51 protein-coding genes (1 of these 51 running past the window's edge) are annotated in these 57,671 nt (G+C 65.9%); 31 read left to right on the top strand and 20 right to left on the bottom strand.

The window, feature by feature from the left end:
- Together RBA40_RS27245 and RBA40_RS27240 are read left to right on the top strand one after the other, a co-directional pair.
- On the top strand, positions 1-361 hold the 3' portion of the coding sequence (locus tag RBA40_RS27245) for a S9 family peptidase (RefSeq protein WP_306651472.1). It extends 1,691 nt beyond the left edge of the window; only the last 361 of its 2,052 coding nucleotides appear in the window; its start codon lies off the left edge, out of view; its stop codon occupies positions 359-361.
- Position 362: 1 nt separating this feature from the next.
- Complete coding sequence (locus RBA40_RS27240) at positions 363-1,286, top strand: YqhG/Tai3 family protein (RefSeq protein WP_306651470.1); 924 nt, start codon at positions 363-365, stop codon at positions 1,284-1,286.
- 46 nt (positions 1,287-1,332) lie between these two features.
- Here the strand turns inward: RBA40_RS27240 and RBA40_RS27235 are convergent, their stop codons facing one another.
- Positions 1,333-2,547 (bottom strand): glycoside hydrolase family 18 protein, encoded by a 1,215-nt coding sequence (locus RBA40_RS27235; protein WP_306651468.1) that lies wholly within the window; start codon positions 2,545-2,547, stop codon positions 1,333-1,335.
- A 53-nt stretch (positions 2,548-2,600) separates the two neighbouring features.
- Complete coding sequence (locus tag RBA40_RS27230) at positions 2,601-4,520, bottom strand: glycoside hydrolase family 64 protein (RefSeq protein ID WP_306651467.1); 1,920 nt, start codon at positions 4,518-4,520, stop codon at positions 2,601-2,603.
- 1,011 nt (positions 4,521-5,531) lie between these two features.
- Between RBA40_RS27230 and RBA40_RS27225 the strand changes: the two genes are divergently transcribed.
- The 8 genes from RBA40_RS27225 to RBA40_RS27190 all read left to right on the top strand — a co-directional run bounded on the left by RBA40_RS27225 (position 5,532) and on the right by RBA40_RS27190 (position 12,540).
- On the top strand, positions 5,532-6,224 hold the full coding sequence (locus tag RBA40_RS27225) for a cytochrome c biogenesis CcdA family protein (RefSeq protein ID WP_306651465.1): 693 nt from the start codon (positions 5,532-5,534) through the stop codon (positions 6,222-6,224).
- Positions 6,225-6,398: 174 nt separating this feature from the next.
- Positions 6,399-7,484 (top strand): sensor histidine kinase, encoded by a 1,086-nt coding sequence (locus RBA40_RS27220; RefSeq protein ID WP_306651463.1) that lies wholly within the window; start codon positions 6,399-6,401, stop codon positions 7,482-7,484.
- A gap of 341 nt (positions 7,485-7,825) precedes the next feature.
- Entirely contained in the window at positions 7,826-8,548 is a 723-nt protein-coding gene (locus RBA40_RS27215) for a LytS family sensor histidine kinase (protein ID WP_306651461.1), read from the top strand.
- Positions 8,517-9,296: a LytR/AlgR family response regulator transcription factor gene (locus tag RBA40_RS27210; protein ID WP_306651459.1), complete on the top strand. Its 780-nt coding sequence runs from the start codon at positions 8,517-8,519 to the stop codon at positions 9,294-9,296. The genes RBA40_RS27215 and RBA40_RS27210 overlap by 32 nt, the downstream gene beginning before the upstream one ends.
- A gap of 165 nt (positions 9,297-9,461) precedes the next feature.
- Positions 9,462-9,836: a YajD family HNH nuclease gene (locus RBA40_RS27205; RefSeq protein WP_099880086.1), complete on the top strand. Its 375-nt coding sequence runs from the start codon at positions 9,462-9,464 to the stop codon at positions 9,834-9,836.
- Positions 9,837-10,008: 172 nt separating this feature from the next.
- Positions 10,009-10,710 carry a HupE/UreJ family protein gene (locus RBA40_RS27200; RefSeq protein WP_306651457.1) on the top strand — a complete coding sequence of 234 codons (702 nt, stop codon included), beginning with the start codon at positions 10,009-10,011 and terminating at the stop codon, positions 10,708-10,710.
- A gap of 8 nt (positions 10,711-10,718) precedes the next feature.
- A complete protein-coding gene (locus RBA40_RS27195) occupies positions 10,719-11,348 on the top strand; it encodes a transmembrane anchor protein (RefSeq protein WP_306651455.1) in 630 nt (209 codons plus the stop codon).
- Between the two features lie 223 nt (positions 11,349-11,571).
- On the top strand, positions 11,572-12,540 hold the full coding sequence (locus tag RBA40_RS27190; RefSeq protein WP_306651453.1) for a calcium-binding protein: 969 nt from the start codon (positions 11,572-11,574) through the stop codon (positions 12,538-12,540).
- Between the two features lie 56 nt (positions 12,541-12,596).
- On the opposite strand, the gene RBA40_RS27185 is transcribed toward RBA40_RS27190, so the two are convergent.
- The 4 genes from RBA40_RS27185 to RBA40_RS27170 all read right to left on the bottom strand — a co-directional run bounded on the left by RBA40_RS27185 (position 12,597) and on the right by RBA40_RS27170 (position 14,447).
- Positions 12,597-13,025: a hypothetical protein gene (locus RBA40_RS27185; RefSeq protein WP_306651451.1), complete on the bottom strand. Its 429-nt coding sequence runs from the start codon at positions 13,023-13,025 to the stop codon at positions 12,597-12,599.
- Between the two features lie 36 nt (positions 13,026-13,061).
- Positions 13,062-13,814, bottom strand: a complete 753-nt coding sequence (locus RBA40_RS27180) for a DUF4386 domain-containing protein (protein WP_306651450.1) — start codon at positions 13,812-13,814, stop codon at positions 13,062-13,064.
- 69 nt (positions 13,815-13,883) lie between these two features.
- Positions 13,884-14,141: a hypothetical protein gene (locus RBA40_RS27175; RefSeq protein ID WP_306651449.1), complete on the bottom strand. Its 258-nt coding sequence runs from the start codon at positions 14,139-14,141 to the stop codon at positions 13,884-13,886.
- A 9-nt stretch (positions 14,142-14,150) separates the two neighbouring features.
- Positions 14,151-14,447, bottom strand: a complete 297-nt coding sequence (locus RBA40_RS27170; RefSeq protein WP_229413622.1) for an ArsR/SmtB family transcription factor — start codon at positions 14,445-14,447, stop codon at positions 14,151-14,153.
- 411 nt (positions 14,448-14,858) lie between these two features.
- Between RBA40_RS27170 and RBA40_RS27165 the strand changes: the two genes are divergently transcribed.
- The 5 genes from RBA40_RS27165 (at position 14,859) to RBA40_RS27145 (ending at position 19,237) form a co-directional block, all read left to right on the top strand.
- The gene (locus tag RBA40_RS27165; protein ID WP_306651447.1) at positions 14,859-15,977 is read left to right on the top strand and encodes an acyl-CoA dehydrogenase family protein; all 1,119 of its coding nucleotides are present in this window, start codon (positions 14,859-14,861) and stop codon (positions 15,975-15,977) included.
- A gap of 11 nt (positions 15,978-15,988) precedes the next feature.
- The gene (locus tag RBA40_RS27160) at positions 15,989-16,843 is read left to right on the top strand and encodes a phosphate/phosphite/phosphonate ABC transporter substrate-binding protein (protein ID WP_306651445.1); all 855 of its coding nucleotides are present in this window, start codon (positions 15,989-15,991) and stop codon (positions 16,841-16,843) included.
- Positions 16,821-18,023: a ferritin-like domain-containing protein gene (locus RBA40_RS27155; RefSeq protein ID WP_306651443.1), complete on the top strand. Its 1,203-nt coding sequence runs from the start codon at positions 16,821-16,823 to the stop codon at positions 18,021-18,023. The genes RBA40_RS27160 and RBA40_RS27155 overlap by 23 nt, the downstream gene beginning before the upstream one ends.
- A 204-nt stretch (positions 18,024-18,227) precedes the next feature.
- Positions 18,228-18,455, top strand: a complete 228-nt coding sequence (locus tag RBA40_RS27150) for a hypothetical protein (protein ID WP_306651441.1) — start codon at positions 18,228-18,230, stop codon at positions 18,453-18,455.
- A 389-nt stretch (positions 18,456-18,844) separates the two neighbouring features.
- Positions 18,845-19,237: a hypothetical protein gene (locus RBA40_RS27145; RefSeq protein WP_306651440.1), complete on the top strand. Its 393-nt coding sequence runs from the start codon at positions 18,845-18,847 to the stop codon at positions 19,235-19,237.
- A gap of 58 nt (positions 19,238-19,295) precedes the next feature.
- Here RBA40_RS27145 and RBA40_RS27140 read toward each other — a convergent pair whose 3' ends face one another.
- The 6 genes from RBA40_RS27140 to RBA40_RS27115 form a co-directional block, all read right to left on the bottom strand.
- Positions 19,296-20,558 (bottom strand): GNAT family N-acetyltransferase, encoded by a 1,263-nt coding sequence (locus RBA40_RS27140; protein ID WP_306651438.1) that lies wholly within the window; start codon positions 20,556-20,558, stop codon positions 19,296-19,298.
- Positions 20,559-20,809: 251 nt separating this feature from the next.
- Entirely contained in the window at positions 20,810-21,019 is a 210-nt protein-coding gene (locus RBA40_RS27135) for a hypothetical protein (protein WP_306651437.1), read from the bottom strand.
- A 527-nt stretch (positions 21,020-21,546) separates the two neighbouring features.
- Positions 21,547-23,355: a glutathione-regulated potassium-efflux system protein KefC gene (kefC, locus tag RBA40_RS27130; protein WP_306651436.1), complete on the bottom strand. Its 1,809-nt coding sequence runs from the start codon at positions 23,353-23,355 to the stop codon at positions 21,547-21,549.
- Between the two features lie 25 nt (positions 23,356-23,380).
- Entirely contained in the window at positions 23,381-23,938 is a 558-nt protein-coding gene (gene kefF, locus RBA40_RS27125) for a glutathione-regulated potassium-efflux system oxidoreductase KefF (RefSeq protein WP_306651434.1), read from the bottom strand.
- Complete coding sequence (locus tag RBA40_RS27120; RefSeq protein ID WP_306651433.1) at positions 23,935-25,257, bottom strand: glycoside hydrolase family 18 protein; 1,323 nt, start codon at positions 25,255-25,257, stop codon at positions 23,935-23,937. Before RBA40_RS27120 ends, kefF begins: the two co-directional genes overlap by 4 nt.
- 13 nt (positions 25,258-25,270) lie before the next feature.
- Complete coding sequence (locus RBA40_RS27115) at positions 25,271-26,440, bottom strand: DUF5009 domain-containing protein (protein WP_306651431.1); 1,170 nt, start codon at positions 26,438-26,440, stop codon at positions 25,271-25,273.
- 210 nt (positions 26,441-26,650) lie between these two features.
- On the opposite strand from RBA40_RS27115, the gene RBA40_RS27110 reads away from it, so the two are divergent.
- Positions 26,651-27,262 (top strand): PEP-CTERM sorting domain-containing protein, encoded by a 612-nt coding sequence (locus tag RBA40_RS27110; protein WP_306651429.1) that lies wholly within the window; start codon positions 26,651-26,653, stop codon positions 27,260-27,262.
- A gap of 12 nt (positions 27,263-27,274) precedes the next feature.
- Here RBA40_RS27110 and RBA40_RS27105 read toward each other — a convergent pair whose 3' ends face one another.
- Positions 27,275-28,171, bottom strand: coding sequence for an alpha/beta hydrolase (locus RBA40_RS27105; RefSeq protein ID WP_306651427.1), 897 nt, complete (start codon positions 28,169-28,171; stop codon positions 27,275-27,277).
- A gap of 166 nt (positions 28,172-28,337) precedes the next feature.
- Between RBA40_RS27105 and RBA40_RS27100 the strand changes: the two genes are divergently transcribed.
- Entirely contained in the window at positions 28,338-32,375 is a 4,038-nt protein-coding gene (locus RBA40_RS27100; RefSeq protein ID WP_306651425.1) for a response regulator, read from the top strand.
- Here the strand turns inward: RBA40_RS27100 and RBA40_RS27095 are convergent.
- Positions 32,338-33,168, bottom strand: coding sequence for a universal stress protein (locus tag RBA40_RS27095; RefSeq protein WP_306651424.1), 831 nt, complete (start codon positions 33,166-33,168; stop codon positions 32,338-32,340). The two genes, RBA40_RS27100 and RBA40_RS27095, sit on opposite strands and share 38 nt — an antisense overlap.
- A 173-nt stretch (positions 33,169-33,341) precedes the next feature.
- On the opposite strand from RBA40_RS27095, the gene RBA40_RS27090 reads away from it, so the two are divergent.
- From RBA40_RS27090 to RBA40_RS27030, 13 genes are all read left to right on the top strand, one after another.
- On the top strand, positions 33,342-36,032 hold the full coding sequence (locus RBA40_RS27090; protein WP_306651422.1) for a bifunctional acetate--CoA ligase family protein/GNAT family N-acetyltransferase: 2,691 nt from the start codon (positions 33,342-33,344) through the stop codon (positions 36,030-36,032).
- Between the two features lie 114 nt (positions 36,033-36,146).
- Positions 36,147-37,781, top strand: coding sequence for a methyl-accepting chemotaxis protein (locus tag RBA40_RS27085; RefSeq protein ID WP_306651420.1), 1,635 nt, complete (start codon positions 36,147-36,149; stop codon positions 37,779-37,781).
- A gap of 38 nt (positions 37,782-37,819) precedes the next feature.
- Positions 37,820-39,238 (top strand): oxygen-independent coproporphyrinogen III oxidase, encoded by a 1,419-nt coding sequence (hemN, locus tag RBA40_RS27080; protein ID WP_306651418.1) that lies wholly within the window; start codon positions 37,820-37,822, stop codon positions 39,236-39,238.
- Between the two features lie 10 nt (positions 39,239-39,248).
- Complete coding sequence (locus RBA40_RS27075) at positions 39,249-40,004, top strand: sulfite exporter TauE/SafE family protein (RefSeq protein ID WP_306651416.1); 756 nt, start codon at positions 39,249-39,251, stop codon at positions 40,002-40,004.
- Positions 40,001-42,406: a heavy metal translocating P-type ATPase gene (locus RBA40_RS27070; protein WP_306651415.1), complete on the top strand. Its 2,406-nt coding sequence runs from the start codon at positions 40,001-40,003 to the stop codon at positions 42,404-42,406. The genes RBA40_RS27075 and RBA40_RS27070 overlap by 4 nt, the downstream gene beginning before the upstream one ends.
- On the top strand, positions 42,407-42,583 hold the full coding sequence (gene ccoS, locus RBA40_RS27065) for a cbb3-type cytochrome oxidase assembly protein CcoS (RefSeq protein ID WP_306651414.1): 177 nt from the start codon (positions 42,407-42,409) through the stop codon (positions 42,581-42,583).
- Between the two features lie 88 nt (positions 42,584-42,671).
- Positions 42,672-44,099, top strand: a complete 1,428-nt coding sequence (gene ccoN / locus RBA40_RS27060; protein WP_306651412.1) for a cytochrome-c oxidase, cbb3-type subunit I — start codon at positions 42,672-42,674, stop codon at positions 44,097-44,099.
- A 14-nt stretch (positions 44,100-44,113) separates the two neighbouring features.
- The gene (ccoO, locus tag RBA40_RS27055) at positions 44,114-44,728 is read left to right on the top strand and encodes a cytochrome-c oxidase, cbb3-type subunit II (RefSeq protein WP_306622355.1); all 615 of its coding nucleotides are present in this window, start codon (positions 44,114-44,116) and stop codon (positions 44,726-44,728) included.
- Between the two features lies 1 nt (position 44,729).
- The gene (locus tag RBA40_RS27050) at positions 44,730-44,912 is read left to right on the top strand and encodes a cbb3-type cytochrome oxidase subunit 3 (RefSeq protein WP_306651411.1); all 183 of its coding nucleotides are present in this window, start codon (positions 44,730-44,732) and stop codon (positions 44,910-44,912) included.
- Entirely contained in the window at positions 44,905-45,849 is a 945-nt protein-coding gene (ccoP, locus tag RBA40_RS27045) for a cytochrome-c oxidase, cbb3-type subunit III (protein WP_306651409.1), read from the top strand. The genes RBA40_RS27050 and ccoP overlap by 8 nt, the downstream gene beginning before the upstream one ends.
- Complete coding sequence (ccoG, locus tag RBA40_RS27040; protein WP_306651407.1) at positions 45,846-47,249, top strand: cytochrome c oxidase accessory protein CcoG; 1,404 nt, start codon at positions 45,846-45,848, stop codon at positions 47,247-47,249. The genes ccoP and ccoG overlap by 4 nt, the downstream gene beginning before the upstream one ends.
- Before the next feature lie 19 nt (positions 47,250-47,268).
- Positions 47,269-47,802, top strand: coding sequence for a FixH family protein (locus tag RBA40_RS27035; RefSeq protein WP_306651405.1), 534 nt, complete (start codon positions 47,269-47,271; stop codon positions 47,800-47,802).
- A 26-nt stretch (positions 47,803-47,828) separates the two neighbouring features.
- Positions 47,829-48,050 carry a hypothetical protein gene (locus tag RBA40_RS27030; protein ID WP_306622345.1) on the top strand — a complete coding sequence of 74 codons (222 nt, stop codon included), beginning with the start codon at positions 47,829-47,831 and terminating at the stop codon, positions 48,048-48,050.
- Between the two features lie 22 nt (positions 48,051-48,072).
- Here the strand turns inward: RBA40_RS27030 and RBA40_RS27025 are convergent, their stop codons facing one another.
- The 6 genes from RBA40_RS27025 to RBA40_RS27000 form a co-directional block, all read right to left on the bottom strand.
- Positions 48,073-49,914 carry a DUF4214 domain-containing protein gene (locus tag RBA40_RS27025; RefSeq protein ID WP_306651404.1) on the bottom strand — a complete coding sequence of 614 codons (1,842 nt, stop codon included), beginning with the start codon at positions 49,912-49,914 and terminating at the stop codon, positions 48,073-48,075.
- Between the two features lie 191 nt (positions 49,915-50,105).
- Complete coding sequence (gene fnr, locus RBA40_RS27020; protein WP_306651403.1) at positions 50,106-50,873, bottom strand: fumarate/nitrate reduction transcriptional regulator Fnr; 768 nt, start codon at positions 50,871-50,873, stop codon at positions 50,106-50,108.
- Positions 50,874-51,000: 127 nt separating this feature from the next.
- Positions 51,001-53,013 carry a cation-translocating P-type ATPase gene (locus tag RBA40_RS27015; protein WP_306651401.1) on the bottom strand — a complete coding sequence of 671 codons (2,013 nt, stop codon included), beginning with the start codon at positions 53,011-53,013 and terminating at the stop codon, positions 51,001-51,003.
- A 247-nt stretch (positions 53,014-53,260) separates the two neighbouring features.
- Positions 53,261-54,508 (bottom strand): RNA helicase RhlE1, encoded by a 1,248-nt coding sequence (gene rhlE1 / locus RBA40_RS27010; protein WP_306651400.1) that lies wholly within the window; start codon positions 54,506-54,508, stop codon positions 53,261-53,263.
- Positions 54,509-54,581: 73 nt separating this feature from the next.
- On the bottom strand, positions 54,582-54,713 hold the full coding sequence (locus RBA40_RS27005; protein ID WP_267876251.1) for a hypothetical protein: 132 nt from the start codon (positions 54,711-54,713) through the stop codon (positions 54,582-54,584).
- Between the two features lie 83 nt (positions 54,714-54,796).
- The gene (locus RBA40_RS27000; RefSeq protein ID WP_306651398.1) at positions 54,797-55,468 is read right to left on the bottom strand and encodes a hypothetical protein; all 672 of its coding nucleotides are present in this window, start codon (positions 55,466-55,468) and stop codon (positions 54,797-54,799) included.
- A 319-nt stretch (positions 55,469-55,787) separates the two neighbouring features.
- On the opposite strand from RBA40_RS27000, the gene RBA40_RS26995 reads away from it, so the two are divergent.
- Positions 55,788-57,638, top strand: coding sequence for a DUF885 domain-containing protein (locus RBA40_RS26995; protein WP_306651396.1), 1,851 nt, complete (start codon positions 55,788-55,790; stop codon positions 57,636-57,638).
- The last annotated feature ends 33 nt before the right edge of the window (positions 57,639-57,671 follow it).

The following is a 57,671-nucleotide window of genomic DNA, read 5'->3' as shown; positions in this document are numbered from 1 at the left end:
CCTGGTCAACCATGACGGCGTGTTCGATACCCGCGGCATGGCGTACGCGACTGAAGAACTGTGGTTCACCGAGTGGGAAAACAAGGGCACCTACCTGGACAACGCCGCGCTGTACGAAAAGTTCAATCCGGTTCATTTCGTGAAGAACTGGAAGACGCCGATGCTGGTGGTGCAGGGCGACCTGGACTTCCGCATTCCGACCTCGCAGGCGCTCGGTACCTTTACCGCGTTGCAGCGCCAGGGTGTCGAGAGCAAGTTGCTGGTGTTCCCGGACGAGAATCACTGGGTCTTGAAACCGGCCAATTCCGTGCTGTGGCATAACACGGTCAAGCAGTGGCTGGACCGTCACCTGGCCCGCTGACATGCAGAAGCACAAGAACTTTGTGCTTGCGGCGGCGCTGTGTGCCGGACTTGTCCACAGCGCCGGCGTGCTGGCCGCGCCGGCCGCCACCGTGCCGGCGGCAAGCACGCCGGCCGCGCTGGTCACGGCGTTTTACCGCGATTACTTCGCCGATGAGGCGGCGGCAAGGAAACGTTATCTGGACAGCGGCGCCTTTTATTCAGCTGGCGCGCGCAAGCTGCTGGCGGAAAACGACTTTGCGTGCCGAAAAGTGGCGCGCGGGGACGATATGTGCGGCTATGGCGCCGAGGCCGACATGTTTCTGGATGCCCAGGACCGCGATCCGGAACTGACGCTGGCGTCATCCGGCTTCACGGCCAGGCCGGTGGGGGCGAACGCGGTCGATGTGGCGTTCAAGGTATTTCCCAAGGACGCCGGTTCGCAGCGCACGACGATGCGCTACGTGCTGGTGCGCGAAGGCGGCCAGTGGCGGGTCGATGATGTGCTGTATCCGGTCAAGGGGGCTGAGGCGGCCAGGAACAGCATGCGCCAGGGCATTCTGTACGAGATCGGAGCGATTTCCAAGGCTGCGCGCGACGTTGCCGATGCATCGGGCTGGATCAACATCTACGTGGAAGAGCAGCAGGCGGACCGGTTCGCGCGCTTTGTCGCGTTTCCCGTGACGGTGTGCGTCAAGCAGGGCGCATGCCTGCCGTATGCGCAAGACGATGCGCGCTTGCTGGCGCTGGTAAAGACCTTGCACGATGCCTACTTCAAGGCCGGGGCGGCCAAAAAAGGCTTGCCGACGATCGCCGCCGGCAAGCAAGGCGCGGGTGCGCCCAAGGAAGATAGTGTGGTACGCAGCGGTCCGTTCGATTACACGTTCCAGCGTGGCGCATGGTGGCTCTCGCGGGTCGATCTGACGCGCCCACCCGTCGGTCAATAGTAAGCGCTGCCGGTCCCGCCAATGGTGGGGCCGGCAGCCTTGCCTGTTACGGGTTGATCAGCGGTGCAACGCTGTTGGCGAACGGCCAGCCCTGTTCTTCATCCATGTGAATCTGCCAGTTGAAGCCACCGCGGATGTCCGGATGGTTGGCCTTGACCTGGTTCCACGCGCTGACCGCCTGGTCCCGGCTCATGTAATTGGCCGCGTTGCTGATGCCGAAGCCGACCACCACCCGGTTCGCGCCCAGCAAGCTGACCCACTGTTTGACGTTTTCGGCCACATAGGCCGGATCGTTCAGGCCAGGCCCGTCGTAATACTGCGGCGCGGCGTAATCCATCGCCCCGGCAGCGACCATCGCACGGCAGAATTCCTTGTCGATCTGGTTCCACGGTGCCGGCGGCGCGGAAATGATGAAGCCCGGGTAGCGTTTCTTCAGTTCCAGGCTGATCCAGATCATTTCAGCCGTATCGGGCCGCTGGTCCGCTTCGAAGGTATTCCAGTCCATGCCGTCGATGCCGCCCAATTGCGTATAGATCGAGGCGATGCTGTTCACGAACGTCTGCGATTTGGTCCGGTTCGGAAAACTCATGCCATTGCCCGCGCCGCCCACCGACAGGATGATCTTGCGGCCCTGGGTGCTGCGCGCGTACTGGATGTCGGCTTTCAGATTGGTGGCCGCACCGCGTCCGTTGCCCGGCGCGCTGAAGGTGACCGCGCCGGTGGTCCCTGGCGAGCCGCCTACCGGCACGGCGTGGAACAGGTAGATCAGGTTGTAGCGTGCGTTGACGTCACGGATGCGCACCGGGGAGGGCGTCCAGTTCGGATAGTAGCCGCCGACGATTTTCTTCGCCGCTGGCAGCGCGCAGGTGGTTTGCGCCCAGTACCAGGTGCTGATGGTCGGGGTGGTGCCATCGCTGCCGTTGCCGGCGACCTGCACCACCTTGTAGTACAGCCCGTTCGGCGTGTACAGCACGACCGTCCCGAGCGGGTAATTGACGCCGGCGCGCCAGGTGACGGCTGCGCACGGTGCGAGCGCGGCCGACGATCCCGAGTCCGTGCCGACCCCATCGATTGCGGCACTGCCGGTGGCACCGGGTGCGACGGACGCCGCCAGCGGCACCAGCGGCTCCGCCGTGACGGCGGCGTTCAGCCGCGCGGGGCTGGCGGCGGTGGGTGCGCTATCGGACGATCCGCCGCCGCATCCGCTCAGGATGGCGCCGCCGATAGCGGCCATGCCCAGGTATTTCAGTAGTTTCTTCATGTCGATTCCTGTTAAAAAAATGAGTAGGGACCGCCAGCGGCGGCCCCGGGGTTTTACCAGCCGATGGTCACCGTGGCCGTGGTTGGCGCGGTGGAGTGCACCGACGAGCTGTAATTCCATACGTCGTCGTAGGCGAAGCCGTAGGCCAGCTTGTTGATGCTGTGGTCATGCCAGAACTTGGCGTACCAGTTGGCTGGCTGGCCCGCCGGGTAGAAATACGCCGAGTCGGACCAGCGCGCCGGGTCTTCCACCACATGGCGGTTGAGGGCCGCGCACAGCTGCGCCTGGATCTGCAATTGCTTGTGGTAGGCAGGCGTGCCGCCGACCGTGCCGCTGGGGTCGTCCAGGGCGCCATTGCCGAGCAGTGCCATCGCGGTGGTGGGCTTGCGCACGTTGTAGGTGCCGGCGCCGTCGGTGAACTGGAATACGCCGTTCACCACCTGGCCGCTGAAGGTGCCCTGCTGGTTGGTGAAGACCAGTTTCTGGCTGGCGTATTTGTTCCAGATATGGTTGATGTAGCCGTCCAGGTAGGTGGCGTTGGCGCCGCCGTTCTGGAAGCTGGCGTGGGCCGGGGCGATGATGCGGTAGGGCGCGTACGGCGCCTGTGCCAGGCCCTTGAACTGGGCCGGCACGCTGGCGACGAATTGCGAGATCAGCGAGGCGCGCGTTTCGGTTTCGCCCACGGTCTGGTCGTAGCCGCCCAGGCCCTGCAGGCGCAAGGTCAGTGGGAAGCCGAAGTGGTCGACCCGGGTCGTGTTGCCGAAGAAGCCGTCCTTGGCCCCGATCGACATTTCGATGAAGTCGAAGTAGACGTCGATGTTCGGATCGGATGGATTTTCGATATTCGCGCCGGCGTAGCCGAGGTTGCCGTTGGCGTCGGCGTTGACCTGCAGGTACATCGGACTGCCGACGCTCAGGAACAGGCGCGCCGAATTGAGCGGCGGGATGGTGATCGACTTGAGCTGGGCCAGGGTGTGGAAGTAGTTGGTGTATGGCTTGCCGTTCTTGCTCAGCGCGCCGTTGTCGCTCAGGGCCATGGGAATGAAGCGCCCGCCCGCATCGACGTGGACGTATTTGCCGCTGCTCCAGTCCTTGCCGATGATGGCCCAGTAGACCTGGCTGTCGGCATATTGTCCGCGCGTGCCGTTGACCAGCTTGAAGGTGGTCAGCTGGTTCCAGGTGCCGCCGGGGTCGCCCGGCGTTGGCGGGGTGGCGCCGGACGGCATCGGCACGCCCGGCAGGTAGCAGCGCTTGGGCACGCCCGGAATCGGGTCGCCGAACACGCCGCTGTTGCAGTCGGCGCCGTTGCTGAGGGTTTTGGTGAAGAAGCTGCCGTTGGCGCCGTACAGCAGCACTTGCGTGCCGCTGAAATTGCAGCGGCCGTTTTCGAGGGCGCAGCGGGTCCAGGTGGTGGGCGCGCGGTCGCAGTGCTTGGCGCTGCCCGGCAGCGGGTCGCCGAACACGCCGGTGGTGCAGGCCGCGCCGCCGGTCACGGTTTGCGTGACGTAGGTGCTGCCGGCGCCGAAGCGCACGGTCTGCGTGTCGCCGAAGCCGCACTGGCCGTTTTCGTTGGCGCAGAAGGCGAAGCTGCTGGTGATTTCGCAGTGCTTGGCCACGCCCGGCGCCGGATCGGTGCCGAAGCTGGCGTTGTTGCAGCTGGCGGCCCAGTCGAACTTCTTGCTGGTGAAGCTGGAACCGGCGCCGTAGCGCACGGTCTGGTTGCCGGTGAAGATGCATTCGCCGTTCTCGTTGGCGCAGAACGTCCATTCGGTGGTCGAGGGCGCCGAGGAGGAGCCCAGGGTCGCCGCCAGCGTGGCGGACGTGGGCGTGCCGATGGCGTTCGAGCGCACCGTGGTGGTGGCGGAGATCGTGGGCTGCGGGGTCGCGTCGCTGCCGGACGACGAGCCACCGCAGCCGCTCAGCAAACCGATGCCGAGCATGCTCAAAGAGAGGAATTGAAGCAGTTTTTTCATGGTGCGGTCACCTCGTGGAAAGTGGCCGTTGCCTGCGCTGGACGATGATGCATGACGGCGGCCTTTGTGGTTGGATGCGCGGTGCGCATTGGTCGGAGCCGGCCGGGGCCAGCTCCTGCGAAAACCCGGTGTGCCCCACCCGGATGGGGCGGTCACAAAGGGAGGACGTTGGGTAAGCTGTTCGGTGTTGCAGTCGGTGCTTCTCGTGGGAGCGCTTCCAAATCGGACGGTTGTTTGGCCTTTGAAATATCGCTGGAGGCGAACATTTCACTCAGGACATGTGTCGGGTTGATGGACGGGATCTTGAACGGATCGTCAGGGTTGTCGCAGTATTACCCTCTATCAAAGCGAGGTCAACAGAGGTGAAACGTAATGTAACTTGAGAACTAGTAAGAACAGATGGAGCGAGGGAATCGCTTATTGGCGAGATAAAATCCGGTATCGCAATGGTGATTTACGCTCGCAAGCGCAGCCCGACAAGACCACTTGAACATATGCGTTTTCCCGTTCGCAGCAAGACGCCGTCATCAGGATTGGCCACCCTCCCATACCACTTGAGCCGCTACGCATGAAGGCAATGCATGTTTTTGCGAGAATGTCGCGTCGGATGAAGTGCGGCCGAGTGGCGTTGCGGCTGCGCTCCGTTAGCTGAATTAGTGAAAATTATGTCTTGTGGCGGCCACAGAAAGCGTAGTTGTTCATTGTTTTGCCACGGCGGCTGCTACCGGGTACGCAACCGAATCGCTCGACCACGATCATCAACTCCGCGAGTTGGCCAACGCGAACGTCTCGCAACTGAAACTGCACTACCGCGCCCACCAACCCGCAGTTTCATTTGGACAACGTGGCTCTGCTAACTTACTAAATGTTCCTGCATCGGCGAAATGAGCGCGTTCATCCCCGGAACCGCCGCATTCATCCTCATGGTCGACACGGCTCGCCATCGCCATCCTATGCTCCGTCGTGTACCTGCTCCGCATGGACGCTCCAACAATCACACATGGACTAAGAATGAACTTAATGGAATTGGGATTTGCTTTCCTGGCGGGTTTGGCGATGATTGCCAGCCCCTGCGTACTGATGGTGCTGCCGATTTTGCTAGGCGCTACGCTGGAGCGAAGCAGCCGGCCCATTTTCATCGTGCTCGGTTTTGTCACTGCGTTTACCTTGGTAGCTCTCGCTTTTGCAACAGGGGCGAGCCTATCAGGTGCGTCGCCAGTCCTGATACGTCAGGTAGCCATTATTTTGCTCGCATGCTTTTCCGTAGTGCTGCTGTCGCCGGGTTTATATACGCGCGTGAGCGCCAGGCTGCAAAGTGTTTCAGATCTCGGGTTGAAATTGACCCCCAACCCGGGTGCGGGGAAAGCAGGGGGATTTATTCTGGGATTGAGCCTGGGGGCAGTCTGGACGCCTTGCTCCGGACCGGTCCTGGCCTCCATCATCGCCCTGGTGGCGGGCTCCGCGAGTCGTGGCTGGGGATTGGTCCTATTGGTGGCATTTGGCCTGGGGACCGGCCTGCCAATGCTGCTGATTGCCTATGGCGGTAAAACGATTAACGCGCGCCTTCCCATCCTGGCCCGCAAAGGCGCAGCGTTACGGCGTGGCTTTGGTATCGCCACGTTGATACTGGTCGCCTATATGCAGTGGCAGCAATACGATGAAGCTGCCGGCTGGATCGCAAACAAATATCAGGGATGGTTGTGACCCGGGACGACGCCGACGGTTTTTTCATCATGCGGCGCAGCCTGAATCGGCCGACGACGCGCGCAGCCTCGGTCCGGGTTTGCCGCGACCGGATCCGGGGCGATGCCGGAAAGAGGGCGGGGCAAGCGCAGGCAGCGTTTATACTCCGCCATCGACGACAAATGGTCCTTCAGCATGCATGAGCAATACCGACGCTTGCGGCAGTGGCAGCTTCCCGGTTTCGCCTGGGTGCTCCTCGCGGTGTGCGTGCTATCGGTTCACGCGATTTTGCCCGCCTGGATACTCGCGGACAAACCAACGTTGCTTGCGCCGGTCCACACTGTACTCGTGGTCTTGCATACCCTTGACGCCTTGTTCGTATGGGCGTGCGTGATCTGGCTCAGCCCGTTGCTGGAACGGCGCTACCCGCAAGATCTGGCACCGCGCATGGTGGTCGGCTTGCTGGCCGTTCTGTTCGGAGTGGTATTGATCATCATTGCGGTCTATCTGTATCTGTTCCCGGCTGTGACGGGCCGCCCTGTCCAGCTCGCTAGCCAGTATATGGACGCTTACCGCGCATTGATGGTCTCGATTTTCATCTACGGCTGGTTGTTGATGCGTGACTATGCGAATGCCCAGGCCGCGCGCGCGTTGAGCCTGCAAGTCAGGACCGATGCGCTGGCGACCGACGTCGACCGCAGTGAGCTGGCGATGCTGGAGGCGCTGATCGAGCCGCACTTTCTGTTCAATACGCTGGCCCATGTGAAGCGACTGTACCGCACGGACGACGCCGCAGCCGATGACGTACTGAAAAACCTGATCGCGTACTTCGAGCGTGCGCTGCCTGCGTTGCGCAAGGCCGACTGGAGCGTCGGCGACGAGATCGACCTGGTCGTCCTGTACCTCAATCTGATCGAGCAGCGTTGCGGCGGCCGCTTGCGCTACAACGTCAGCGTATCCCCGCCGTCGACGACGTGCCAACTGCCGGCCCTGACCATCGCCACCCTCGTCGAAAACGCGGTACGCCATGGGGTGGGCCCGAAACCCGGTAGCGGGATGATCCTCATTGCCGTGACGTTGAGCGAGCGCGAATTATCGATCGTCGTCAGTGACGATGGAGTCGGCTTGCGCCTGTCGTCCGGAAACGGCCTTGGCCTTGCGACCGTGCGCGCCCGGCTGCGCGGGACGTTCGGCGCAGACGCCAGTCTTCTGGTGGCGCCAGGCGCCAGCGGCGGCGTGTGCGCAACCATCCGCATCGCTATCGGGAGCGGACATGCTTGAGCAGTTGCGATACGTGCGCATGGCCGCATGCAGGCGCTTGCGCGCGAACTACCGCCAGACCCTTGTGTTTGCCGCCATCGGTACGGTCACCGAGAGATTGACGCAGGTGCCGTCGTGGTTCGAGCGCATCGAACGCGACGGTTGGGGCATCTTCCTGGCCGCGTTTCTGCGCGAAACGGTGGCCTGCGCGCTTGCCGCCCTCATCGTCGGTTTTTCTCTCCGGCTATGCACGGAAAAAGGATCGGACCTGATACGCCGGCCCTCGAAGTTCCTGATCATGCTGACGGTGGGCACGGCGGTCGCCACGGTGCTCGCCGCGTGGCTCGACCTGATGCTCAGTCATGGCCGCATTGCGGATATTGCCGATCGCCCTGGCGAGCTGGTCAATTTCTGGATGCAGTCTCCTGTGGGGCGGCCTCATCGGATGGGTGTACCTGCTGTCCCTCCAGCGTGCCGAAGACCATGCCAGGTTCACCGCGCTGCTGGGCAAGCAAGCGCTTCTTGCGCGCCAGCTTGCCCGCTCGCGCCTGCGTGCCTCCCGCGCCCAGGTCGACCCGGCCATGGTGGCGCGCGTGTTAAGCGAAGTCCATGGCCGATACCGCGACAGGCCGGCCAAGGCATCGGCCTTGCTCGACCACCTGATCAGTTATTTGCGGCTGGCGATGAACCGCGGACAGAGCGACCGGCCCGGCCTTGCCGGCGAGCTAGCGCTGATCCGGGCCCTGATAGCCTTGCGCGAAGCCGAGCACGGGATGTCGATTGACATGGAGGTACTGATCGCGGACGCCAGGTCGCACGCGCGTTCAGGCCCGCTGTTTTTGACGGTGTCCGCCTTGCTGGACGGTGCAATCAGCGCAGGCGCGCGCGCCGTGACGCTGACGCTGGCAGCGTGGGATGATCATGTCGGTGTCGCGCTGGCCACCGGCACGATCAGCGTCACGCCAGTGCGGACGGCCGCGCTGGCCGATGCGGTGGCCAAACTGCTGCCGGCCGGACGGTCTCGATTACAAGGAATTTTCAACGCGGGAGCAAATGAGTATGTGGTCAAGCACGTCTGCCAGTGAAGCGGCACCGAGAGCGCTGATCGTCGAAGACGAGCCGGCAATGCACGACGAATTGCGCGAATTGCTCGCTGCGCTGTGGCCGGCGCTGACAATCGTCGGGCATGCCGCCGATGGCTGCGATGCGCTGCGCCAGATCGCGCAGCACGCGCCGGATATCGTCTTTCTCGACATTCAGATTCCGGATCCCAACGGCCTCGACATTGCCCGCACCTTGCGCGACCGCTGCCATGTCGTGTTTGTGACGGCCTTCGACGCCCATGCCATCGATGCGTTCGACAATGGCGCTGTGGATTACATCCTCAAGCCAATCGATCCCGCACGGATCGCGCTGACCGTGCGGCGGCTCAAGCAGCGCATGGCAAGCAAACCGCTCGACCTGACGGATGTGCTCGAGAACCTTGCGCCGCGGCAGGCGACGGCGTCGTATTTGCGCTGGATCACCGCCTCCGTGGGCAACGCGATCCGCCTGATTACGATTGACGAAGTCGTCTTTTTTCAGTCGGATCAAAAATATACGCGGGTCGTGCTGGCCGATTCCGAAGTGCTGATCAAGAAAACGCTCAAGGAACTGATGAGCGAGCTCGACCCGGATCAGTTCTGGCAGACCCACCGCTCCACCGTCGTCAATGCGATGGAGATCGCCAGCATCGAGCCGAACATGGCCGGGCAGCTGACCTTGAAACTGAAGAGCCGGCGCGAATCGCTGCCGGCGGCAGAGTCGTTCGTGCGGCGCTTTCGCCAGATGTGAATTAGCTTGTCGTCAGGGCCGAGCGGAGAAATCGGCCGTGCGATGGGCCTCCATATCGGCACTGACGTGGCTTGCCGCGTGCGGCTTGACTCGACCCGCACCACAAACTCTGCGACAATCCGCTTTCTGCCGCGCCATGCGGCAACGTGATAGAAAGCAACGCGCATGACACTGCCTAAAAAACCCGACGCCGCCCGTCTCGACAAGATCGTGGCCGATGCCCGCAAGGCCGCGGAAACGCGCGAATCCGGCTACCGGGCGCGTTCCCTGAAAATGTATCCCTGGATATGCGGGCGCTGCATGCGCGAATTCACCAATGCGAACGTGTCGCAGCTGACGGTGCACCATCGCGACCACAACCACGACAACAATCCGCCCGATGGCAGCAACTGGGAGCTGCTGTGCCTGTACTGCCACGACAACGAGCACTCGCGCTACCTGGAAGCGGACCGCGGAGCCGGGCTGCTGTCGGCCGAGGTGGCGCCGGCCACGCACAACCCGTTCGCCGCCCTGGCGGGGCTGATGAAGAAAAAAGACTGAGCAGCCAGCATCGCCACGGCTGACATCGCGGGTGGGCCGCATCGGCGGTCGTGCGCCCGCCGACGGCACGTTCCTGGCGCAGCCGATCCATCAGCGTGGCCGTGCGATTTTGCATGGCAAACCGGCTCCTGAAGGGGCGGCAAGTGTTTTCAGACAATCAGGAGCATCGCGTATGTTGATCAATGAGCGGGGCGGCGCCGCCCGCGCATGGCTGTTGGGCATGCTGCTGTGCCTTGTGACGGCCGGAGCATTCGCCCACGGCGTCTCCGAATCGGACCAGAGTTTCCTGCAAGGCGCCACCGGCGTGCACTTCCTGCCCTATCTGTACCTGGGCGCCAAGCACATGGTGACCGGCTACGACCATCTGCTGTTCCTGTGCGGCGTGATCTTCTTCCTGTACCGGATGAAGGATATCGGCGTGTATGTGACCCTGTTCGCGCTCGGCCACAGCACCACCTTGCTTCTCGGGGTGCTCAACGGCTGGCATATCAATGCCTATCTGGTCGACGCCATCATCGGCCTGTCGATCGTCTACCGCGCCTTCGATAACCTGGGCGGCTTCAAGACCGTGTTCGGGTTTCAGCCGAACAAGAAAGCGGCGGTGCTGATCTTCGGTTTCTTCCACGGCCTGGGACTGGCGACCAAGCTGCAGGATTTCTCCCTGTCACCCGACGGCCTGGTGCCGAACATGATCGCGTTCAACCTCGGGGTGGAGCTTGGCCAGCTGCTTGCGCTCGGCATGATCCTGATCGTGGTGCGCTACTGGCGCACGAGCGCCAGTTTCGCCCGGCACGCCTTGACCAGCAATTTTGCGCTCATGGGTGCCGGCTTTGTCCTGGCCGGCCTCCAGTTCACCGGCTATATCAGTCAATAGGAAAGTCCATGTCCTTGCCTTCATCGAACGCCGGCGTTGTCGCGCCCAAAAAAGAACTCTTGCGCGGCTGCCTCGCCGCCGCCGCCGTGGCCGCAGTGCTGCTCACCGTCGCTGTCCTGCCTGCGGAGTACGGGATCGATCCGACTGGTGCAGGAAGGGCGCTCGGCCTGACCAAGCTGCACAGCGCGGCGCCGCCCCCGGGCGAACCTGCCGCGGCCGCGGCCACAGTGACGCCGGCGCCAAAGGGATCAACTGTCTCGGCCCCGGGTGAAGTGCGCGCGCTCACCATCGCGTCGAAGCAGACGGTTGCCTACCGGGCCGACACGCAGGAGATCACCCTGGCCCCAGGAAAAGGCGTGGAGGTGAAGACCCACCTTGCGAAAGGCGCGACGCTGATCTTTTCCTGGAAAACGACGAAAGGCGAAGCGCTCAACCATGATTTTCATGGCGAACCGGTCAATGCCAAGGGCGACGAATTCGAAAGTTTCATCCTGGAGAACGACGTCAGCCAGTCCAGCGGCGCCCTGATCGCACCGTTCACGGGCGTACACGGCTGGTACTGGAAGAATACGAACGACGAACCGGTGACGGTGGTGCTGCAGGCCAGTGGCTTTTACACGGATATCTTCAAAAAATAGGGCCACCGCCCAAGCGGCATGCCGGCTCGCCAGCACCGGCAATACTGGACGTCGCCGGGCCCAATAAAATAGTTGTTCGTGGTCAACATTCTCGCAGCACATCCGTGACCTGCGTTCATAAAATTTCCTTCAGAAAAGTTATATTTGTCGGGTGTCAAGCTGATGCCGGGTGCCGGCCGGCCCGGCTGCCCGCGACCCAGCGTCGCCCTTTTCTGGAGAATTCATGACCACCACCGTACGCAGCCCTCTCGACGCCCTGTATGCAGGCGACCCCGATTACTGCATGTTCGTACTCTGGGACATGGACCTGGGCGCGGCGGTGTCCGCCGACTTTGCCACCCTGTCGCACGTGTCGGCTGCCTTCGACATGGAAGCCATGATGCTGAGCGGCGACGATGGCAGCACCGCGTACTGGTTCCCGGAAAATGAATTTCTGCACACCATGTGGACGGGCGAGGCGCCGGAGGAGGGCAGCGCCTACGAGGTACTCATCGGCGGCGAGGACAACGACGTCATGCACGGGCGCGACGGCGCCGACCTGCTGTTCGGCCAGGATGGCAACGATATTCTCCAGGATGTGCACGGCAATAATCTGTTGCACGGTGGCGCTGGCGACGACCTGATCGAAGGGGCGGGGCAGAGCCTGTACGTCGGCGGAACGGGCAATGACGACATCACCGCGTGGGGCGCCGATTTCACGATCGCCTTCAACGCGGGCGACGGACGCGATACCGTGACCTTGTGCGCCCGCGGCGCTGCCGCCATCTCGCTGGGCGGCGGCATCCGCGAGCCGGAGATGTTTCTTGCCCGCTCGGGCAGCGATCTGATGCTGATGACCAGCGCGACGGATGGCATGGCGTTTGCCGGCTGGTACGACAATCCCGCGCCGGACAGCTTCCGGCTACAGGTGCTCGCTGACGCCAGCGGAGACGGCGCCCTGAACGGGCTCTACGACATGCTGCCGTTGATCGCCGCCTTCGATGCGATGTACGGCGCCGATCCCGCAACCGGCGCATGGCATTTCGCCGCGCAGCTCGATCAGGCTCGCCTGGAGACCGGCGACAGCCCGCTCGGCGCAGACCTGGCGCAGCTGTATGCAGTCAATCCCGGCGGCATCGACATCACCGGCAGCAATGCGGCCCTGTGGTACGACGCCTTCGGCCATACCGAAAGCCTGGGCATGCTGCTGTAAGGGGCGGGGCGGCATCTTGCGGCCGGACTGGCGCAAGGTGCCGCGCGTGCCGGTCCTCAGTGCACGCCGGCCTGTGCACCCTTCGACCACGGCGTGCCCGGCGCCTGCAGGTATTCGCGCGCAACATACCCCCATGGCAGCACCAGCACCACCAGCACAATGCCGGCAGCGCAGGCGAACAGGGTCTCGGCGGCATACTCGTCCAGGCCCGGCCCCATCCACATCGGCAGGGCGAAGGCGACCACCCAGATGATTTTCCAGGCCAGCTCGAACAGGAGCAGCGGCAGCATGCGCAGCGGATAGCGCAACCCCAGTAGCGACAGCAGGCACAGGGCACCGAGCAGCGAGCGCACCACGGTGCTGGCATTGGCCGCCACGCTTGACGGGGCAATGATGGTCGGCCACATGGTTACGCCCAGTCCCACCACCAGCAGCAGGTACATTGCTCTTAACAGGGACAGTCTCAGGGTGCTGATGTCGTTCATGGTGCGGCTCCTCTTGGGTTGGTGGGTGGTGAAACGTCAGTGCAAATTGAGTGAAGGCGAAGGCGCGGCCATGCGCTCCCATGCCGCGATGTCGATGCCCTTGAAGAGCAGGCACAGGCAGAACGCGCTTTCGCCGAAAAATGATGGCACCAGGATTGCCGGGAACACGGCGGCGTGCAGGGCAGGGGAGAGCACCATGATGAAGGTGTTGACCAGGTAGCACAGCCCGGCAAGCTGCATCATCGCGCCGATCAGCGGCGGAAAATAGCCGGACTTGCGGATCAGGTGGCCGATGATGATGCATTCGACTCCGAAGAACATCAACGCCACCGCGAACGCATGCGAGTGCCCGACAATGGCCAGGTAAGCCGTCACCTGCGCCTGTTGCAAGTCCATCCCGAGCGTGGCGCCGGACAGCAGCGGCGTCAGGGCGCCTTGCAGGTGCAGGGTGCTGACGCTTTCGACCGCCAGCGACACCAGCGCGAAGAACATGGCCAGCAGGGTGAGGTGTTTGTTCACCGGGCGCAGCAGTACGTACCAGGTCAGCGACATCGCAACCGCGCACAACAGCAGCAACAACTGGCCGGCGATGCCCACCCGCCACAGCCATTCCGAGGCCACGATGCGCTGGGCCGTCTCGGCCGCGTTGCCGGCCACGACCAGGCTGTTGCGGATGACCGTCTCGCCCAGCAGGCCGATGACGATGATGACGAGGTACAGCGCGCCGGCGATGCGCGCGGTGCGCTGCGCATCCTTGCCGCCGAGTTCAGTCTGATGATGGTCCGGCATGGTGTTCTCCCTGGTGAGGCAGGCAATCGATCGGTGCGGCTGGTGTGTATTCGGGCTGGCGGCGGCGCTTTACTCGACGTCGCGCAGCACTTTCTCGACGGCGGCCACGCGCGTCTTCAGTTCCGCCAGGTGGCCGTTGACGGCTGCCAGCGCAGCGGCGGTCTCGGTCTGGGCAGCCGCTGCCTGCGCCGTGAGCTGGCGGTACGCCTCGTCGCTGGCCAGGCGCGCCTTGGCCTGCGCGATGGCGGCAAAATACTTCATGCCGAAAATGAGCAGGACGGTGGCGAGCGGCAGGCCGATGGTGATCAAATATACGTGTTCGGACATGGTGTTGGTCTACTTCTCAAGGTTGATGGTAAGGGACTTGACTGCCTCGGCAATCGCTTCCGGCGTCAGCGCTACCGCAAAACTGCCCGCTTCAAAATAATTGAGCGCTTTGCCGTCGTGCGACAGTTCGAGACAGCTGGTAACGAGGCCGGCTTGTTCGAGTTTCTGGAGATGCAGGTGCAGCAGCGGCCGGCTGATGCCAATGTCGCGTGCAAGCTGGCTGACGTAATTACGTCCGCCCGATGCGAGGGCCGCAATGATGCGCAGCCGGTGCGGATTGGCAAGCGCGGACAGGATCGTCAGCAACTGGTCTCCTTCGATTGGTGGTTTATTTTCTTTCACCTGTAAAGATTATCTGACACGTGACAGGGCGTCAAGAAATTTTTCAGCGGACGGACGCACCGCCGGGGGCGCAAGGGGCCTGCCGGTGGCGGCGCGACTCTGATAAACTGCGGCTACTGTTGTGTTTGTCTTGAATCCGCCCGCCGTAACGCCGATGTCAGCTCCCCTGGAACGCTGAACCGGGTCCGACGGCCCGCGTGTGGCGGGGTCGAGGTGCAAACGCGGCAAAAGTACCGTTTCCAAGCGCTGCCGCCAGGCAGGTCGAGCAGAACTTGTCGAGGTGCTCAATCGCCCGGCTCCGGTCCGGAGTCTCCCTTGCCTTGCCCTGAACGCGACCTGCCGGTGGCATTGATCCGCCATTTTCACAGGGATGCCATGTCTTATCTCCAAACACTCGACACCATTGTCACCACCATCGTCCTGCCGGCCGCGCCAGCGACTGACCGCGATGCCCAGTTTCCGCGCGCCGCCATCGATGCGCTGGGCCAGGCCGGCCTGCTCGGCCTTGTCAGCAGCAAGGACGTGGGCGGCATGGGCCTGGGCCTGCCCGAGGCGGCGCAGCTTGTCGAGCGCCTGGCCAAGGCCTGCCCGTCGACGGCGATGGTCGTCTGCATGCACCTGTGCGCGGCCACCGTGCTGGAAAAATTCGCCAGCGAGAAGGTGCGCCGCGACGTCGCTTGCGGCCGCCACCTGAGCACCTTGGCCTGGTCGGACAACGGCTCGCGCAGCCACTTCTGGGCCCCGGTCGGCACGGCGCGCCAGGATGGCGACAGCATCGTCATCGACGGCAGCAAATCGATGGTCACCGCCGCCGGCGAAGCCGATTCGTACGTGTGGTCGACGGCGCCGGTCGCCCTCGAAGGCGCCAGCACCCTGTGGCTGGTCGACAGCAAGAGCGCCGGCCTGAGCGAGCCGAAAGCGTTCGACGGCATGGGCTTGCGCGGCAACCGCTCCTCGCCCATCAGCGCGACGGGCGTGCGCGTGGCGCCTTCCGCCATGCTGGGCGTTGACGGCGGCGGCTTCGACATCATGATCGGCGCCGTGCTGCCGGTGTTCTCGACCCTGGTCGCCTCGTCCTCGCTGGGCCAGATGGACGCCGTGCTGGAAGCGGCATGCGCGCACGCCGCCGGCAGCAAGCTCGAACACCTGGGCAGCTCGCTGGCCGAACTGCCGACCATCCGCGCCTACCTGGCACGTGCCCGCATCCAGGCTGACATGGTGCGCACCCTGCGCGACGACACGCTCGCCGCGCTGGCGGCCAGCCGTCCGGACGCCATGCTGCGCGTGATGCAGGTCAAGGCGGCAGCGGCCGAAGCGGCGCTGGAAGTGACCGACAGCGCCATGCGCGTGTGCGGCGGCGCGGCCTTCCGCAAGGAGGTCGGCATCGAACGCTACTTCCGCGATGCGCGCGCCGCATCGGTCATGGCGCCGACCTCCGACGTGCTGTTCGACTTCATTGGCAAGGCCGTCTGCGGCATGCCGGTGTTCGGTTAAGGGGGCGCGCGATGAATACACCATTGATGATGGGCGCGGTGGCCTACGCACCGAAAGTCGTGACGATCTGGGAAGGCTTCAAGGAATACTTCCGCCGCCACGACTTTGAATTCGACTACATCCTGTACTCCAACTACGAGCGCCAGGTGGAAGCGCAGTTCAACGGCAGTATTGCGCTGGCGTGGAATTCGCCGCTGGCCTGGGTGCGGGCCGAGCGCATGGCGCGCGCCCGTGGCCAGGAAGTGACCGCCCTGGCAATGCGCGACAGCGATTGCGACCTGACGTCGGTGCTGGTCACGCGTACCGGCCCGCTGGTCACGCTGGAACAGTTAAAAGGCAAGACGATCGGCTTTGGCGCCATCGATTCCCCGCAAGCGCACCTGATCCCGCTCGACCTGCTGCGCCAGCACGGCATGCTGGCCGGACGCGATTACACGGCGCGCCGCTTCGACGTTTTGGGCGGCAAGCACGGCGACCATATCGGCGGCGAACGCGATGCCGCGCTGGCGCTGATGGCCGGCGAGATCGACGCCGCCTGGATGATCGACAGTAACCACATGGCCTTCTCGCGCGAGGGCTTGCTGCCGGCCGGCGCCACCGCGATCATGGCGCGTACGGCGCCGTTCGACCATTGCAATTTCACGGTCAGCCCCGACGCGCCCGCGGCGCAGATTGCGCGCTTCGGCGAACTGCTGCTGGCCATGAGCTGGGACGACCCGGACGTGCGCCCGCTGCTCGAACTGGAAGGACTGAAAACCTGGCTGCCGGGGCGGGTGAGCGGCTACGACGCGCTGGTGCGCGCGGTGGACGACGAGCGCTTCTACGATGCGGAAGGGAAGATCCTTGCAGCCGACTATCGATATTGAGGATCTCGGCTTCGACGCCGGCGCCCATCTGCTGGTCAAGCACGGCTTGCAGCAGCTGGCGCCCGGCGAAGCGCTGGACGTCACGGGCGCTGGCGCGGGCTGGGACGGGCAATTGGCCGCCTGGTGCCGCAGCCAGGGGCACCCGTGCACGGCGCTTGAGGTGGACGGGCGCAGATTGGTGCGCGTGACGCGCGGCGGCGCGTCGGCGGGCCGCTGGCGCGCGGCGCTGCACAGCGGCCACGCCGATCCGCGCGCCGAGGGCGCCATCGCCGATCAGGCCAAGGCCCAGTGGGGCCTGGCGGCGCGCGGCGCGACGGTGGAGGCGGGTTCGCCGGCCATGCGGTTTCGCCTTGATCAGAAGGAGGAAGTGTGGGCCGAACGGGCCGCCGATTTGTACGCACAGGCCGCCGCGGCCCAGTGGGACCCGGAGACGGCGATCGATTGGAAAGCCGAGTTCACCTTGCCCGACATCGTCGAAGACGCGGTGGTGCAGGTGCTGACCTACATGATCGAGAATGAAGTGGCGGCGCTGGTGGTGCCGGCGCGCTTTCTGGGACAGGTGCACCCGCACTACCGCGAAGTGCAGGCGGTGCTGGCGATCCAGGTGGCCGACGAAGCGCGCCACATCGAGGTGTTTACGCGCCGCGTGCGCCTCAAGGGCCGCGAGCCGGGCCTGTCGACGGCGGGCGGACAAAGTTCGCTCAAGACGCTGTTGGACGAGCAGGATTTTTCGGTAGCCGAGTTTTTGCTGTCGGTGCTGGGGGAGGGGACCTTTGTCAGCCTGCTGCATTTCTTGCACGCGTACGCGCCCGATCCGGTCACGCGCCAGATCGCGCGCCTGGCTGCGCGCGACGAAGCGCGCCATGTCGCCTTCGGCATGACGCACCTGGCGGCGCGGCTCGGACGCGAGCCGGCCTTTCGCACGCGCCTGGCCAACGCGGTCCAGTCGCGCAACGATGCGCTGGCGGCCAGTTCGGGCCTGAACGAGGAAGTGTTCGATTCGCTGATCCTGCTGGCGGCGGGCGCACTGACGCCGGCGGCGATTGCGGCCGGCTACCAGCGCGTGCAGCAGCTGATGGTGGACATGGCCGAAGGGCGCCAATCGCGCCTTGAGCGGCTGGGTTTCTCAAAAACAGAGGCGCAGCAGTTGTCGGCCCTGCATACGCGTAATTTCATGTAGCGTCAGCAGGAATGGGATGATATCGGCGAAAAGCGCGATACGCTCGCATGCCCTGGATAGCGCATCTGACACGGATGGAAAACGACATTGCATGAACTCCTTCAAGAGCTCAACCGTGACGGCGGGTGGGACTGGTGCATCCGGTCCTTTGACGGCTACTCACTGAGCTTTTCGGCAGGATGCTCGTTGTCGTGTGCGCGGCACATGGTTTCGTTTCATGGCGTCTGCTACCTCGCTTGCCCCACCGAGTTCAGCCACCCTACGTTTCGCCTTGCCAGCGCGGCCGAGCGCCTTTCAGTTAGCGCGCTGGTGGCAGTCGACGAGGACGAAACCGTGGTTGCCATCGATGCCAACAGCTCGGCCGGGATGGACTCGCTGACGTTCTTTATCGTTGCCACGTCGGCGACACTTGCCCCAGTGCCGCAGGATTAGCGACGACGCGTGCCGCAGCCGTCTCATCATGGGCCGTCAGGTGCCGTCAGGTGCCGGCGGACTGCGACGCACAATACTATCTCGCCGCTCGATTTGGCTACATGGATGTGAAATGCGCATCGAAGCATATGCGCTGGCTGTGACTCGGCCATTCGCGCATGCCTCAGCGACGGCGCCGCATCGGGCGCTCCGGCAACAAGCATCTGGCTCAATTCCATGCTTGAGGATTCTCAGCTGTCGAGGGTAGGGCAACGGTAGGCTGAAGAAGAGCCCGCTACTTCACATCAGTCGGTCCGTTCTACATCCCGCACTCCGACGAACACGGGCGTTGAGGTATCGGGGAAACAGATCCGCCTACCTTCAATCGCAATATTCATGAGGAGCAAATCATGTCAAGCAAAGATTCTTTAAAGAAGGTTGTCGCAGTCTCTGTCGTTGCCGGGCTGTGGGGGGCGAGCGGGTTTGTCCATGCGATCACCGGTGATCTACGAAGCACTGACGGTGGAGCAAGGGTGGTCTTCAATTGGGCCTGGGTCAAAACCAACTCCTTCAGCGAACCTCGGCTGACGGGCAGAGTTGTTCTCTATGACTTGAAATGTGATGGAAGCACTCCGCAGTTTCACATCCACCTCGAGAAAAACGGTCCCGTCAGCAGTAGTCATCACAACACGCTAGGATGTCGGAAAAACAGGGTCATTCAACTCAAAACAAAGTTCGAGGCGCTGCAAATTTGCAATTCCGGCAAACACTGTTACCGTTGGAACCCATACGACACTCCGTAAGTGAATATGGCGTCATGCCTCCCCATCAGGCAGACGCCATGTCGTTTTTTCCCGCTGCTCAGGCGACCTTGGCCGGCTTCTTGAATGGACTGCGTTCGGGCGCGTCATCATGCTCGATGCCCAGCAGCAGATGCTTGATCATCTTGTTGAGCACCGGCTGGCGGTGCCGCACCAGGATGCCGAAGGTCTGCGGCTTGGCGCCCAGGGCCGCTTTCGGTTCGAGCGCGGTGCGGCCGAACGACACCTGCTTGCAGCCCATCGACAAGGCGTCGGCGATGCCGGCGTGCAGCAGCCGCAGATAGATCGGCAGGTCGGCCGCCGCCGCGCGGTTAAAGCCGATGTGGTAGGCGATCGAGGTGTCGCCATCGGCCACCGAGATCAGGAAACCGAGCATCTCTCCATCGCGCTTGAGTACGCTGCAGCGGAAGCGCTCGCCAGCCGCCTTTTGCAGCGCCGGGAAATACTCGGGGCGCAGTTCGAACGGGCGGAAGCCGGCGTTGACCTGCACTTCCTTGTAGAGCCCGTGAATCTGCTCGCGCACGGCGTCCAGGTCGCTTAACTGTTCGAGCGTGCAGGCCGCCTCGTCCAGGGTCTTGAAGACGGCGTTACGCACGCCGCTGCGGTACTTGGAGGCCAGGCTGGCCAGGTAGTCGTCGTAGTGCTTCCAGTCGTCCTGCAGGGCCAGCACCATGTTCGGTTCCGTTTCCACGTAACGGTAGCTCAGGTGTTCCAGATGGGCCGCATGATCGGTGTGGGGCGCGTGCAAGTCCTTGATCATGATGAAGTGGGTCTTGCCGACCAGCTTGTCGGCCTGGCGCACGCGGTACAGCACTTCGGCCACGCCATGCCAGGCCAGCTTGGGGTCGGCGTCGGGCGCCATGGCGATGCCGTGCTGGCCGAAGGTCAGCAGGTTGCCGCAGCTGAGGATGCGCTGGGTGGTCTTTTTCGCCAGCTCGTCGAGCGGGGCGGGGCGCGTGGAGACAGCCTGGCTCTTGGCCGGCCGCGCCTGCGCCAGGTTGAGGTCGGCGATCTGCATGTACACGGCCGCGACCGGCATGCGCTCGGCGCCGGCGCCGCTGTAGATCAGGGCGTAGCGCGGCGACAGGTTGTGCGGCAGTACCTGTTCGAGCGACTTGAGGTAGGCGAAGGACATGAAGAAGCCGGCGTGCTCCGCCAGGGCCTGCCAGGCGCCGGCGTCGAGCAGTTCGATCGAATCGGCGATGGCGTAGTTCAGGTCGGCGGGGCCGCGCAGGCGCTTGCGTTCGCGGCTGCGTTCGGAGAGCGAGGCTTTGATGGAGCGGAGTTTTTCAGGGATGTTCATGGACGTGGGGTTGTTATCGTTATTGAAATGCCGGTGAGCGCGATTCTACATCGCTGGTGGCGACAGCGGTAAGTACAGCGAGGCTGACATGGATGCAGCGGGGGAAGGGCTTTCAACACGTGATCGGCCGCAAGCGGGCCAGCGGGACACTGCCCGCCGTCGCGGCGGGCAGTGTCGGGCCGTTATGTACCGGTCAACGCGGCGATGACAGGGTCGCCGGCCCAGTCGGCAAGCGCGGGCCGACCGGATTTTTAAGTGGAACTGACACCGGTCTGCGTGCTCAGATGGTTCAGCCAGCCATCAAGGAGACGGTAGCCGAAAACCAGCGCTGCAATGAACAGGATCGTCAGGACATTCACACTCAGATTGGCGCTCACGTCCTTGAGCCAGCCGGTGAGCCCTTTGCGTGCACGTTGATGGGCAAGGATCGTGGCCAACTGTTGACCAATCGCCGTTGTCATGAATTCGGCTTGCAGCCTTGCCTTGCTCGATTCAAGCGTTGCGTCAAGAAATGCATTTGCTAAAGTCTCCGCCCGTCGCTGATCGCTTCCCGTATTTCTTCAAGGCTGAGCTGGGTCGTTGGCGACGGCCACAGATCGGCGTCCGCCGCAACGGCCTCGGAACCGCATGGCCCGGGCGGCGCTTTCCCGGGGGATGTGAAAACGTCGCCGCGCTTGTCCATCTCGCGCAGCATTTCGGCCGCACGGCGGTTGATTGCCAACAGCGTTTTTCTATCCCTAACGAATGCCATGGTGCACCTCCTTATCGGGAATAGTCGAGCCATGCCGCCGCTCCTGTGCGAAAGACGCGCACGTCAAGTCATGGGCGATCCTTCCCAGGTAGCGAGCGGCTTGTTATATCGTTTGACCACGTCCATCCGGTCTGGTTCAATATCGACGCGATTTCCCTGCAAGATGGCTGGCCACGGCGAGCGGCCGTGGAAGATTGGTGACCGGTGCCAGGACCTTTCCTGCGCGACCGGTACTGGCTACGTCCCATCCCACCCATTCTTGTTTTCCTCGGCGGTCAGTTCGGCGTCGAGCGCGAACATGGCTTCGAGTTCCTCGCGCGCCTGCTTGGCCACCGACAGGAACTGTTCCTTGTCCTTGTAATACGGATACATCTTGTCCAGACTGCGCAGGTTGAACATGCGGAACTTGCTGGCCGCCTGACGCGCCTGGTAAGCGCCGAACCCGAGCTCGTTCAACACCTCGCGCCCCAGCATCAGCGCCGCTTCGAACGTTTCGCGCTGGATGATGGTCACGCCGCGGTCGCGCAGGTCGAAATAATGGGTCACGTTGCGCGCCCGCGCCATGATCTTCAGGTCCGGAAAGGTGCGCCGCACCGCATCGACCAGCTTCAGGCTGTCGTCGATATCGTCGACCGCCACCACCAGCGCGCGGGCCCTTGCCGCGCCGGCCGCGTGCAGCAGGTCGATGCGGGTCACGTCGCCGTAAAACACTTCGCTGCCGAAGCGGCGCACCAGGTCGATCTGGTCCGGGTCGTGGTCGAGCACGGTGAGCTTGACGCCGTTGGCGGTCAGCAGGCGTCCGACGATCTGGCCGAAGCGCCCGAAGCCGGCAATGATCACATGCTCGTCGTTGGGAGCGATCTTGTCGGCCTGGCGCTTCTTGTCGGCGCGGTAGCGCGGCGCGATCAGGCGGTCGTGGGCGATCAGCAGCAGCGGCGTGACCACCATCGACAGCGCCACCACGACCACCAGGATGGACGCCACCTCGGCGCTGAACACCTTGGCCGCCTCGGCCGCGCCGAACACGACGAAGGCAAACTCCCCGCCCTGCGACAAGATGAAGGCGAACAGCGCCTGCTGGCTGCGCGCAATCTCGGCCAGCTTGCTGATCCCGTACAGCACCGCGATCTTGATGCACAAGAAGGCCGCCACCAGTCCCAGGATCAGCCACGGCTGCGCCATGAACACGCCGAAGTCGACCGACATGCCGACCGCGATGAAAAACAGCCCCAGCAGCAAGCCCTTGAACGGCTCCAGATCGGTCTCGAGCGCGTGGCGATACTCGGAGTCGGCCAGCAGCATGCCGGCCATGAAGGCGCCCAGCGCCATCGACATGCCGACCCACTGCATCAGGAGCGCAATCGCAATGACCAGCAGCAGCGCGAAGGCCGTGAATATCTCGCGCAGGCCGGTCTTGACGATGATGCGCAGCAGCGGGCGCACCAGGTGGCGCCCGGCGAAGATCAGGCCGCCGATGACGGCAACCACCTTGAGCGCGCCCAGCCAGCCCTGTTCGGTTCCTTCGGCGGCGGCCACGCCCAGCAGCGGCACCACGGCGATCATGGGAATGGCGGCCATGTCCTGGAACAGCAAGATGGCGAAGCTGGCCGAGCCGGTCGGGGTGGTCATCAGGTTGCGCTCGTCCAGGGTGGCCAGCGCGATCGCGGTCGACGACAGCGACAGCCCGAGGGAGGCAATCAGGGCCACCTTCCAGTCGATGCCGGCCAGCATGGCGGCCGCGCACAGGGCGCCGGTGACGCCCAGCACCTGGGCCGCGCCGCGCCCGAAAATGGCGCGCCGCATGGCCCACAGGCGCTTCGGTTCGAGTTCGAGGCCGATCACGAACAGCAGCAGCACCACGCCGAATTCGGAAATGTGCAGGATGTCTTCGACCTCGCCGATCAGGCCCAGTCCCCAGGGTCCGATGGCGATGCCGGCCAGCAGGTAGCCGAGCACGGCGCCGAGGCCCAGTTTTTTGGCGATCGGTACGGCGATCACCGCCGCCGCCAGGTAGATCAATGCGTTAAGCAGCAAACCGTGTTCCATCGTCGCAAAGCTTTCTAAGGGGTGTTCAGGCGCTGGCCAGCGCGGTCAGGCGGGCGGCAAAGGCGTCGACGTGGGCGTCCAGCGCCTCCTCGCTGGCCCGGTGGGCGGCATGCAGGATGTGCGGATCGATCCAGTCCATGCCGCACAGGGCGGCAATCTGGCGATAGGGCGGCAGGAACGCCTCGAACGGGTGACCGTGGGTGGCGCCCGGCGCGTAGGCATCAAGCGGGCTGCCGGTCGAGGCCACCAGCCAGAAACCCTTGCCCTGCAGCGCGCTGGCGCCGGCGCCGTAGGCCCAGCCGGGCACCAGCACCATGTCGACCCATTCCTTGAGCAGGGCCGGCATGCCGTACCACTGGATCGGCTGCAGGAACACCAGTGTGCTGGCATCGGCCAGGTTGTCCTGCTCGGCCGCCACGTCGATGTAAAAGTCGGGGTAAGTGTTGTACAGGTCCACCAGCTCGACCCCGGGCACCTTGCGCGCCGCCTCGGCCAGGCGGCGGTTCACGCGCGAGCGCTGCGGCGCCGCGTGCGCGAACAGGACCACGACCTTGCGCACGCGCGCCGGAGGGCCGGCCGTCACTGCGCCTCGAGCATGGCTTTGGACAGCGAAAACTCGGCATCGTCCTGGTCCAGCGCCCACGACATCATGCCGCCCAGGCGGTTGTCGCGCACGTAGGCGGCCTTTTCCTTGATCACCAGCGGATCGTCATAGGTCCAGAAAATGCCGTTATCGTAGGTCCACAGCTGCTTGCTGACCGGATGGTAGAACTTGGGCGTCTTGCGCGCGGCGAGGGTCGAGTATTTCTCGGTGCCTTCCTCGAAGCCGCGCGCCGGCGCGCCCGCGCTCTGGTACAGGCCGTAGCGCGCCGGCGGCACGCCGCTCCAGCCGCGCGCGTAGAAGGGCACGCCGATGACCAGTTTCTTGGCCGGCACGCCGGCTTTCAAAAAGCGCTGCACGCCGCTGTGGACGCTCTGCTTGTCGGTGTCGGGGCTGCCCGGGTCGGCGTACAGGTTCGAGTGAAAGCCGGTCGGGCCCTGCTTGTTCCAGCCGCCGGTGAAATCGTAGGTCATCAGGTTGATCCAGTCGAGCGACTTGCTGTACTTGTCCGGCTCGGTGGCATCGGTGGTTTTCGCGCCGCTGTTGACGGCCGCCGTCAGGTAGTATTTCTTGCGCTGCTTCTTGCCCAGCGCAGTGAGCTGGCTGCGGAACTCCGCCAGCAGCAGGGTGAAATTCTGCTTGTCCGCCGGGCTGATGGTGTTGTACGCCATCAGCGGCACGCCCGGATATTCCCAGTCGATGTCGAAGCCGTCGAACAGGCCGGCCGCGGCGCCCTTGCCGCCATGGCCGTTGAGCAGCGGCAGGTCGCCCTTGATGTACATGTCGATGCAGGACGATACCAGCGCGCGCCGCAGCGGCGCGGTGGCGGCGCCGGCCGAGAACCAGCGCGACCATTCGGCGCCGCCGATGGCCAGCATCACCTTCAGCTTGGGATGCCTGGCCTTGAGCTGGCGCAGCTGGTTGAAGTTGCCCGCCAGCGGCTGGGACGGACCATCGGCGCTGCCGTCGACCGATTCGCTGGCACTGAAGTGGTGCGCGTAGTCGAGCGTGGCGCGCATGCCGGCGCCGTCGGCCGCATCCTTGATGTCGCGCCCGCTAGCGCAGCGGTAGGTGTCGTCCGGCATCTTGTACAGATTGGCGAAGGCGTAGTTCAGGAACGTGAAGCGGGCGGCCACGCCGGCCTGGTCGAGCTGTTTCAGGCGAAAGCCTTGTTCGGTGCTCCAGGCCGTGTAGTACGAGCCGACCTGGACCGGTCCGGCGGCATGCGCGGCACCGGCGCCGAAGGCGGCCGCGAGGGCCAGGGCCCGGCTGAGCTTGTTCATGCGGATTGTGTGCGACATCGTTCCTCCATGCTTAAATCTTGAGCTTGCAATTATGTATGTTCAGGCGCGCAACCACCAGCACCATCGTGGCTGTAAACACGGCCGCGGCCAGCAATGCGCTATTGCCTTCGACCAGGGCGGGCCGGAAATGGGCTCCGGCCAGGCTGATGACGGCGCCGATGGCGAACGGCAGCAGATAGGTGATCAGCGGGCTGGTCGCGGCCGGTTCGACCAGCACCGTCCAGCGCCGCGCCGCGCGCACTTCCACCAGCCAGTACAGCAGGGCGAACAGCGCCACGCACAGTGCGCCGCAATACAAGGCCCAGGGCGGGGTGGCGCCGATCTTCGAGACCGGGTACCAGCGGTGCAGCACCCAGGCCGCGCCCCCCAGCACGGCCGCGAAGGCGGCGCCATGGCGCAGGCGCAGCGAAGCAGGGCGTTGGCCGTCGAAAAACAGCAGCGCGCATACCAGCCCGGCCAGCACGATGAGGCTGTGGATGGCATGCCCGGCCAGCGCCGTGCCGGTGCCGCTGCGGGTGGCGAGCATGTACAGGCTCAGGCAGGCCAGCATGGCGCCCAGCAGCAGCGTCAGTTGCCCGCGCGCCAGCTGGTACAGCACGGCGCCGGCCAGGTAGGCCCAGCCGATCAGGCCGAGGATGCCCCACCACTGCGGCGTCATCATGCTGGTGCCGTCGGCGCCGCGCCAGAGCAGGGCCAGCGCCGCCAGCAGCGCCACGCCGAGCGCGCGCAGGCAGCGGTTCAACAAGGCGTTGTCGAAGCGGTACACGCCCCACACCAGCAGCACGGCCGCGTAGAACGCCAGCGACCATGCCGCGATCGGCATGCGCATGGCTTGCTCGCTGTAACCGGACTCGGCATTGACCATGAACACGCCCATCACGATCAGGGCCAGCGCCCGGTAAGCCGTATGGCCGAACACCCGCAGCGCAGCGTCGCCGCGCGCGATGCGGCTGTTCACGCCGAAGGGAATCGACATGCCCACCGCAAACAGGAAGCCGGGAAACACGATATCGGCCAGGCCCATGCCGTCGGCCCCGCCATCGACGTGCAGCAGCCAGGCGGGCACGCCGCGCGCAGCGGCCAGGTAATTGACGAAAAGCATGAGAACGAAGGTGAGGCCGCGAAAGGCGTCGACCGACAGGATGCGTTGCCGGGGCAGGTCGTTGAGCAGGACGGGCATGGGCGCTGGGGGTAGGTTGTCGAATCCGGCGGCTGGGAAAGCTGTTCGGAAGACAAGATTATATCACCGGCCATGTCGGCATTCTTTACAGCAGAGCTGGAAGAAACCGTTAGTGTTGCGCTAAGTCGCTGAAAAGATTGACTACATGTTGCGGGTACGCATATTGCTTCGCCTTGTGACAGCTTTGCTCATAAGAAGATTGGAGAATATATGATAGGAAAAATGACCGTCGCGGCTTGCATGGCGCTATTGCTGGCCGGAACGGCGCAGGCCGGCGTGATCGGCGCCGGCGGCTTCACCGCCCCGACCCTGATCGATTTCGAGGATGCCGTTGCCGGTCCGATCGGCAGCCAGTACGCGCCGCTGGGCGCGACCTTCGTCAATTTCGACCTCGACGTGTATGCGACCTCGCCGGCGCCGCCGAGCCGGGTGGCGATCAAGTTCATCGACGGCTCGCCCGAGATCGACGGCAGCATCGTGTTTTCGTCGGTGATCACCCGGCTCGGCGCGGACGCGAGCACCAATCCGGAAGATGACACCTTCATCGACGCCTACCTCGGCAATACCCTGGTCGGCAGCACCTTCTTCGACACCGGCGGCGACGGCATCGCCGGTTCCTTCATCGGCATCGAATTCCTGTCCGGCTTCGACCGCGTGGTGTTTCGCACCTTGCCGGTCGTCAACGGCGCGCTGGCGCTCGACAATCTGCGCTTCGAAAATGTGGTTCCGCCCAGCCCGGTGCCGGAACCGGGCAGCCTGACCCTGACCCTGGCCGGGACGGCGGTGCTGGGACTGGCACTGGCGCGGCGCCGCCGGCGCTGAATCGGGCGCGCCCTACAGCGTCTTGCCGGCGCTGACGGCTTGCGCGGGCAGGGCGGTAGCGAGTGGAATGCCCTCGATCGGCTGGGCAAATCGGGCGCTCAGGAACGCGGCGATGCGCTCCTGGGTCGCTTCCAGGTAGGGAATGTTCATGTGGTCCGAATCGGGCACGGTTTCGTCCAGGTGCAGCTTGCCCAGCTGGGCCACCAGCAGGTCGGTATGCGAATGCGGCACGATGTCGTCGAAGGCGGCGCGCAGGACGTAAGTCGGCGCGTTCAGCGAGGAGGCGTATTTGACCGACTCGAAACGGTGGCGCAGCACGTACTCGACCGGCACCGCGCGGAACTTGCGCTTGGCAATGGCCAGAATCGAATCGTAGGGCGTGATCAGCACCAGCGAATGCACCGCTCGCTCCAGCGCCACCTGCACCGCCACCCCGGAACCGAGGCTGCGCCCGACCACCGCCACCCGCTGCGGATCGACGTGGGCGCGCTCGGCCAGCCAGTCGAACAGCAGGCGGCCATCTTCGACCATGTGGGCTTCGGCCGGTTCGCCATGCGAATTGCCGTAACCGCGGTAATTAATGGCCAGCACGGCCATGCCGGGAAACAGCTTGCCGGCGTCGCGCACCACCCACGACACTTCTTCCGAGCGGCCGCCGAAATACACCACGGCCGGGTGCGGACCGGGAATCTGGGGCGTCATCAGCCAGCCCGACAGCTTGGTGCCGTCGCGCGCGCGCAGCACGATGGCGCGCGTGCGGTGACCGCTGCTGCGCGGATTGTCGACTTCGCGCTTGACGGTCGGATTGAAGACCAGGCGGCGCTGGCTGGCCGCGATGGCCGCCGTCACGCCCACCCACAGCACGCTGACGATGCCGGCGACGCCGGCGACTTTTCGAGAATTGTTCATAGGCATCAGTTTAACCGGTTCCGGCGCCCGGGTGATGCCCCGGGGCCGCCATCAAGCTCGACAGTACGATCTCATCAATACGCGTGGCTGGAATACAACGCTCGGGGCTGATAGCTGTGCGCATTTTCATGTGGTAATCTTTACCGGTCCGCACCCTGGCTTCCCCATGAAAAAATTCGTCTTCTCGGCCGAACAAATCGCCGGCCTGTTCGTCGGCTTGCTGGGCACGCTTGTAGCGGTGCGCTGGATTTTCAACAGCAACACGATCGCCACCCTGATCCCCGGTTCGGCCCAGATGGGCATCAACAGCCCGATCCTGTTCATCGCCGCCGGCGTATGCTGCTGCCTGGTGCTGCCGCGCGCCCGCCCGAAGAGCTGGCACGCGCCGCTGTGGCACGCCTGCGTGCTGCTGCTGCTGGTGCTGCCCGCGCTGGTGCTGGTCGAGCACATCACCGGCCTGAACCTGGGAATCGACTTCGTGCGCGTGCCCACCGCGCCCACCGCCAGCACCCCCCATCCCGGGCGCGTGGCGCCGAATACCTGCATCGGCTTCCTGCTGGCCGGGATGGCCTTGCGCCTGATCCGCCTGCCGCGGCGCAGCCGGCGCCAGGCCGGCCTGCTGACCTTCTGCGCGGCCGGCGTGACCGGACTCGGTCTGGCGGCCCTGGCCGGCTACTTCCTCAAGCTCGAAGTGCTGTACCGCCTGGCGGCCTACAATGCCATGGTCACGCCCACCGCCGTCGGGATGAGCGTGCTGGGGCTGGGCCTGTGGTCGCTGCGCAATACCGTCACCGTGCGCGGGGATGTCCTGGACAAGGAAAACCGCATCACCGCGCGCGCCATTGCGGTGGTGGCGCTGGTGGCCGCGAGCGCCGGCGCGGCCGGTTTTGCCGCCATGCGCGACAGCTATGAGGAATCGATTTCCGACAATATGCGCTTGTCAGCCGTCAGCAGCGCCGCCACGGTCGGCAACTCGCTTGAAACGAGCCTGTGGTTCCCGCGCACCATCGCCAGCCGGCCCTCGGTCACGGGGCCGGTGACGCGCCTGGCCGCCGGCGCCGACGATGCCCCCGCGCGCGCCGCGCTGCTGCAGGCTGCCGGCAGTTTCATGAACGCCGGTATCAGCGCGCTGCGTTTCGAGAGCCTCGACGGCAGGGTGCTCGCCTCCATCGGTGTGTTCACCGAGCCTGGCACGGGTGCGGGGCAGCCGCTGGTCACCAGCGGCCAGCGCGCCCGCCTGCTGTGGCCCGGTCACTACGTGCTGGCCACCGAAAACGAGGTGCGCGACGGCGAGCGCGTCGTCGGGCGCATGCTGGCCGAACAGCAATTGCCGATCGTGGACCGCCTGCTGGCCGGCATCCGCGCCAGCAGTCCCTCGTCCGACGTGCTGCTGTGCAGCCTGGACGGCAAGGATGCGCTGTGCGCGCCCACCCGTTTTTACCCGAACACCTTCCGCATTCCCATGCTCAAGCCCGACGGCAAGGTCAACCTGCCGATCAACCGGGCGCTGCTGGGGAATACGGGGGTGACGGTCACGCGCGACCTGCGCGGCGTGGCCGTGTTCGCCGCCTACACCCCGATCCGCGAGTTCGGCCTTGGCGTGGTGGTCAAGAGCAATCTCGATACCGTCTACCTGCCGCTGCGCAACAAGGCCAATACCCTGATGCTCATGCTCATCGCGCTGGTCGGGCTGGGCGCGTCGATGCTGCTGATCCAGGTGCGTCCGCTGCTGGCCCAGCTGGTGCGCGAGCAGCGCCGCATCAAGGTGATTCTGGAGAACTCGAACGACGCCTTCATCGCGATCGGCGTCGATGGCTGCATCAGCGACTGGAATACCGAGGCCGAGCGCACCTTCGGCTGGAGCGCGGCCGAGGCCATCGGCCGCCGCCTGTCGGAACTGATCATCCCGCCGGCCCAGCGCGCCGCCCACGAAGCGGGCTTCCTGCAGTTCACCCGCAGCGGCACCGGCCCGGTCATCAACAACCGGCTCGAAGTGACCGCCCTGTGCCGCGACGGGCGCGAGATCCCGATCGAAATGTCGGTGGCCGCCTTCCATACCGCCGACGGCTACGTGGCCAACGCGTTCGTGCGCGATATCAGCGAGCGGCGCCGCCTGGCCGGCGAGATTGCCGCGCGCGCCACCGAACTCGAACACGAGCGCGACCGCGCCCAGGCCGCCAGCCGCGCCAAGGGCGAGTTCGTGGCCAATATGAGCCACGAACTGCGCACCCCGATGAACGCGGTGCTCGGCATGACCTACCTGCTGGGGCACACGGATCTGAAACCCGAGCAGCGCAAATACCTCGACATGATCCGCAGCTCGGGCCAGTCGCTGATGGGGATCATGAACGATATCCTCGACTTTTCCAAGATCGAGGGCGGGCGCATGGAACTGGCCGAAGCGCGCTTCGACCTGGGCGGCGTGCTGGCGGCGGTGGCCGACATCATGAGCGTGTCGGCCGGCGACAAGGACCTGGACCTGGCCATCGGGGTCGAGCCGGACGTGCCGCGCGCGCTGGTGGGCGACGCGCTGCGCCTGCAGCAGGTGCTGGTCAACCTGGCCGGCAACGCCATCAAATTCACCGAGCACGGCGAAGTGAGCGTGCTGGTCGACGCCAGCGCGCGCGCGGACGATCGCCTGACCTTGCGCATCCGCGTGCGCGATACCGGCATCGGCATGGATCAAGCGCAGCAGGCGCGCCTGTTTTCGCCGTTCACCCAGGGCGACTCGTCCACCACGCGGCGCTTCGGCGGCACCGGCCTGGGGCTGACCATTTCCAAGCACCTGGCCGAAATGATGAAAGGGACCATCGAACTCGATAGCGCCCCGGGGCGCGGCAGCGAGTTCACGGTCAGCCTGCCGCTGCGCGTTGCGCCCGACCAGGAGGATGCCAGCGCCCCCGAAGCGCCGCTGGGCAGCCTGCGCCTGCTGGTGGTGGACGACAACGCCACCAGCCGCGACTATCTGTCCAAGACCATCGCCGGCTGGCGCTGGGAAGCCGAGGTGGCCGGCTCAGGCGCCGAGGCGCTCGAGATGGTGGCGCGCGCCGCCGCCGTGCAGCGCCACTACGACGTGGTGCTGCTCGACTGGCAGATGCCCGGCATGGACGGCGCGGCCACCATGCGCGCGCTGCGCGAACGCATGCCGGCCGCGCGCCTGCCGATCGCCCTGATGGTCAACGCCTATGGGCGCGGCAAGCTGATGGACAGCGGTGCCGCCGGCCAGGCCGACGCCATCCTCAGCAAACCGGTCACCGGTTCGAGTCTGTTCGATACCGTGCACGAAGTGCTGGTGCAGCGCGCCCAGGCCGCGGCGCGTCCGGCCGGTGCGCTGGCGGCCCTGCACGGTGCCGCCAGCACGGTGCGCCTCGACGGCGTGCGCCTGCTGCTGGCCGAAGACAATGAACTGAACCAGGTGGTCGCGCGCGGCATTCTCGAGAGCGTGGGCGCGCGCCTCGACATCGTCGGCAACGGCCAGCTGGCGCTGGCGCGGCTGGCCGCCAATCCGGGCGCCTACGACCTGGTGCTGATGGATATCCAGATGCCGGTGATGGATGGCTATGCGGCGGCGCGCCGCATCCGCGCCGGCCTGCGCCTGACGTTACCGGTGCTGGCGCTGACGGCCGGCGTGACCGAGTCGGAGCGGCGCGCCTGCGCCGACGCCGGCATGAACGACGTCATCGCCAAGCCGATCGAGGTCGAAGAGATGCTCAGGGCGATCGTGCGCCACCTGCCGGGGCTGGAGCGTGAGGGCGCGCCGGCGGCGCCAGCGCTGGCGGCGCCGGGTACGCCGGCCTTGCCGGTGCTGCGCCTCGGGCCCCTGATCGAAATTGCCAAAGGCAATCCGGAGCACCTGGCGGCGGTCGCCAGCCTGGTGCGGCGCGTGGTGGGCGAGGGCCACCAGCAGTTCGACCAGGCGCGGGTGCACTGGGATGCCGGGCGCGATCTTGAGGCGGCCATGGCGCTCCACTCGCTGCGCGGCGGGATCGGCAGCGTCGGCGCCAAGCGCTTTGCGGCTGCCTCGCTGGAGCTGGAGCAGTCGCTCAAGGGCGAGCCGGCCGGCGACACCGCGGCCCTGTTCCTGCGCGCCGCGCGCGAACTCGATGCGGCGGTGGACGCGGCGCGCGAGTGGCTGGCGCAGCAGGATGCTGCCGCCGCCGCTGGTGCTAGTGCGACATCAGCACCGGCGCCGTCATCGACTTGAGGATGGTGGCGGTCACCCCGCCCAGCAGCAGTTCGCGCACGCGCGCATGGCCATAGCAGCCCATGACGATCAGGTTGGCGTCGACATCGGCCGCCAGCGACAGCAGCGCTTCGCCGACATCGATGCTGGTGCGCTGGGCCATGACCTCGGCGTTGATGCCGTGGCGCGCCAGATACAGGGCGATGTCGGCGCCGGGCTGCTGGCCGTGCGCTTCATCGGGATTGAACACCGCCACCGTGACGCGGCGCGCGCGCTTGAGCAGCGGCAGGGCATTGGCCAGCGCGCGCGTGGCGGCGGTGCTAGCGTCCCACGCCACCAGCGCCTCACTGCCGATGGCGGGAAAGCGGCCGGCATGCGGCACCACCAGCACCGGGCGCGCGCTGGCCAGCATGACGTATTCGGGCAGGCCGGGCGTCATGCGGGCGACCGGATCGTCCGGGTCGGACTGGCTCACCACCACCAGGTCGGCATAGCGCGCCTGCAGCGCCAGCGCGGCCGCCGGCTCGTCGTCGACCAGGCGCCGCTCGAACGAGCGCACGGCGGCGCCGGCGGCGACCCGCTCGAAGTGGTCGAGGGCGGCGTTGGCGCGCCGGTTCAGTTCTTCCAGGTGGGATGCCAGCACCGTCTGCATCAGGTCCGTGCCGCCATCCTGGTAGAGGTAGCGCGAGACGCCGCTCATGGCCGCGCCCACCAGATGGGCGTTGCAGTCCGCCGCCACCGCGGTGGCGGCCTGCAGGCGCGCTTCGGCGTGGCGCGAATGATCGGCATGAACGAGGATGGTCTTGTACGGCATGGCGGCTCCTGTTGGCTTGGTTACCTCAGCGTAGGCCCTGCCACGGCCGCAGTCCAGCGATGTTCGCCCTGCGCAAACCTTTGTTTTGTTATATTTGATGCACATCAAGCGCGGCCCCGCCCGGGCCGTCTACGCTGTGCGCCCATCGTCAGAATCAATCTAAAGGGATCGCCATGAGCGTCAGAAATCTGCAGCACTTGTTCGCACCGCGGTCGGTGGCCATCATCGGCGCCTCGGCGCGTCCCAACAGCGTGGGCGCGACCGTGCTGCGCAACGTCATCGAGGGTGGTTTCAGCGGCGCGGTCTATCCGGTCAATCCCAAGTACGACACCCTGTCCGGGCTGCCCGTGTACGCGCGCGTGTCGGCCCTGCCGGCGGCGCCGGACCTGGCCATCATCTGCACGCCGCCGGCCACCGTGCCGGGCCTGGTGCGCCAGCTGGGCGAAGCGGGCACGCGTGCGGCCATCATCCTGACCGCGGGCCTGAGCGCGCTGCACGACAGCCAGGGGCGCACGCTCAGGCAGGCCGCGCTGGACGCGGCCCGGCCCTACACGCTGCGCCTGCTGGGGCCGAACTGCGTGGGCCTCTTGGTGCCCGGCATCGGCCTCAATGCCAGCTTCGCGCACACCGGCGCGCTGCCCGGAAAAATCGCCTTTGTGTCGCAATCGGGGGCGCTGGTGACGGGCGTGCTCGATTGGGCCAAGTCGCGCGGAATCGGTTTTTCCAAGTTCATTTCGCTGGGCGACAGCGCCGACATCGATTTCGGCGACCTGCTCGACTATCTGGCGAGCGACCCGCACACCAGCGCCATCCTGCTGTACATGGAAGACGTGCGCCACGCGCGCAAGTTCATGTCGGCCGCGCGCGCCGCCGCGCGCAGCAAACCGACCCTGGTGCTCAAGGCGGGCCGGGTGGCCGAAGGCGCCAAGGCGGCTGCCTCGCACACCGGCGCGCTGGCCGGCTCCGACGACGTGTACGATGCCGCCATCCGCCGCGCCGGCATGCTGCGCGTGCTCGGCACCGAAGACCTGTTCGCCGCCGTGGCGACGCTGGCGCACGCGCGCCCGCTGTTCGGCGAGCGCCTGGTGATCCTGACCAATGGCGGCGGCCCCGGCGTGATGGCGACCGATGCCGTGGTGAGCGGCAAAGGCAGCATGGCGCAGCTCGCGCCCGACACCGTCGCCAGGCTGGACGCCGTGCTGCCGTCCACCTGGTCGGGCGCCAACCCGGTCGACATCATCGGCGACGCCCCGGTCCAGCGCTACGTCGACGCCCTGAACATCGTGCTGCAGGACCCGCAGGCCGACGCCATCCTGTTCATTCACGCGCCGACGGCGATCGTGCCCAGTCTTGAGATCGCGCGCGCGATCGCGCCGCTGGCCAAGGCCTCGTCGCGCAACATCCTGGCCTGCTGGCTGGGCGGCGACGCCGTGGCCGAGGCGCGCGCGATTTTCACCGAAGCCGGCATTCCCAGCTTCGGCACGCCGGAGGAAGCGGTCAGCGCCTATCTGCAGATCGTGCAGTACCGGCGCAACCAGAACCTGCTGATGCAGGTGCCGCCGGCCGCCTGCGACGACGCGCTAGCCGACGGCGCGGCCAATCCGGCGGCGGCGCGCGCGCTGGTACATGCTGCGCTGGCGTCCGGGCGCACCTTGCTCAGCGAGCCGGAAACCAAGGCGGTGCTGGCCGCCTACGGGGTGGCCGTGGTGCAGACGCGCAGCACGGCCTCGGTCGAGGAAGCGGTGGCGGCGGCGCGCGAGATCGGCTTTCCGGTCGCGCTCAAGATCCTCTCGCCCGACATCACCCACAAGAGCGACATGGGCGGCGTGGCGCTCGACCTGGAAGACGCCGACGCGGTGCGCGCGGTGGCGCAGCGCATGAACAAGCGCCTGGCCGAACTGCAGCCGCAGGCGCGCCTGGAAGGCTTTTCGGTGCAGCAGATGGCGCGCCGTCCCGAGGCCCACGAACTGATCATCGGCGTGGCCACCGACCCGGTGTTCGGCCCCGTGATCCTGTTCGGGCAGGGCGGCATCGCGGTGGAAGTGACGGCCGACCACGCGGTGGCGCTGCCGCCGCTGAACGTGGTGCTGGCGCGCGACCTGATCTCGCGCACGCGCGTGGCCAGGCTGCTGGCCGGCTACCGCAACCGCCCGCCCGCCAACATGGACGCCATCATCGCCACCCTGATGCGCGTCTCGCACATGGTGGCCGACCTGCCCGAGCTGGTGGAGCTGGACATCAATCCGCTGCTGGTCGACAGCGACGGCGCGCTGGCGCTCGACGCGCGCATGCGGGTGGCCATCGCCGACCAGTCGGCCAGCACCCTGGACCGGCTGGCGATCCGGCCCTATCCGCACGAGCTGGAAGAGCGCATCGACTGGCACGGCGCATCGCTGCTGCTGCGCCCCATCCAGCCCGAGGATGGCCCGGCCCACGTCACCTTCTTCAATGCCCTGAGCGACGACGATGTGCGCTATCGCATGTTCGTGCGCGTACGCGAACTGAACGCCTCGCAGCTGGCGCGCTTCACCCAGATCGACTACGACCGCGAGATGGCGTTCATCGCCACGCGCCCCGGGCCGGATGGGGTGAACGAAACGCTCGGCGTGGCGCGCGTGGTGTGCGACCCCGATAACGTCGCCGCCGAATTCGCGGTGACGGTGCGCTCCGACCTGAAAGGGCAGGGGCTGGGCCAGGTGCTGATGGAAAAGCTGATCGCCTACTGCCGCAGCCGCGGCACGCGCGAGATCGTGGGCGAGGCGCTGCCGCAAAACACCCGCATCACCAAACTGGCGCGCAAGCTCGGGTTCGAGATCAGCAAGGCGGCCGAAGACGGCTCGGTGCACATGCGGCTACCCTTGTAGACTGCCGGTACCCCGGCCGCCCGGCCGTTTTTGATGCAAATCAAGGATTTCGGTCACCAAGCTCACTAGACTCCCCCTGTTGAATTAATGCCTCAGGGCAAAAGGAGTATCTCCGTGCGCAATAATCTGCCGGTGACAGGGATCGAATACGAGCTGCGCGAAGGTCAGTCCATCGTGTCGAAAACGGACACAAAGGGCATCATCACCTACGTCAATGCTTCCTTCATCGAGGTCAGCGGCTTCGCCGAGGACGAATTGCTGGGCAAGCCGCACAATCTGGTGCGCCATCCCGACATGCCGGCCGACGCCTTCGCCGACCTGTGGCGCAGCATGAAGGCCGGCCGTCCCTGGACCGGCGTGGTGAAAAACCGGCGCAAGAACGGCGACTTTTACTGGGTGGTGGCGAACGTCACCCCGGTCAAGGAAAACGGCCAGGTGGCCGGCTTCATGTCGGTGCGCACGCGCCCCACGCGCGCGCAGATCAAGGGCGCCGCCGAGTTGTACCAGCGTTTCAAGGAAGGGCGTGCCGATGGCCTGGCCATCGTCGACGGCGCCGCGGCGCGCACCGGCATCGCCGCGCGCGTGCGCGCCGCCTTGCACCTGCCGATCGGGGTACGGATCGGCATCCTGATGGCGTCTCTCGCCGTGCTGCCGGCGGGCCTGGGCGCGGCGTCCGGCAGCGCCATGCTGGCCGGGGTGGGCGCGTTCGGCGCGCTGCTGGCGCTGGGCGGCTGGGTGGCGCTTACCCGCGCCATCGTGGTACCGATGCGGCAGGCCGCCGAGGCGGTACAGGCGCTGGCCGGGGGCGACCTGTCGTTCGCGTTCACCAATGAGCGCACCGACGACATGGGCCAGCTGCTGCGCGGCCTGCGCCAGGTGGCGGTGAACCTGCGCGCCATCATCGGCGACGTGCGCACCAGCGTGGCCTCGATCGAGGCGGCCACGCGCGACATCGCCGTCGGCAACGCCGACCTGGCCGCGCGCACCGAGTCGCAGGCGTCCAGCCTGGAACAAACCGCCTCCAGCATGGAGCAGTTTGCCGTCACCGTGGGCGACAACGCCGAGCGCGCGCTGCAGGCCGACCAGCTGGTGCTGTCGGCATCGTCGATTGCCGGCAAGGGCGGCCAGGCGGTGGCCCAGGTGGGCGCGACGATGGGCCAGATCAGTGATTCGGCTGCCAAGATTGTCGATATCATCAGTTTGATCAACGGGATCGCCTTCCAGACCAACATCCTTGCGCTCAACGCCGCAGTGGAAGCGGCGCGCGCCGGCGAGCAGGGACGCGGCTTCGCCGTGGTGGCGGGCGAAGTGCGTGCCCTGGCCCAGCGCTCGGCGGCCGCCGCCAGCGATATCAAGCACCTGATCGAGGACTCGGTCGCCAAGGTCAGGAACGGCGACCGCCTGGTCGAGGAAGCCGGCGGCACCATGGCCGGCGTGGTCGAATCGGTGCAGCGCGCCACCACCATCATGAGCGACATTACGCGCGCGAGCGTGGAGCAAAAGAGCGGCATCGCCCAGGTCAACGAGGCGGTGGCGCAGCTGGACCGGATCACCCGGCAGAACGCCGCGCTGGTCGAGGAATCGGCCAGCGCCGCCGCCAGCGTGGCCGAGCAGGCCGGGCACCTGGCGCAGGCGATCGCGGTATTCAAGTTCGGTGGCGAGAGCGGGTTGAGGGGCAAGCGTGCGAATCGGCTAACCCGGGCCGACTCAGCCGTTTTTGATGCAGGTCAAGGATTTCGCGCGCCCTGATCCCTACACTCGGTCCCCATAGCCAGGAGCCTACCATCATGTCGCATACCGTCATCCCCATCGCCAACCCGCGTCCCCTCGATTTCGATGCCGCGCTGATCCGCAAGCTGAGCCAGAACGGCCCGCGCTATACCTCGTATCCGACCGCCGACCGTTTCAGCGAGGCCTTCGGCTACCGCGACTACCTGCAGGCGGTGGCCGGGCTGCGCACGCGCGGCTCGGTCAAGCCGCTCTCGCTGTACCTGCACATTCCGTTCTGCGAATCGGTGTGCTACTACTGCGCCTGCAACAAGATCGTCACCAAGAACCACGACAAGGCGGTGACCTACCTGGGCTACCTGAAACGCGAAATCGAAATGCAGGGCAGGCTGTTCGCCGGCATGAACCAGGTCGAGCAGCTGCACCTGGGCGGCGGCACGCCGACTTACTTTACCGACGCGCAGATGGAAGAACTGATGGAGCACCTGCGCCGCTGGTTCCAGTTCGCTCCCGACGGCACGGGCGAGTATTCGATCGAAATCGATCCGCGCACGGTCTCGCGCGAGCGCGTGCTCAGCCTGCGCCGCCAGGGCTTCAACCGGGTCAGCCTGGGCGTGCAGGATTACGATCCGGCGGTGCAGGCGGCCGTCAACCGCATCCAGCCCGAGGCCGAAACCCAGGCCGTCATCGACGCCGCGCGCGAGGCGGGTTTCCGCTCGGTGAGCATCGACCTCATTTACGGCCTGCCCAAGCAGAACGTGTTCACGATGGCGCAGACCATCGAAAAGGTGATCAAGGCCGATCCGGACCGCATCGCCATCTATAACTACGCGCACATGCCGCACCTGTTCAAGCCGCAGCGCCGCATCAACGAGGCGGACATGCCGAGCCCCGACGAGCGGCTCGACATGCTGGGCCTGGCCATCCGCCGGCTGGAGCAGGCTGGCTATGTCTACATCGGCATGGACCATTTCGCCAAGCCGGACGACGACCTGGCCGTGGCCCAGCGCCAGGGCCGGCTGCACCGCAACTTCCAGGGCTATTCGACCCATGCCGACATGGACCTGGTGTCGTGCGGCGTGTCGGCCATCAGCGCGGTGGCGGCCACCTACAGCCAGAACGTGAAGATGCTCGACGCCTACTATGACCTGATCGACAAGAACGAGCTGCCGGTCGCGCGCGGCATCCGCCTGGGCATGGACGACGCCCTGCGCCGCACCATCATCCAGACATTGATGTGCCATTTCGAGCTGTCGATGCCATCGATCGAACAGGGCTTTCCGATTGCCTTCGGCACCTACTTCGCGGCCGAACTGGAACGCCTCAAGGTGCTCGAATGCGACGGCCTGGTGACCATCGGCCCCGAATGGCTGAGCGTGACGCCGAAAGGGCGCCTCCTGATCCGCAACGTGTGCATGGTGTTCGACCGCTATCTTCAGCAGGCCGCGCCGGCGCCACGCTACTCCCGAACGATCTGACGGAGCGCCGGTGACCGCATTAAGCCTGATTCCGGTGTTCATGGTGGGCCTGCTCGGCAGCGTCCACTGCGTCGGCATGTGCGGCGGGATCGTCAGCGCGTTTTCGGCGGCGCCCGTGGCGGCGCGCCCGTTTCCGGTAGCCGTCATGACACAGCGCGCGGCGACCGATGGCATGGCGCGCGTACTGGCTTATAACACCGGCCGCATCGCCAGCTACATGACCGCAGGCGCGCTGGCCGGCGGCATTGCCGGCGGCGCGCGCACCCTGGCCGGGCTGACCGCGGTGCAGGCGGGCGGCTACTGGCTGGCCAACCTGATGCTGGTGATCCTCGGCCTGTACCTGATGGATGCCTGGCGCGGCCTGGCGAAGCTGGAGGCGCTGGGGCAGGGCCTGTGGCAGCGCGCGCGTCCCCTGATGCGCTTCATCGTGCCGATCGATCGTCCGCTCAAGATGCTGGCGCTGGGTGCCCTGTGGGGCTGGCTGCCGTGCGGGATGGTCTACAGCGTGCTGATGACGGCCATGTTCACGGGTTCCGGCGCCGGGGGCGCCATTGTCATGCTGGCCTTCGGCCTGGGTACCTTGCCGATGCTGCTGGCCATGGGCATGGCGGGCGAGCGCCTGCGCGCGGCCCTGCAAAAGCGCGCGGTGCGCCTCGGCGCCGGCACCCTGGTGCTGGCATTCGGCCTGCTGGGCCTCGTGCGCGCCGCCATCGGTGGCCAGGGCAGCTGGCTCGACGCGCTGTGCATCACGGGAGGCGTGCATTGAGCGCGCAGCCATTCGCCGCCGCCTGCTACCACTGCGGGCTGCCGGTGGCCCTGGGTGCCAGCTGGTCGGTGCGCATCGACGGCGAGCCGCGTCCGATGTGCTGCCCGGGCTGCGAAGCGGTCGCGCAAGGCATCGTCGACAGCGGCCTGGCCGACTACTACCGCACCCGCAGCGTGTTCGCCGACCGGGCCGAAGGCGTCGACCTGGTGCCGCCCGAACTGGCGCTGTACGACAGCGCCGCTCCCGCCACGGCCGGGGAGGCGCGCGAAGGCGTGTTTTCGCTCGACGGCATCCGCTGCGCGGCCTGCGTGTGGCTGATCGAACGGCGCCTGGCGCGCCTGCCGGGCGTGCGCGAGGCTCAGGTCAACGTGGCCACCGAGCGCTTGCACATGACGTGGGACGCCGCCGCCTGCAAACCGAGCGACATCGTCCAGGCCCTGCGCGGTATCGGCTACACCGCTTACCCGTACCAGGCGGCGCAGCACGGCGCCCAGGTCGAACGCAACCGCAAGAAGCAGTTCCGGCAGTTGTTCGTGGCCGGCCTGTCGATGATGCAGGTAATGATGTACGCGCTGCCGGCCTACATTGCCGACGACGGTACCATGGACGCGCCGATGGCCGCCCTGATGCAATGGGCCTCGCTGCTGCTGACCATGCCGGCCGTGCTGTACTCGGCCCAGCCGTTTTTCAAGGGCGCGTGGGCCAGCTTGCGTGCGCGCATGCCAGGCATGGACCTGCCGGTCGCCATCGGCATCGGCGCCGCTTTCGGCGCCAGCGTCGTGGCCACCCTGCGCGGCAGCGGCGAGGTGTATTACGACTCGGTGACGATGTTCATCTTCCTGCTGCTGGCCAGCCGCTACCTCGAACTGATGGCGCGCCGCAAGGCCGCGCGCGCGCTGGAAGACCTGCAGCGCGCCTTGCCGGCGGCGGCGCAGCGCCTGGCCGCCTGGCCCGATTCGCGCCAGGCCACCATGGTTGCCGCCGCCAGCCTGGCCGAGGGCGATGTGATCCTGGTCGAACCGGGCAGCGCGGTCGCGGCGGACGGCGTCATCCTCGAAGGGCAGTCCGATGTCGACCTGGCCCTGCTGACCGGCGAAAGCCGCGCCCAGGCGCTCGTGCCGGGCATGGAGGTGCCCGGCGGGGCGATTAACACCACCCAGGCCATCGTGCTGCGCGTGACCCGCGTGGCCAGCGACAGCACGCTGGCGCGCCTGGTCAAGCTGGTGGAAAAAGCCGGCCAGGGCAAGCCGCAGATCGCCCAGTGGGCCGACACGGTGGCCGCGTGGTTCGTGGCGGGCCTGCTGCTGCTGACGGTGGCGGTCTTCATCGGCTGGCAGATGGTCGACCCGGCGCGCGCCTGGCAGGTCGCCATCGCGGTGCTGGTGGTGTCGTGCCCGTGCGCGCTGTCGCTGGCCACGCCAACCGCGCTGGCCGCCGCCACCGACGCGCTGGTGCGGCGCGGCGTGCTGGTGGTGCAGCCGCACGTGCTGGAGACCTTGCAGCGCGCCACCCATATCGTTTTCGACAAGACCGGCACTCTCACCGAAGGCCGCCCGCTGCTGCGCCATGTGGAGCCGCTGGCCAGTCTTGACCGCGCGCGCTGCCTGCAACTGGCGGCGGCACTGGAGGCGGGCAGCGCCCATCCGCTGGCGCTGGCGATCCGCAATGCGGCACCAGGCGCGGAACTGCACGCCAGCGAGCTTCATAGCGAAGCGGGGCAGGGCGTGGAAGGCGTGATCGACGGCGTGCGCTATCGCCTCGGGCGCGACGGCTACGCGGGCGCGGCACCGGCGCCCGTGTGGCCCGACGTGAGCAATGTGTATCTTGGTGCGAACGGCATCGTGCTGGCGCGCTTCGAACTGGCCGACGCGCTGCGTGCCGATGCGGTTGACGTGGTGCGGCGCTTCAAGGCGCGTGGCCAGACCGTCATTCTTTTAAGCGGCGACGACCAGGGTGTGGTCAGCCGCACCGGCGCGGTGCTCGGCATCGATACCGCCATCGGCCAGCAGCTGCCGGAGCAGAAGCTCGCCTACGTGCAGCAGCTTCAATCGACAGGCGCTGTGGTGGCGATGGTTGGCGACGGCATCAACGACGCCGCCGTGCTGCGCGCGGCCGATGTGTCGTTCGCCATGGGCGGCGGGGCCGCGCTGGCGCAGTTGAGCGCCGACTGCGTGCTGCTCTCCAGCCGACTATCGGCGCTCGACGACGCCGCCACGGGCGCCGCGCGCGCGCTCGGGATCATTCGCCAGAACCTGGCCTGGGCCAGCATCTACAACTGCGTGGCGATTCCCGCGGCCGCCCTTGGCCTGATCAATCCCTGGCTGTCGGCGGCGGGCATGTCGCTCAGTTCCGCCGTGGTCGTCATTAACGCACTGCGCCTGCGGCGCATGAAAGCCGGTTGAATGGAATCCTTGTATCTATTGGTCCCCCTGAGCGTGTTCATCGTCGTGCTGGCGGTGTGGGTGTTCTTCGGGGCGGCCGACAGCGGCCAGTTCGACGACCTCGATGGTCCCGGCATGCGCATCCTGCTCGACGACGACGAACCGGTAGAAAAAGGGCCACGCAACGATCTTGCGTGATTCCGGCGTTTTTGATTCACATCAAGGATTTTTGATCTCCAGAAATTTACTCTTCTGCTGTCATCGTTGCATTCTCAGGAGAGCCTTTGTGGACAGAGCTTTAAATTACAACAACAAGATCGTCAGGTACTTTACGATCGCCACCGTCTTTTGGGGCGTGATCGGCATGCTGGTCGGCGTTCTCATCGCCGCGCAGCTGGCCTGGCCGGCCCTCAATTTCGACATCGCCTGGTTAAGCTACGGGCGTCTGCGTCCGCTGCATACCAATGCCGTCATTTTCGCCTTCGGCATCAACGGCCTGTTTGCGACGTCGTACTGGGTGGTGCAGCGCACCTGCCAGGTGCGCCTGTTCTCCGACACGCTGTCCATGATCACCTTCTGGGGCTGGCAGGCGATCCTGGTGCTGGCCACCATCACGCTGCCGATGGGTTTCACGCGCGGCAAGGAATACGCCGAGCTGGAATGGCCCATTGCGCTCCTGATCACGGTGGTCTGGGTGATCTACGCGATCGTCTTCTTCGGCACCATCGTCAAGCGCAAGGTCAAGCACATCTACGTGGCCAACTGGTTCTTCGGCGGGTATATCCTGGCCGTGGCGATCCTCCACATCGTCAACGGCGCGGTCATGCCGGCCTCGTTCTGGAAGTCCTACTCGGCCTACGCCGGCGTGCAGGACGCGATGATTCAATGGTGGTACGGCCACAATGCGGTCGGCTTCATCCTCACCGCCGGCTACCTGGGCATGGTCTACTACTTCATTCCGAAACAGGCCGAGCGCCCCGTGTACTCGTACCGCCTGTCGATCGTCCACTTCTGGGCCCTGATCTTCACCTACATGTGGGCGGGACCGCACCACCTGCACTACACCGCGCTGCCCGACTGGACCCAGTCGATCGGCATGGTGTTCTCGCTGATCCTGCTGGCGCCATCGTGGGGCGGGATGATCAACGGGATCATGACGCTGTCGGGCGCCTGGCACAAGCTGCGTTCGGACCCGATCCTCAAATTCCTGATCGTGTCGCTGTCGTTCTACGGTATCGCTACTTTTGAGGGCCCGATGATGTCGATCAAGACCATCAACGCGCTGTCGCACTACACCGACTGGACCGTCGCCCACGTGCACGCCGGCGCTTTGGGCTGGGTCGGATTCATCACCATGGGGTCGATCTACTACCTGATCCCGCGCCTGGCCGGCAAGACGGAAATGTGGAGCGTGCGCCTGATCGACACCCACTTCTGGGTCGCGACCATCGGCATCGTGCTGTACATCTCCTCGATGTGGATCGCCGGCGTGATGCAGGGCCTGATGTGGCGCGCGGTCAATAGCGACGGCACGCTGACGTACACCTTCGTCGAAGGCGTCAAGGCGACCTATCCGTACTACGTGATCCGCGTCGGCGGCGGCCTGCTGTACCTGACCGGCATGCTGCTGATGGCCTATAACACGTACCGGACGATGCGCAATACCGTCAGCGACGACGCGCGCATTCCCACCCTTTTACCTGCACATGCCTGAATCCGGAGCTTGCAATGAAATTTTCACATGAATTGATCGAGAAAAATCCCTGGCTGCTGATCGGACTGGTATTACTGGTCGTTTCCTTCGGCGGCCTGGTGGAAATCGTGCCCCTGTTCTTCCAGAAATCGACCACCGAGCCGGTGGCCGGCCTGAAACCGTATTCGGCGCTGCGCCTGGTGGGGCGCGACATCTATGTGCGCGAAGGCTGCTACAACTGCCACTCGCAGATGATCCGTCCGTTCCGCGCCGAGACCGAGCGCTATGGCCACTATTCGGTGGCCGGCGAATTCGTCTACGACCGCCCGTTCCAGTGGGGTTCCAAGCGCACCGGTCCCGACCTGGCGCGCGTCGGTGGCCGCTACAGCGACGAATGGCATCGCACCCACCTGGACAACCCGCGCGACGTGGTGCCGGAATCGAACATGCCCGGTTATCCGTGGCTGGCCAAGACCAGACTGGTGCCGAACGAAGTGATTCCGAAAATGCGCGCCCTGCAGCGCCTGTCGACGCCGTACTCGGAAGAAGACATCGCCCAGGCCCCGGCCACGCTGGCCGACAAGACCGAACAGGATGCCCTGATCGCCTATCTGCAGGGCCTCGGCATCCAGATCAAGACGAGGAACTGACATGGCAATCGAACATATTTTTGACAGCGCGAGCAGCATCATGACCGTCATCAGCTTCACCACCTTCCTCGGCATTTTGCTGTGGACCTTCGTCCTCAAGGGCGGCAAGGACTTCGAGACGCAGGCGGCGCTGCCGTTTGCGGACGATGCCGGCGACAACGCGGGGGAGAGCGGTCATGGCTGATTTCACCAGCGGTTTCTGGGACCTGTACATCATCGTCATCACGGTGCTGGCGATCCTCGGCTGCGGCGTGCTGCTGTGGTCCCAGTCGACCCACAAGGTCGAACCGGGCAGCGACGGCACCACCGGCCACGTGTGGGACGAAGACCTGACCGAACTCAATACGCCGCTGCCGCGCTGGTGGATGTGGCTGTTCTACATCACCATCGTGTTCGCGCTGGTGTACCTGGTGCTGTACCCGGGGCTGGGCAGCTACGCCGGCAAATTGGGCTGGAAGTCGAGCGGCGCCTACCAGGAAGAACTGGCCAAGGCCGATGCCGACTACGGTCCCCTGTTCGCCAAATACGCCAGCCAGGACATCAAGGCGGTGGCGGCCGACCCGCAGGCGCACGCGATCGGCGAGCGCATGTTCCTGACCTACTGCGCGCAGTGCCACGGCTCCGATGCGCGTGGCAACAAGGGCTATCCCGACCTGACCGACAAGGACTGGCTGTACGGCGGCGAGCCGTCGGTGATCAAGGCCACCATCATGAAGGGCCGTAACGGCATGATGCCGCCGATGGGCGCGGCGGTCGGCTCCGAAGCCGATATCGAAAACGTGGCGCACTACGTCAAGAGCCTGTCCGGGCTGACCGCCGATCCGATCAAGGTCTCCTTCGGCAAGACGAAGTTCGGCGCCTGCATCGCCTGCCACGGCGCCGGCGGCGTCGGCAACCAGGCACTGGGCGCGCCCAACCTGTCCGACAAGGTCTGGCTGTACGGCGGCAGCGCCGAGACGATCATGGAAACGATCCGCAAGGGCCGTACCAACACCATGCCGTCGTTCCACGAGTTCCTGGGCGAATCCAAGGTCCACGTGCTGGCCGCCTATGTATGGAGCCTGTCCAACGATGCGGCGCCGGCCAGCCTGGCGGCGGCGCCCGGGGTGGCGCAAAAATGACGCAGGCCACCACCAGGCCGGTTGTGATCCGGATGTACGCCGCGCGCGAGGAAATCTATCCGCGCGAAGCAAAGGGACGCTATGCCAGCTCGCGCTGGGCGTGCGTGTGGATCACCCAGCTGGTGTTCTATGGCTTGCCGTGGCTGAACTGGAATGGCCGCCAGGCCATCCTGTTCGACCTCGGCGCGCGCAAGTTCTACATCTTCGGCATGGTGTTGTGGCCGCAGGACTTCATCTACCTGGCGGCGCTGCTGATCATCGCCGCCTACCTGCTGTTTCTCGTCACCGCTATCGCGGGGCGGGTGTGGTGCGGCTTTGCCTGTCCGCAGACGGTCTACACCGAAATCTTCATGTGGATCGAGCGCAAAATCGAAGGCGCGCGCAGCGCCCGCATCCGCCTCGACCGCCAGCCCTGGAGCGCCGACAAGCTGGCACGCAAAACCGCCAAGCACCTGGCATGGGGCGTGGTGGCGCTGTTTACCGGCTTCAGTTTCGTGGCTTATTTCGCCCCGGTGCGCTCGCTGCTGTCGAATATCGGCGCCTTTGCGCTGGGACCGTGGGAATGGTTCTGGATCGGCTTCTACGCGTTCGCCACCTACGGCAATGCCGGCTGGCTGCGCGAGCAGGTGTGCAAATATATGTGCCCGTACGCGCGCTTCCAGAGCGCCATGTTCGACAAGGACACCCTGATCGTCACCTACGACCAGGAACGGGGCGAGCCGCGCGGCGCGCTCAATCCCAGGGCCACGGCGGAAGAAGCCAAGAAGAAGGGCGACTGCATCGACTGCAATATGTGCGTGCAGGTGTGCCCGACCGGGATCGACATCCGCAAGGGCTTGCAGTACGAATGCATCGGCTGCGCCGCCTGCGTGGACGCCTGCAACGGCGTGATGGACAAGATCGACCTGCCGCGCGGGCTGATTCGCTACTCGACCGACAACGCCATGGACAACAAGTGGTCGGCCAGGCGCATCGGCCAGCGCATTGTGCGTACCCGGGTGCTGATCTACACCGCGCTGCTGGCGCTGATCGTGGCCGGTTTCGGCACCGCGCTGGCGCTGCGCACGCCGCTCAAGCTCGACGTGATCCGCGACCGCGGCTCGATGGGGCGCGAAGTGGGCGACGGCATGATCGAAAACGTGTACCGCCTGCAGATCATGAATACCGCCGAAACCGGGCATACCTTCCGCATCAAGGTGTCGGGCATCGATTCGGTGCGCCTGGCCACGACCGACCAGGCCGTGCTCGATGGCGCCAGCACGCGCGCGGTACCGGTGCGGGTGCAGGTCGAGCGCAGCGCGGCGGCGCGCGGCTCGAACCACATCGAGTTCGAACTGACGGCGGTGGACGACCCGTCGCTCAGCGTGCGCGAAAAAGCCGTGTTCATCGCGCCAAAATAAAGCAAACAAGGAGACCCGCATGCAAACCGCCTCACCTCTGACTCCCTCCATCGGCCCGTGGTACAAGCACCGCTGGCCATGGCTCCTGATGCTCGGTCCCGCCATCGTGGTGGTGGCCGGCGTGAACCTCGGTTTCGTCGCCTACCGCGGCCAGGATGCGATGGTGGTCGACGACTACTACAAGAAGGGCAAGGCGATCAACCAGGACTTGCGGCGCGACCGCGTGGCCAGCGCCATGCGCCTGGCGTTCGACGCGCGCTATGATCCGGCCACGGAAAAGCTGGCCGGTACCCTGAGCAGCGGCGCACTGGCCTTGAGCGCGCCGTTCAGCATCCACCTGGCGCATGCCACCTTGCCGCAGAAAGACCGCAAGCTGGACGTGATTCCGGATGCGGCGGGGCGTTTTTCGGTGGCGCTGCCGCTGCTGGAACGGGCGCGCTGGCAGGTGGTGGTCGAGGGCGGCAAGCGTGACTGGCGCCTGGCCGCGGCCTGGCACTGGCCGCGCGAGCAGGCGCTGGCGATCAAGGCCGACGCTGCGGACCTTGCTCACTGACCGGGGGAGGGCAGATGCGACTTGCGATGAAAGTGTTGTGGCCCGCCTTCCTGGCGGCGATGCTGGCCGAAGGCTGCTTTTTTGCGCTGTTCGATCCGCGCGAGGCGCTGCATGTGGGCGACATCACGCTCTCGCCGATGGCGGCGTACACCATCGGCTTTTTCTTCTTCTGGACCTTTTGCGCGCTGGCCAGCGTGCTGACCTACTACCTGGTCGTCGTGCCGGACGATCCTCATCCGCCGTTCTAGGCGCGCGCCATCGGCCGTGCGGTCAGAACCAGGCTGGCGCCGCGGCGTCGTGCAGGCCCACCAGCGCCGCATAGGCGCCGTCGGCCGGCACCTCCATCATGCTCTTGACCGGCCCTGCTTGCAGAGCGCCGACGACGGCGGTCACGCTCTCCTGGTAAGAGATGACGTTGGTGTCGGCGGTAACGCCCTTGAGCAGCTCGCGCACGGCGTTCACCGCACTGGTGCCGGCATACGCGCCAGCCTTGTCTGCAGCGTCCAGCGCAAACGTAAAGTTGGTCGCCACGTCGACCTTCGCGGTGACCAGCGCCGCATCCTGCAAACCGGCCGGCGTTTTGTTGGCCATCGCGCCGGCGGTGATTGCGAGCGATGCATTGGCGCGCGTGAGGGCGCCGGAATCAATGGCCTGGGTCCAGTAATCGAGCCCGGCCTGCAACGGCGCGCGGTCAAACACGTTCTGGAAAATGGCTTTGACGAAGGCCGCGTTGTCGCCGCCGTACAGCGCTGTCGATTCGGCGCTTGAGCCGAACGAATCGATCAGCGTGCGCAATGGCGCACTGCCGACGTAGGCCGCATTCAACCCTTCGATCGTCTGCGGCGCTTTCAGCTCGACCAGGCGTTGCTGGAAGCTGGCCAGGCCCGCCACGTCGGCCGCGCGGCCGAAATAGCTGTAGTACAGCGACTGGGTCAGGCCAGCGTACTCCAACGCGGTGCTGTGGTTGGCGAAGGTGGCGCGCTCCACGTCGAACAGGATATCGCTGCCCTCGGCGCCCGTGGTGTCGACGATCATGTAATGGCCATGGTTCGAGATGATGCGGAAGCCGGAAACTTTGCCGTGGAACAGTGCGGTGTCGTTGCCAGCTTCGCCAGCGAGGATGTCGTCGCCGCCGCCACCGTACAGGGAGTCATTGCCGTGTCCCGCCACCAGCGAATCGGTACCGCCGTAGCCCGCCAACTGGTCATCGCCCAGGTCGACCTTGATGTAATTCGGGGCATTGTCGCCACGGATATCGTTGCCGTCGGCGGAATCCCTCATGTACTGCGAATAGCCGGGCAGGTCGGCGAGGCTGACGGTAATGTCGGTAAACCGGATGAACTCGATGCCGCTGAATTTGATTTGCGGATGGGACGACAGCGTATTCCAGTTGTAATGCCACTGTTCCGTGCTGTGGAAGCCGGCGGCGACGGCGTTGATGCGTACACCGCCGCTCGACACCGGCAGTACCAGGGTATCGATGCCACTGCCGCCGTCGACGATGGCACGCTCGCCCGCCACGAAGCCGACCGACATCACATCGTTGCCGGCGCCGCCGCACAGCTTGTTGTCGATGTTGGGCAAGCTGGAGGTGATGCTGTCGTTGCCATCGCCACCCAGGTAGCCGTCGGCGCCGCCGCCCGAGGCACGTTGGACATGGACATCGTTGCCGGCCGTGCCGTGGGCCTGGTCGTCGATGCGCACGGTCAGGTCCACGCGGCCAAGCAAGGTCGACGGATAGCCAGCAGCCTTGATGTAGATCCGTCCCGTTTGCTCGGCCAGAAAGCCCATGCGCGCGGTATTGAGGCCAGTGGTGTGGGTGCCTTCCTTCTCGTTGATCGGAAAGCCGTCGGCGTCGTACAGGAACAGCCACGGCCCCAATGCCGCGCTGATTTCAAAGTCGACCAGTTGGCCGGCCACCACGTCGAGGGCATAGGTGCCGCCGCTGGTCAGGAGCGTCCTGTCCCACGCGGGCGCGGTTCCCGCCGAAGTGCCGGTCCCGGGGACGTCGCTGAAAGCGGCGAGTACCTGCCGATCCGCCTTGATGAGATCCTCCGGCGCCAAACGGTGGCTGTGGTGCACCTGAGAAGTGAATGGGACGTAAATGGACATGGGCTCTACTTGCGGAAATTGATAATGAGATGGATGCATCCGTGGCGACGGCTACGCACCATGGCGGCGCCGCCTGCCGCTCCATCGCGCCGACGCGAGGGACGTGGCAAAGCCGGCGATTAAGCCTTGGTAATTGCCGTAAGTACACCGTTATAAGCAGGTGGAAATGAAGTTGCCCGCAGCGCCTTGGTTTATGCCATTGGGCTGCACTGCTCGGTGCCGGCGGCGAGCGCCTTGAGCATGGCCGGATCGAGCAGGGTCATTTCGCGCTTGTCGACACCGATCCAGCCCTGTTTCTTGAAGCGCGACAGCAGGCGGCTGATGCTTTCGATGGTCAGGCCGAGGTAGTTGCCGATATCCTCGCGCGACATGCGCAGCTGGAAACTGGTGGCCGAGTAGCCGCGCGCCGCGTAGCGTGCGGACAGGTTGACCAGGAACACCGCAAAGCGCTGCTCGGCTCGCATATTTCCCAGCAATAGCATGACATTTTGCTCGCGCGTGATTTCCTGGCTCATGATGCGGTGGAAATGGCGCAGCAGGGTGGGCACCTCGCCGAACAGTTCTTCCAGGCGCTCGAACGGGATCTCGCACACTTCGCTGTCCTCGAGCGCGACCGCGTCGCAATGGTGGCGGTCGGCGCTGATGGCATCCATGCCCAGCAGTTCGCCAGCCATCTGGAAACCCGTGATCTGCTGCTCGCCGCCGGCATTGACCTGGTAGGTCTTGAAGTGGCCGTAGCGGATCGCGTACAGATTGCGGAACGGTTCGTCCATCTGGTACAGGCGCTCATCGCGCAACAGGCGGCGGCGCTTGCCGATAATGCTGTCGAGACGGGTAATGTCGTCTTCATCGAGTCCCATCGGCAGGCAAAGCTGGTGCATGCTGCATCCCGCGCAGCTGGCCTTGAGCGCGGCGACGTTCAGCATGGCTGCGGGAACGAATGGAAGTGGCTGGGGCATAGGGGACTGACGTTTTGTGGCTTGATCCGTATGATACTCCAGTGGAACCTTGGCGCACAGGGCAATAGCGGTGCAGTTGCGGCATTTTCCCCAGTACAGATGGCAGAATGTCCACGGCGGCGTTGCATTATCTGCGCAGGCGTTGTGCAAGTCTCAACAGTGCTGGCCAAAGGACAAGGGATAGCCCGATGGCGGCGGCCGTTACCAGTTGCGCGGCACTTAATGGCGTGAAATGAAACACGGCCGCCAGCGCGGGCACGCAGGTGACGACGAGCAGGGCGGCGAGCGCGCCTGCGGCGATCATCCACCGCACCCGGTTCGGCCGGCGCTGCGCACCGTGTGCGAACATCAGTGCCAGGTTGGCGCCGACCAGCGCGCTGAAGGCAAAAGCGCGCGCCGCATCCGGCGCCAGCGCCGCCGACGCCCACAGCCACGCGGCGATGACGTGAGCCAGCGCCAGGGCGCCGTGCAGGCCCGCGCGCAGCAGGCCGGCGGCGCCGATGAGGGGCGCGTCGGGCCGGCGCGGCGGCTTGCGCATGCTGTCCGGATCGGGCGCATCGTTTTCGAAGGCGAGCGTGCAGGCCGGATCGATCATCAGTTCGAGGAACACGATATGCATCGGCAGCAGCACCACCGGCCAGCCGAACAGCACCGGCAGCAGCGCCATGCCGGCAATGCAGGCGTGGACCGACACCAGGTAACCCACCGCGCGCTGCATGCCGGCGAAAATCTGGCGCCCGGCGCGCAGCGCGGGTGCGTCGTTGACGCGGTCGCCGGTCATGCCGACGATGGCCCCGCCGGCCTTGAGCGCCTGCACGATGCGCAGCTTTTGCTCCGGCGCGATGCGCGCACACACCGTCACGTCGCCTATGAGGGCGCGCAGTTCGCGCGCCTTCCTCGCCGCCAGCGCGTCACCGGTCAGCAGCGCGCCCTCGGCCAGGCCGGCATGGCGCGCGATGGCTTGCGCGGTCGATGGATAGTCGCCCGTGATCATCACCACGCGGATGCCGGCCGCGCGCAGGGCCTGCACAGCGTCCGGAATGCCGGCGCGCAGCGGATCGGCCAGGGCGACCAGTCCGAGCAAGGTAAAGCCCAGGCGCGCCGGATGCGGCGGCCACTGCGCGCCATCCCAGCCGGCGCGCGCCACGGCCAGCACGCGCAGGCCGTCGCGCGCCATGTCGTCGGCCGTGGCCATCAAGGCCGCCTTGCCACGGGCGTCGAGGCGGCACATGGCGGCGATGGCTTCGGGCGCGCCCTTGGCCGCCACCGTGCAGGTCTCGGAGCCCGGGGCGCGCCAGGCCTGCAGCATGGCGCGCAGGGCCGGGCGCGGCGCCTCTTCGCGCACCAGGCGCCAGTCCGGGTGCAGCTGGTTTGACGCGGCCAATTCGCCCCGGGCCAGCCGCACCAATGCCTGTTCCAGCACGCGCTCGCGCGCCAGGCGCCACGCGCCCAGGGCCGGGAACACCACCAGCACGACGGCAAATTCTTCCGGTACCATCGCCATGGCCAGCACGATTCCGGCCAGGACGCCCTGCAGCCACTGGCCGCCGCGCAAGCCATGCAACAGCACCAGCGTCACGCTCAGGGCCAGTCCCAGCACCGCAAACAGTACGGTCAGGCGGCGTGTCTGGCGCTGCAGCGGCGGCGCTTCGGGCGCGAGCTGGCGCAGGGAAGCGCCGATGGCCCCGATGTGGCTGTGCGCGCCGGTGGCCGTGACGATCGCCGTGGCGTGGCCCGCAACGACCAGCGTGCCGGAAAACAGGCAGGCGCCGGCTTCGCCGTCGGCGCCGGCGGCCTTGTCCAGCGCCAGCGGTTCGCCGGTCAGCAGCGACTCGTCGACCCGCAATGCGTGGCCGCCCAGCAGGCGCGCATCGGCCGGCACGCGGTCGCCTTCGGCCACGATGATCAGATCGCCGCGCACGAGTGCCCGGCTGTCCAGGTGGCGACTGTGACCGTCGCGCACGACCAGCGCGCGCGGGCTGCCCAGCTCGCGCAGGGCGTCCAGCGCCCGTTCGGTCTTGTCTTGCTGATACAGGGACAGGCCCACGGTCAGGGCAGCCGTGGCCAGCAGGAACAGGCCTTCGTGCAGCTCGCCCAGCACCAGGTACAGCGCGGCGGCGCCGAGCAGCAGCAGGAACATGGGTTCGCGCGCGCTATCCCATGCCAGCTTGAGAAGGCCGGGGCGGGAGGCGGCCGGCAGCGCGTTGGGCCGTCCGCGGCCAGGCGGCGTGCGGCTTCGGCTTCGCTCAGGCCGCCATGGATGGCCGCCTCGTGCGCTGTGCTTGCCATGGGATTCCTGAACGGGGCGCCGGAGGCGGCGGATCGTTCAGGATATCAATGACTTACCCGCAAGGCTTGATGTGGCTCAAGCGTGTCCGGATCGGCGCCTAACGCGGGCGGAAGCGCACATCGACCGTCGAGACCTCGCCCGTGACCTTGGCTTTCTTCGGCTTCTTGGGCTTTTTCAGCACTTCGCCGGCGGTATTGGTCACCGGCACCCGGTGCTCGGGCGAGAAACCGGGCTCCTCGATGCGTTCCAGGGTCTGTCTGGTGAGGATTTCGATGGCGGCGAGCAACTGCACTTCATCCGCGCACACCAGCGAGACCGCTTCACCCGAGGCGCCCGCGCGGCCGGTGCGGCCGGTGCGGTGAATATAATCCTCGGCCACGATCGGCAAGTCGAAATTGACCACCTGCGGCAAGTCGTCGATGTCCAGTCCGCGCGCGGCCACGTCGGTGGCCACCAGGATCTTCGCTTCGCCCGCCTTGAAGCGCTCGAGCGCGCGCAATCTGGCCGGCTGCGGCTTGTCGCCATGAATCGAGTCGGCCGCGATGCCCTGCGCCTGCAGGGTCTCGACCAGCCGGTCGACGCCCTTGCGCGTCTTGACGAACACCAGCACCTGGCCCCAGCGGTGCTTTTTCAGCAGATACAGGAACAGTTCCGGCTTGCGCTTCTTGTCGACCGGCACCACCCACTGGCGGATGCGCTTGACGGTGCTGTTGCGCGGGCTGACCTCGATGCTCAGCGGATCGATCAGCAGCTTGCCGGCCAGCACGCGGATCTCATCCGAAAAGGTGGCCGAAAACAGCAGGGTCTGGCGTTTTTTCGGCAGCGCGGCGAACACGGCATCGAGCTCGCGCGAAAAGCCCAGGTCCAGCATGCGGTCCGCTTCGTCGAGCACCAGCGTGTCGAGCTGGTCGAACTTGACCGCGTTCTGGCGGTACAGGTCGAGCAGGCGGCCGGGCGTGGCCACCAGCACGTCGAGGCCCTTGCGCAGCTTCATCATCTGCGGATTGATGCTGACGCCGCCGTAGGCGACGTGGGTGCGCAAGGGCAAGCCGGCGCCGTAGGCCCGGAAACTCTCGTGCACCTGCTCGGCCAGCTCGCGGGTAGGCACCAGCACCAGCACGCGCACGGCGTTGGCGCTGACCTGGCCCCGCAGGGTCAGGCGCTGCAGCAGGGGCAGGGCGAAGCCGGCGGTCTTGCCGGTGCCGGTCTGGGCGGCGGCCATCATGTCGCGTCCGGCCAGCACGGCCGGAATGGCTTGCGCCTGCACCGGGGTGGGGGTGCTGTAGCCGAGCGCGTCCAGCGTGCGCACGAGGGGATCGATCAGACCGAGGGAATCAAAAGACATGGGGAAGCGACCTTGCAGCAAAAGAACAAGGGCGTAGTTTACTCTGTCCGGCGCCGGCCGGGGCGCAAAAGCCCTAGCGCGTGGCGCTCACGGCGGCCGAGACGGTCGGCTTGGTCGGCTCGTGCTTGTCGCCGCAGGCGGCCACGGAGAGCACGAGCATGCAGCAGGCGGCGAGGGCCGCGAGCGGGTGAAAGCGTGGTTTCATGGCGCACCCCTGTTAAAAGGACAATGCTACCCAAAACCACGCCGGGGCGGCGCGCTATTGCGAGACGCTGTCGCGAAGCGCTGTTAAAAGCGGTAGCTCACGCCGGCGCGCAGCACCGGATACACCTTGTAGGCCTGGACGTCGGCTTCCATCTTCACGCGCTCGACGGCCACATCGCGCGCCAGCTGGGTGCAGGCGGCGCCGGTGGCGGTGCAGCCAGACTGCACCAGGCGGCCATTCGGATGGCCCTGCCACAGTGCGCCCACGTCGGCGCTGAACTGCCACTTCTTGTCGGTGCTCAAGGCATTGCCCCAGCCCACGCCGAGGTAGGGCGCGCCCTTGTTGTACTCGATGCCGCCATTGAGAATGCCGACCTGGCTGGCCGCGTAGGTCTTGCCGTTGATGTTGTAGTTGCCGTTGGAATCCTGGCGCGCCACCATGCTGACCTTGTTACCGTTGTACACCACGCCGCCGGTCAGGCGGAACGGGCTGTTATCGATCAGGTGCCAGTCGAACAGCACGTCGATGTTTTGCAGCTTGGCCTTCATCGTGTAGTGGACGGTGCTGGCGGTGTCGTTGTACTTGTACTGGAAATAGCTGGCGCCGAAACGGGCGTTCAGTGTTTTTTCCATCGGGAAAATCAGATGGGCGCCGACGCCGGTGGTGCCGACTTCGGCGGTAACGGCGATCTGGGCTTGCGCGCTGGCGGCCAGCAACAGGGCGGCGGCCGCCAGGACGGTATTCTTGATGTACATGCAATGACCTTTGACGAATGACTGGGGGATGGCGGCATTGTACCGGCTCAGGCCGACGGCGACATGCTCGGGCATCGTGGCCCGCCATGCTACTCCAGTCGGGGCCGCCAAGCCAGTCCCGAAAGGTAAGCAGTTGTCGTTTTTTGTCGCCCGGCCGGCCCGGCGCGGATCGCCTGGGAATGGCGTTTCGCCTGTATTGACGGGCGCCGTTGCGTGCCGGGATGGTGGTTTCCGGGCCCGATCCATGATAAATTCTGTCGCAGCCGGCTGCAGCCCGTCGGCAACACGTCCCACGAACCGATTTTCCGGAGATTCCCGCATGCCTGTCCCGTTCCAGCGCGCCGTCGCGCCCCGTCTGATCGCCGCCCTGGTGGCCTTGTCGCTTGGCGGCGCCGCTGTGCCGGCGCTGGCTGCCACGGCGAGTGCCGGTGCCAGCGCCGCCGCGGGGGTGGAAAAGCGCGACGGCGCCTTCGACAAATGGGCCGACGGCTTTGCCGCCGACTGGGTGCGGCTGTCGCCCCAGCGCGCCACGGTCGACCAGTATTTCAGCGGCGCCGAACAGCAAGCCCTGGACCGCCAGCTCACCCCCCTCACTGTCGCGCACCGCGCCAAGTATGCGGCGCTGGCCAGGGCGGGGCTGGCGCGGCTCGACCGCTTCCTGGCAGGGTCGCTCGACAGCACGCAGCGCGTGTCGGCCGAGACCATGCGCTGGTCGCTGGCCAACAACCTGGCCGGCGAGCGTTTCGAAGACCATGCGTTCGTGTTCTCGCAATTCGGCGGCACCCACATCTCGCTGGTCAGCTTCATGAGCGCGGCGCACCCGATGCGGCGCGCGGCCGATGTCGACAGCTACCTGGCGCGCCTGGCGCAGATTGGCGAACGCATGGACCAGGCCAACGCGCGCACCCGCGCCGCCGCCGCGCGCGGCTTGCTGCCGCCGCGCTTCATCCTCGAGCGCGCGCAGGGGCAGGTCGACGCCTTCCTCAAGCCGGCCGCCGACAAGAACGTGCTGGTGCTCTCGCTGGCCGAGCGCAGCACCGCCCTGGCCGACCTGACGTCGGCAGCGCGCGCCGCCGCCATCGACAAAGCGGCGGCCATCGTCGGCAAGAGCGTCCTGCCGGCCTACTCCAGGACCCAGGCGCTGCTGGCCGAGCTGCACCCCAAGACCGGCGACGGCGCCGGCATTGCGCGCCTGCCCGACGGCGCCGCCGCGTACAGCCATGCGCTGGCCACCTTCACCGGCACTACCCTGAACGCGGCCCAGATCCACGCGATCGGGCTGCGCGAAGTGGCGCGCATCGAGGGCGAGATGGACCGCCACCTGCGCCAGTTGGGATTTACCGACGGCAGCATCGACGCGCGCATGAAAGCGCTCGACAAAACCTTCCAGCCGGCGGCCGAACCCGATCCGCGCGCGGCGATTCTCTCCAGTTACGCGGCCATGGTGCGCGACGCCGAACAGCGCAGTGCCAAGCTGTTCAACCTCAAGCCGCGCGCGCCGGTCGAGGTGCGACGCGAACCGCCGCTGACCGAGGGCAGCGCATCGGCGCACTACAGCCTGCCGGCGCCGGACGGCAGCCTGCCCGGCATCTTCTGGGTGCCGCTGCGCGGGCCGGCGTTCGACATGATCCGCATGCGCAGTCTCGCGTATCACGAAGCGGTGCCGGGGCACCACTTCCAGCTCGCCATCCAGCAGGAACTGAGCGGCCTGCCGGCCTGGCGCACGCAGCGCATTTTTAGCGGCGGCAGCGCGCACTCCGAAGGCTGGGCGCTGTACACCGAGCGGCTGGCGGTGGAGCAGGGCTGGTACGAAGGCGACGTGCCGGGTTTGCTGGGCGCGCTCGGTTCGGAACTGTTCCGCGCGCGCCGGCTGGTGGTCGACACCGGCTTGCACAGCAAGGGCTGGACGCGCCAGCAAGCGATCGACTACGGCATTGGCGCGGCCGAGGTGGAGCGCTACGTGGTGTGGCCGGGCCAGGCCTGCGCCTACATGCTGGGCATGCTGCGCATCCTCGAACTGCGCGAGAAAGCGCGGCTGGCGCTGGGCGAGCGCTTCACCTTGCCGGCTTTCCACGACGTCATCCTCAAAAACGGCTCGGTGCCGCTGGACGTGCTCGGCAAGATCATCGACCAATGGATCGCCGACCAATCCAAGGCCGCCGCAACGTGAATATTTCCTAACCGGGGTCAGTCCCCCCCCACA

The organism is Massilia pseudoviolaceinigra, from assembly GCF_030846505.1.
GTDB classification, from domain to species: Bacteria; Pseudomonadota; Gammaproteobacteria; order Burkholderiales; family Burkholderiaceae_D; genus Telluria_A; species Telluria_A violaceinigra.
This window is presented reverse-complemented; position numbering and strand designations above follow the sequence as displayed.

Coding starts and splice junctions, on each gene's coding strand:
- RBA40_RS27135 (WP_306651437.1), bottom strand. CDS start 21,019: ATGACAACGGCGATTGGTCAACAGTTGGCCACGATCCTTGCCCATCAA.
- RBA40_RS27230 (WP_306651467.1), bottom strand. CDS start 4,520: ATGAAAAAACTGCTTCAATTCCTCTCTTTGAGCATGCTCGGCATCGGT.
- RBA40_RS26995 (WP_306651396.1), top strand. CDS start 55,788: ATGCCTGTCCCGTTCCAGCGCGCCGTCGCGCCCCGTCTGATCGCCGCC.
- RBA40_RS27190 (WP_306651453.1), top strand. CDS start 11,572: ATGACCACCACCGTACGCAGCCCTCTCGACGCCCTGTATGCAGGCGAC.
- RBA40_RS27015 (WP_306651401.1), bottom strand. CDS start 53,013: ATGTTCCTGCTGCTGCTCGGCGCCGCCGCGCTGTACCTGGTGCTGGGC.
- RBA40_RS27115 (WP_306651431.1), bottom strand. CDS start 26,440: ATGCCCGTCCTGCTCAACGACCTGCCCCGGCAACGCATCCTGTCGGTC.
- ccoG (WP_306651407.1), top strand. CDS start 45,846: ATGACGCAGGCCACCACCAGGCCGGTTGTGATCCGGATGTACGCCGCG.
- RBA40_RS27185 (WP_306651451.1), bottom strand. CDS start 13,025: ATGAACGACATCAGCACCCTGAGACTGTCCCTGTTAAGAGCAATGTAC.
- hemN (WP_306651418.1), top strand. CDS start 37,820: ATGTCGCATACCGTCATCCCCATCGCCAACCCGCGTCCCCTCGATTTC.
- RBA40_RS27160 (WP_306651445.1), top strand. CDS start 15,989: ATGAATACACCATTGATGATGGGCGCGGTGGCCTACGCACCGAAAGTC.
- ccoP (WP_306651409.1), top strand. CDS start 44,905: ATGGCTGATTTCACCAGCGGTTTCTGGGACCTGTACATCATCGTCATC.
- ccoS (WP_306651414.1), top strand. CDS start 42,407: ATGGAATCCTTGTATCTATTGGTCCCCCTGAGCGTGTTCATCGTCGTG.
- RBA40_RS27215 (WP_306651461.1), top strand. CDS start 7,826: ATGGCCGCATTGCGGATATTGCCGATCGCCCTGGCGAGCTGGTCAATT.
- RBA40_RS27150 (WP_306651441.1), top strand. CDS start 18,228: ATGGTTTCGTTTCATGGCGTCTGCTACCTCGCTTGCCCCACCGAGTTC.
- RBA40_RS27100 (WP_306651425.1), top strand. CDS start 28,338: ATGAAAAAATTCGTCTTCTCGGCCGAACAAATCGCCGGCCTGTTCGTC.
- RBA40_RS27030 (WP_306622345.1), top strand. CDS start 47,829: ATGAAAGTGTTGTGGCCCGCCTTCCTGGCGGCGATGCTGGCCGAAGGC.
- RBA40_RS27145 (WP_306651440.1), top strand. CDS start 18,845: ATGTCAAGCAAAGATTCTTTAAAGAAGGTTGTCGCAGTCTCTGTCGTT.
- RBA40_RS27235 (WP_306651468.1), bottom strand. CDS start 2,547: ATGAAGAAACTACTGAAATACCTGGGCATGGCCGCTATCGGCGGCGCC.
- RBA40_RS27050 (WP_306651411.1), top strand. CDS start 44,730: ATGGCAATCGAACATATTTTTGACAGCGCGAGCAGCATCATGACCGTC.
- RBA40_RS27175 (WP_306651449.1), bottom strand. CDS start 14,141: ATGTCCGAACACGTATATTTGATCACCATCGGCCTGCCGCTCGCCACC.
- RBA40_RS27090 (WP_306651422.1), top strand. CDS start 33,342: ATGAGCGTCAGAAATCTGCAGCACTTGTTCGCACCGCGGTCGGTGGCC.
- RBA40_RS27140 (WP_306651438.1), bottom strand. CDS start 20,558: ATGAACATCCCTGAAAAACTCCGCTCCATCAAAGCCTCGCTCTCCGAA.
- rhlE1 (WP_306651400.1), bottom strand. CDS start 54,508: ATGTCTTTTGATTCCCTCGGTCTGATCGATCCCCTCGTGCGCACGCTG.
- RBA40_RS27120 (WP_306651433.1), bottom strand. CDS start 25,257: ATGTCGCACACAATCCGCATGAACAAGCTCAGCCGGGCCCTGGCCCTC.
- RBA40_RS27110 (WP_306651429.1), top strand. CDS start 26,651: ATGATAGGAAAAATGACCGTCGCGGCTTGCATGGCGCTATTGCTGGCC.
- RBA40_RS27220 (WP_306651463.1), top strand. CDS start 6,399: ATGCATGAGCAATACCGACGCTTGCGGCAGTGGCAGCTTCCCGGTTTC.
- RBA40_RS27165 (WP_306651447.1), top strand. CDS start 14,859: ATGTCTTATCTCCAAACACTCGACACCATTGTCACCACCATCGTCCTG.
- RBA40_RS27225 (WP_306651465.1), top strand. CDS start 5,532: ATGAACTTAATGGAATTGGGATTTGCTTTCCTGGCGGGTTTGGCGATG.
- RBA40_RS27205 (WP_099880086.1), top strand. CDS start 9,462: ATGACACTGCCTAAAAAACCCGACGCCGCCCGTCTCGACAAGATCGTG.
- RBA40_RS27240 (WP_306651470.1), top strand. CDS start 363: ATGCAGAAGCACAAGAACTTTGTGCTTGCGGCGGCGCTGTGTGCCGGA.
- RBA40_RS27180 (WP_306651450.1), bottom strand. CDS start 13,814: ATGCCGGACCATCATCAGACTGAACTCGGCGGCAAGGATGCGCAGCGC.
- RBA40_RS27200 (WP_306651457.1), top strand. CDS start 10,009: ATGTTGATCAATGAGCGGGGCGGCGCCGCCCGCGCATGGCTGTTGGGC.
- RBA40_RS27210 (WP_306651459.1), top strand. CDS start 8,517: ATGAGTATGTGGTCAAGCACGTCTGCCAGTGAAGCGGCACCGAGAGCG.
- fnr (WP_306651403.1), bottom strand. CDS start 50,873: ATGCCCCAGCCACTTCCATTCGTTCCCGCAGCCATGCTGAACGTCGCC.
- RBA40_RS27195 (WP_306651455.1), top strand. CDS start 10,719: ATGTCCTTGCCTTCATCGAACGCCGGCGTTGTCGCGCCCAAAAAAGAA.
- RBA40_RS27025 (WP_306651404.1), bottom strand. CDS start 49,914: ATGTCCATTTACGTCCCATTCACTTCTCAGGTGCACCACAGCCACCGT.
- RBA40_RS27105 (WP_306651427.1), bottom strand. CDS start 28,171: ATGAACAATTCTCGAAAAGTCGCCGGCGTCGCCGGCATCGTCAGCGTG.
- RBA40_RS27095 (WP_306651424.1), bottom strand. CDS start 33,168: ATGCCGTACAAGACCATCCTCGTTCATGCCGATCATTCGCGCCACGCC.
- RBA40_RS27005 (WP_267876251.1), bottom strand. CDS start 54,713: ATGAAACCACGCTTTCACCCGCTCGCGGCCCTCGCCGCCTGCTGCATG.
- RBA40_RS27000 (WP_306651398.1), bottom strand. CDS start 55,468: ATGTACATCAAGAATACCGTCCTGGCGGCCGCCGCCCTGTTGCTGGCC.
- RBA40_RS27035 (WP_306651405.1), top strand. CDS start 47,269: ATGCAAACCGCCTCACCTCTGACTCCCTCCATCGGCCCGTGGTACAAG.
- kefC (WP_306651436.1), bottom strand. CDS start 23,355: ATGGAACACGGTTTGCTGCTTAACGCATTGATCTACCTGGCGGCGGCG.
- ccoO (WP_306622355.1), top strand. CDS start 44,114: ATGAAATTTTCACATGAATTGATCGAGAAAAATCCCTGGCTGCTGATC.